Origin of the sequence: Tepidimonas sp. HKU77 (assembly GCF_049728535.1) — a bacterium.
GTDB lineage: Bacteria > Pseudomonadota > Gammaproteobacteria > Burkholderiales > Burkholderiaceae_C > Tepidimonas.
On record NZ_CP187300.1, the window covers coordinates 228317 to 284364 of the forward strand.

Below are 56048 nucleotides of genomic sequence, written 5' to 3' on the forward strand. Positions count from 1 at the left end.
ACCGCACGCCGCAAGCCGCTGGGATAGTAGTGCAGCCCCAGCGCCGCGGCGGGCATGCGCAGCTCCATGCCCTCCACCCCGAGGCGAAAGTCACACGCCAGCGCCAGATCGGTCGCGCCGCCATAGACACTGCCGTTGAGCGCTGCCATCGTCACCGGCCGGGCCGCCGCCACCGCGTCGGCCGCAGCAGCGAACGCCCGCACGGCAGCCCCGGCATCGTCGCCGAAGGCGCCCACGTGAAAACCCGCGCTGAACACGGGTGCGTCCGAGCGCACGCGTGCCGCCAGCACCAGCACGCGCACCACGGGGTCGCGATCGACGGCTTGCACGTGCCCGATCAGGGTCCGCAAGTCCTCGTCGTGTAAGCGGTTGTGGTGGCGGGGACGGTTGAGCGTGATCGTGGCCACGCCACCGTCCACGGTCAACAAAGGGGGAGTGCCGTCGTCGTGCATGTGCGGAGTATGCCGCGGGCCGACGCCCCGAAGGCGCGATCGATGCGCCTCACACCCGGGACGCCGGGCGCCAACGCCGCTGCCATGCGCGGTACAGGTGGTCGGCCAGGCGGTAGCTCGCGGCCTGGTGTACCGCCGTCGCCGCGCGCATCGCCGCCGGGTCTTGCACGGTATCGGGATGTGCGCCCACCGCGTGCGGATAGACCGGGCCCGGATCCCCTAACCAGTTCTCGATCTTCAGCGGCGTGATCTCGATGTGGAATTGCATGCCCAGATGGGGACCGAGGGTGTAGGCCTGCACCGCACACGCAGGCGAGGCGGCCAGCACCGTTGCCCCGGGTGGCAGCTCGACCACCCCATCGTAGTGCCACTGATACACCACGGGTTGCGGATCGTCGCCCAGCCATTCGCGGGCGGCGGCACTGCCACCGTGCCGGATGGGCAGCCACCCGATTTCGGGCTGCGGCAGGCGCTGCACACGCCCGCCCAGGGCACGCGCCATCAACTGTCCGCCCAGGCAATGGCCAATGACGGGGATGCCGAGCGCATCGGCCTCACGAATCAACGCCTCGGCATGGCGCAGCGACGGTCGGTCGTCGTTGGCGCTCCACTCACCGCCGAGCACCGCGAGCGCCCGGTAGCCGGCGACCGTTTCCGGATAATGCTCGCCCGCTTCCGCACAGAAGACGTCCCAGCGCGCACCCACGGCATCCAGCCACGTAGCCAGATACCCTGCGGGATCTTCGAGGGTGTGCTGCAACACGAGCACGTCGGTGGGGGCGTGATTCGCCGGCTGGCGATCGTCAGCGGTGTTTGGCATGGTGGCACGATGGTAGCCGCCGGCCCTGCGCGCCCACTCGGATCGTGGTGCCAATCCGGCCCCGATGCCGCAGTCCACCCTACCGCCGGTGGCGATGGCCGTGCTGGCGTCAATCCGGCCCCATCGGCGCCACGACCACCCGCTGGCATTGCCGCCCCAGCAACGGGCTGCCCAGTGTGATGACGTCGCCCGGCTGCAGATAGACCGGGGGCCGCTGCCCCATGCCCACGCCCGGTGGGGTACCGGTCAAGATGACGTCGCCGGGCTGCAAGCGCATGAAGCGGCTGAGATAGCTGACCAGCTCGGCCACGCCAAATACCATCGTGCGGGTACTGCCGCGCTGGCGTGGTGCCCCGTTGACGTCGAGCCACAGATCCACGGCCTGCGGATCGGGGATCTCGTCCGTCGTCACTAGCCACGGCCCCAGCGGACAGTGCGTAGGGTAGCTCTTGCCCTTGATCCACTGCCCCTCCATCTCCAGCTGGTGGGCGCGCTCGGACACGTCGTTGGCCAGACAGTAGCCGGCCACCACCCGCAACGCGGCGTCGGGGGGCACGTGCCAGGCGGGCTGCCCGATCACGACGGCCAGCTCCACCTCCCAGTCGAGCTTGGCCGCCCCCGGTGGCAGCCACACGTCGTCATCCGGGCCGCTGACGGCGCCCGTGTGCTTGCTAAACACGATGGGCTGCCGCGGCAGCGGCAAACCCGCCTCAGCGGCATGGTCGGCATAATTGAGGCCAATTGCCAGCACGTTGCCGATGCCGCCCACCGGTGGACCGAGGCGGGCGTCGGGGGCTACCAACGGCAGCCGGGTGGGATCGATGCGCGCCAGCCGCGCCAGTGCATCCGGGGTCAGGGTCGAGGCAGTGAGGTCACCAATGATGCCACCGAGGTCGCGCCGCTGCCCGCTGGCGTCCAGCATCCCCGGGCGCTCGTCACCCGGTGGGCCGTAACGAAACAGTTTCATGTCTTTACTCCGCGGGCCAGGGGGCCCTTGAAAAAGGGCCCAAGCGCCCCCATACAGGATCGATAGTTTCGTCCTTTTTTACGGATTGTCGCGACACCATGACCGATACGCAAACCCCAAACACCGAATCCCCGTCCACCGCCGACGCCGCACCGGCCGCCGGTGCCACGAACGCGTCTGCCGGCGCATCCGCCACCGGCAACGGCGCCGACCTGCAAAGCGAGCTGCAACAGTTGCGCCAGCGCAACGCCGAGCTGAACGAGCAAGTGCTGCGTGCCTTGGCCGACGCCGAAAATACCCGCCGCCGCGCCGAGGAGGAGATCGCCAAGGTGCGCAAGTTTGCCGTCGAGGCCCTGGCCGAGAGCTTGCTGCCGGTGGTGGACAGCCTGGAGGCCGGCTTGGCCGCACAAGACGCCACGCTGGAGCAAATCCGCGAGGGCACGCAAGCCACCTTGCAGCAGTTGCTCGCCGCGCTGGCACGGCACAAAATCACCCCCATCGTGCCGGCGCCGGGCGACCGTTTCGACCCCCATCAGCACCAGGCCATTGGCATGGTGCCCAGCGACCAGCCGGCCAACACCGTGGTCGCGACGCTGCAAAAGGGTTACCTGATGGCCGAGCGCGTGTTGCGTCCCGCGCTGGTCACGGTGGCGGCTCCGCAGTAACGCGAAGCGCACTGCGGGCCCGCGCCTCCCCTTGAATCCGACGCGGGTGCCCTCATCTAATTCATAGATCGCGGATTGAACCGCCATTTCCACACATTCAGGAGCATTTTCATGGGCAAGATCATTGGTATCGACCTGGGCACCACCAACTCGTGCGTGGCCGTCATGGAGGGCGGCACGCCCAAGGTCATCGAAAACAGCGAGGGCGCGCGCACCACGCCCTCCGTCGTCGCGTACATGGAGGATGGCGAGATCCTGGTGGGCGCGCCCGCCAAGCGCCAGGCCGTCACCAACCCGAAGAACACCTTGTTCGCCGTCAAGCGCCTGATCGGCCGCAAGTTCACCGAAAAAGAGGTGCAAAAGGACATCGAACTGATGCCCTATAAGATCGTGCCGGCCGACAACGGTGACGCCTGGGTCGAGGTGCGGGGCCAAAAGCTCGCGCCGCCGCAGGTCAGCGCCGAGGTGCTGCGCAAGATGAAGAAGACCGCCGAGGACTACCTGGGTGAGCCAGTGACCGAGGCCGTCATTACGGTGCCGGCGTACTTCAACGACGCGCAGCGCCAAGCCACCAAGGATGCCGGCCGCATCGCGGGGCTGGAGGTCAAGCGCATCATCAACGAGCCGACGGCGGCCGCGCTCGCCTTCGGTCTGGACAAGGCCGGCAAAGGCGACCGCAAGATCGCGGTTTATGACCTGGGCGGCGGCACGTTCGACATCTCGATCATCGAGATCGCCGACGTCGATGGCGAAAAGCAGTTCGAGGTGCTCTCGACCAACGGCGACACCTTCCTGGGTGGAGAGGACTTCGACCAGCGCATCATCGACTACGTCATCACCGAGTTCAAGAAGGAGCAAGGCGTCGATCTGACCAAGGACGTGCTCGCGCTGCAGCGCCTGAAAGAGGCCGCCGAGAAGGCCAAGATCGAGCTGTCCAACAGCTCGCAGACCGACATCAACCTGCCCTACATCACGGCGGACGCGACGGGGCCGAAGCACCTCAACATCAAGCTCACCCGCGCCAAGCTGGAGAGCCTGGTGGAAGACCTCATCGAGCGCACCATCGAGCCGTGCCGCATCGCCATCAAGGACGCGGGCATCAAGGTCAGCGACATCGACGACGTGATCCTGGTTGGCGGCATGACGCGCATGCCCAAGGTGCAGGAGAAGGTCAAGGAGTTCTTCGGCAAGGATCCGCGCAAGGACGTCAACCCCGACGAGGCGGTGGCCGTGGGTGCGGCCATCCAAGGCTCGGTGCTGGCCGGTGAGCGCAAGGACGTGCTGCTGCTCGACGTCACCCCGCTGTCGCTGGGCATCGAGACCATGGGCGGCGTCATGACCAAGATGATCAAGAAGAACACCACGATCCCGACCAAGTTCAGTCAGGTGTTCTCGACCGCCGAGGACAACCAGCCGGCGGTGACGATCAAGGTCTACCAGGGCGAGCGCGAAATGGCGGCGGGCAACAAGCTGCTGGGCGAATTCAACCTGGAGGGCATCCCGCCGGCGCCGCGCGGCATCCCGCAGATCGAAGTCACGTTCGACATCGACGCCAACGGCATCCTGCACGTCAGCGCCAAGGACAAGGGCACGGGCAAGGAAAACAAGATCACCATCAAGGCGAACTCCGGCCTGACCGAGGAGGAGATCGAGCGCATGGTGAAGGACGCCGAGCTCAACGCCGCCGAGGACAAGAAGAAGGTCGAGCTGGTGCAGGCGCGCAACCAGGCCGATGCGCTCATCAGCAGCGTGCGCAAGAGCCTCAAGGAGTACGGTGACAAGCTCGAGGCGGGCGAGAAGGACAAGATCGAAGCGGCGATCCAGAGCCTGGAGGAGGCCGTCAAGGGCGACGACAAGGCCGCGATCGAGGCCAAGACCGAAGCCCTGATGCAGGCCAGCCAGAAGCTGGGTGAGAAGATGTACGCCGACAGCCAGGCTGCCGCGCAGGCGGCCGGCGGCGGGGCCGCTGGCGCGGGCGGCGCGGCGGGCGGCGCCAGCGCCGCTGCCGGGGCCGACGACATCGTCGATGCCGAGGTCAAGGAAGTCAAGCGCGACTGATCCCGCTTGCTCGCCCACTCAGCGCCGCGCAGGGGGCTCGTCCCCCGGCGCGGCTTTCGTCCTAATGACACCCGTGGACCGACATGGCCAAACGTGACTACTACGAAATCCTGGGCGTGGCCCGCAACGCCAGCGAGGACGACATCAAGAAGGCGTACCGCAAGCTGGCCATGAAATACCACCCCGACCGCAACCAGGGCGAGGCGGCCAAGGCGGCGGAGGAAAAGTTCAAGGAGGTCAAGGAAGCCTACGAGATGCTGTCCGACCCACAAAAGCGCGCCGCGTACGACCAGTACGGGCACGCCGGGGTCGACCCGAACCTGCGCGGTGGCGCGGGCGGTGGTGACGGTTTCGCAGGCTTCTCGGAAGCGTTTGGCGACATCTTTGGCGACATCTTTGGCGCCCCGCGCGGAGCGCGCGGCCGCCAGATGTACCGCGGCAGTGACCTGTCGTACGCGATGGAGATCACGCTGGAGGAAGCCGCCCGCGGCAAGGAGGCGCAGATCCGCATCCCGAGCTGGGAGGATTGCGACACGTGCCGCGGCACGGGTGCCAAGCCCGGCACCAGCGCCAAGACCTGCCCCACCTGCCACGGCAATGGCGTCGTGCAGATGCGCCAGGGCTTCTTCAGTGTGCAGCAGACCTGCCCGCACTGCCACGGCAGCGGCAAGATCATCCCCGAGCCCTGCCCGACCTGCCATGGCGAGGGCAAAATCAAGCGCCACAAGACGCTGGAGATCAAGATTCCCGCGGGCATCGATGACGGGATGCGCATCCGCTCCAGCGGCAACGGCGAGCCGGGGCGCAACGGCGGCCCACCGGGCGACCTCTATATCGAGATCCGCATCCGCAAGCACGAGCTGTTCGAGCGCGATGGCGACGACTTGCACGTGCAGGTGCCCATCAGCATCACCACGGCAGCCCTGGGCGGCGAGGTGGACGTGCCGACGCTGGACGGCAAGGCCACCATCGACATCCCGGAAGGCACGCAGCATGGCAAGACCTTCCGCCTGCGCGGCCGCGGCATCAAGGGCGTGCGCTCCAGCTACCCTGGTGACCTGTACGCCCACATCGCGGTCGAGACGCCCGTCAAACTGACCGAGCACCAGCGCCGCCTGCTGCGGGAGCTGGACGAGTCGTTCAAAAAAGGCGGCCACAAACACAGCCCGAACGAAAAGGGCTGGTTCGAGAAGGCCCGCGATTTTTTCGGGTAAAGGGGCACGAGGTCCAACGGCGGGCCTCCTCTGCCCTGCGCCGCCTGTGGCGCCCGCCGCCACGCTGACGCAGCCACGGGCGCTGTTGCGCCGTGCGTTACCATGGACGCATGGACGTGCGCATACAGTTTCTAGGCGGCGCCGGCACCGTCACCGGCTCCAAGTACTTGGTGCAACACGGCAGTGACGCGCTGCTGGTGGACTGCGGACTGTTTCAGGGCTACAAAGCGCTGCGCCTGCGCAACCGCACGCCGTTGCCGATCGTGCCCAACCAGATCCGGGCCGTGGTGCTCACGCACGCCCACATCGACCACAGTGGCTATCTGCCGGTGCTGGCGCGCGAGGGGTTTCACGGCAAAGTCTGGTGCACCCACGCCACACGCGACCTGTGTGAGATCCTGCTGCCCGACAGCGCGCACCTGCAGGAAGAAGACGCCGCCTTTGCCAACCGGCATGGCTTTTCCAAGCACTCGCCGGCACTGCCCCTGTACACAGTAGAAGACGCCCAACGCGCACTGCGGCTGCTGCGGCCGCAGCCGCTGTACCAGCGTTTCGAGCCGATCCCAGGCTGGCAGGTGCAGTTCTTTGGCGCGGGCCACATTCTGGGCGCGGCGTCGGTGCTGATCGAGGTGGGTGGCCGCCGGCTGCTGTTTTCGGGCGACCTGGGTCGGGCGGACGACACCCTGATGTTTCCGCCCGACCCCCCGCCTGCGGCGGATGCGGTGGTGGTCGAGTCCACCTACGGCAACCGGCTGCACCCCGCGGGGAATCTGATCGATGAAATCGCCGACCCACTCGCGCGCGCGGCCGCCCGCGGCGGCACGGTGGTCGTGCCGGTCTTTGCGGTGGGGCGCGCGCAGGCGCTGCTGCACGCGATCGATGTCCTCAAGCGCCAACAACGGCTGCCCCGGGCACTGGCCGTGTACCTGGACAGCCCCATGGCCATCCAGGCCACCGCGCTGCTGGCCCGCCACCTGGGCGAGCACCGCCTGAGTGCGGCGCAGGTGCAGCACATGACGCAGGCCGTGCACGCGGCCCGCACCCCTGACGAGTCGAAAGCGATCGCGCGCCACCACGGCCCCAAGGTCATCCTGGCCGGTAGCGGCATGGCCACGGGGGGGCGGGTCCTGCACCACCTCAAGCTCTACCTGGGCGATCACCGCCACATGGTGCTGCTGACCGGCTACCAGGCTCCCGGCACCCGGGGCGACAGCCTGTTGCGCGGTGCAACCACGCTGCGCATCCACGGCCAAGACTGGCCCGTGCAGGCTGAAGTGGTTCAGCTCATGACCGCCTCGGCCCACGCCGACGCGGACGGCTTGATGGCGTGGCTGCGCGCCATTCCGGGCACACCGCGCCGCGTCTTCGTCACCCACGGCGAAGCCGATGCCGCCGACGCCCTGCGCTGCCGCATCGAGCGCGAACTGCGCTGGCCAGCGCTGGTGCCGGAGCACGGCGCGACGTGGGCGGCCTGACGGCCGCCACGCCTGGCATCGCTTCAACCGCCGATCACGCCCCCGTCGGTGCGCCGGATGACCACCGTCGCCGAACGCGGCCGTGCACCCGGTGTCGGCCACTGCGAGAAGGCCGTCGGGTTGCGGGCGATCTGGTTGTCGGTGAACGTACTCCCATCTGGATTTTTCGGCCGGTTGGGATGGCTACCGAGTTCACCCGGGTGCTGGATATTGACGAACATGGTCTTGCGGTCGGGCGTCCACGTCACGCCCGTGACCTCACAGCCAGACGGACCCACCAGAAAACGTCGGATTTCCTTGGTCACCGGATCGGCAGCCAACATTTGGTTGTTGCCCATCCCAGCGAAATCACCCGTGTTGCTGAAACTGCCGTCGGTTTGAATCCACAGCCGACCAAATGCGTCAAATGCCAACCCATCCGGGCTGTTGAAGAGGTTATTGGCATTGATGTTGCTAGTGGGCGCGCGGTCCCCCGTCACGGAGGGTTGCCCCGCCAACACAAAGATGTCCCACTCGAACGACGTCGCCGCGGGGTTGTTGCCCGCTTCGGTCCAACGCACGATGTGGCCCCAGACGTTGTTGGCACGCGGGTTGGCCTCATCCACCGGGGGACGCGCGGAACCGGCCACCGTGGTGCCATCGGGCTTGTTGGATGACGCCGGGCTCGACCCGCGACGGTTATTATTGGTCAACGTCACATAAACGTTACCGGGGTTCTTGGGGTTGACCGCCACCCATTCCGGACGATCCATCATGGTCGCCCCCACGGCATCAGCCGCCTGACGCGCTTTAATGAGGATCAGCGCCTGCACCTCTGCGTCGCTGGCCGCGGCGAAGTTGGGGTTGTCCCGCAACGCCTTGCCATCGACACCGATCGTAGATGGAACGAGCGGGATCCACACCCCTGTGCCCATGCGGTCACCCGCTTTCGCGCCCGCGTCGAATCGGGCGACGTACAATGTACCCGACTCCAGCAGGCGCCGATTGGCACTGCTGTAGGGCTGTGATTTGTCGAAAGTACCGCTCGAGACGAATTTGTAGATGTATTCGTTACGCTCGTCGCACCCCATGTAGACGACCACTTTGCCGTCTGGGGAGATCGAGTAGGCAGCATTCTCGTGCTTGAATCGGCCCAGCGCCGTCCGTTTCACCGGCTTGGAGGCCGGGGAGAACGGATCGATCTCGACGATCCAACCAAAGCGATTGGGTTCGTTGGGATTCGCATTGACATCGAAGCGTGGATCGACCGTATGCCACAGATATCCAAACCCGTCCTTGGTGATGCCATAACGGCTTTCCAGCGCGGTCGGCGTGCGGTCGCCATTCCAGCCGAAATAGCCGTTGAAATTCTCTTCACACGTCAGGTACGTACCCCAGGGCGTCCAACCGTTGCCGCAGTTGTTGAGCGTCCCCAAAACTTCCGTACCCGTAGGGTCGGCCGCCGTACGCATCAACGGGTGGCCGGCAGCCGGGCCCTGAATGGTGATCGGCGTGTTGCCATGGATACGACGATTGTAGGGCGAGCTCTTGACATGCTCCCACGATCCGTCCGATTTCCGACGGACATGAGCCACGGTGACGCCGTGTGCCGCTTGCGCTTTGCGGGCCTTTTCCAACGTGAATGGCAGCAGCCAGTTGGCAGGGTCGGTGTCGGACGTGATCGCATACAAATATTCCAGGTTCACGTATTCATGATTGAACACCAACAAACCTTCGTCGCTGCGCTCGCCCGGGCCGTTCCCGGTGGAGTTGAAGCCGAAGAAATGGATACCGTCGTGGTTGTCACCCACCTGCAGCTCTTGCTCTACCGCGGTGTTGCTGGCATCGGACTTCCAGGCGGGCCCGTTGGCGTTGATCGGCTCACCCCACGGTAAAATGGCGGTCGCAACGTAACCGGCCGGCACCACCACGGCGTCGCCCGACGCCGCCGCCACGGCGGTAAAGCCCAGCATGCGCTCCGGCTCCTCGCTGTCGCTATCACCGCCCCCGCAAGCGGACAACATGCCCAAGAACGGTAGCGCCGCCGCGCCCAAGCCACCCAGCATCAGGCGGCGGCGGCCTGGATCGACCGCGAGTGAGCGGTCGACCACCTCTTGCAGGTGCACACCACGGGAAGGGTTGGACACGCCATCGTCGTCCAGCAGGCTTTGCGCCATGACAGTTCTCCTGGTAGTTTGAACAAAGCGCCGCCAGTGTGGATCGATCACGTGAAAAATCGGTGACAAACGGGGTCGGGCTCGCGTCAAGCTGGATCAGCGCCCCGCTGCGTCGCCTCGGCCAAGAACCGCCACAGCGCCTCATCCTCGCAGAAGGCGACATTGAAGCGCAGCCAGGGGCTGGGCGAGAGGTCCAGCCCGAACAGGTGCCCGGGCCCCAGCAGGATGTCCTGCTCCGCGGCCTGATAGGCCAGGGTCGAGGCATTCTCGATGGCCGGATGGCGTGCCCACAAAAACATGCCCGCATGGGGTTGCGCAAAGAGGTGGAATCCGAGGCGCTCGAGCCGCTCTGTGGTGCGCTGGTGCGCCTCGGCCAAGCGCTGGCGCAGCGCGCGCAGGTGCTTGCGCCAACGCCCGTCGATCAGGGCCCCATAGGCCAGGCGCTCGGCAAACTCCGACGACGTCAGGCCCGAGATCATCTTGAGCTGCGCCAGATCCTCCAGCACGTCCGGGTGCGCCGCCACGTAGCCCACGCGCAGGTTGGGCGAAATGGTTTTGGAGAAGCTGCCGATGTGCACCACGCGCTGCAGCTGGTCCAGGCTGGCCAGCGAAGGGCGCGGCTCCGGGTCCAGGTCGGCGTAGATGTCGTTTTCCACCACCCACAGTTGGTGACGCTCGGCGAGTTGCACCACGCGGTGCAGATGCGACAGGTGTGCCACCGATCCCGTCGGGCTTTGTAGCCGCGGCTGGGTAAAAAACACTTTGGGTCGGTGCGCCTGAATGCGCTCCTCCAGCAGCGTCAGATCCCAACCCTGCGGGGTGCGCGGTACGCCGATCAGGCGCGCCCCCAAAAAACGCAGCGAAAACAGCAGGTTCGGATACCCCGGCTCGTCCACCAGCACGGCGTCGCCCGGCTGCACCAGACGGCGCGCCACCAGGTCCATCGCCTGGCTGGAGCCGTGCGTCAGCAGCACCTGATCGCTGGTCAGCACGATTTCCTGCTCGGCCAACAGGTCACGGACCAACTGGCGCAGCGGGGTCAAGCCCTTGGGCTCGCCATAGCCGCCCAGATCGACCGTGTCCCCGGCAAGCGCGCGCAGGCTGCGTTTGAGGCCATCGCCAAACAGCCAATCACCGGGCAGCCAGCCGCAACCCGGCTTGAGCCGCAAGTTGCGGTTTTCGAACACCCGGCGCAGGTACCACATCGAGTCGAAGTGGTACTGCGGGCCGCGGTCGGCCGACGGTTCGGCGTGGCTGTCGCGGCTGCGCACGAAAAATCCCGAGTGCGGCCGTGACACGAAGTAGCCCAAGGCCACCAACCGGTCGTAGGCATCGACCACGGTATAGACGCTGACCCCGTGCGCATGCGCGAATTGCCGAATCGAAGGCGCCTTGGCGCCCGGGCGCAGCGCCCCGCTGCGAATCAGGTCCCGAAACCCATCGACGATTTGTTGCACCAGGGGCGTGGGGTGTTGGGGGTCGAGCGTGAACATCGTGTTGGGGGCTGTATCGGGCACGGCGGCAGTACAGTGCATCGACCGCCGCCCATCGGCTGTATATGGTATCGGGGCCGCCCACCCCTTTACAGTCAAGGCTCGACCAGGGCCGCGCGTTTTCATGCCCGCGCCGCCCCCCGACCCGCCGTTGACGCCCCGCACCCCCGGAGACACCTCATGCACCGCGATCCCCAACTGTCCACCGCCGCCAAAACCAACGCCACGCTGATGGCGCGCCGCCGCGCCGCCCTGCCCGCGGGGCTGGGACAGACCTACGAAGTTTTTGCCGAGCGTGCCGAAGGCGCCGAAGTCTGGGATGTCGAAGGCAAGCGCTACATCGACTTTGCCGGCGGCATCGCCGTGCTCAACACCGGCCACCGGCATCCCAAGATCGTCGAAGCCGTCAAGGCCCAACTGGACAAGGTGCACCACACGTGCTTTCAGGTACTGGCCTACGAACCGTACGTCGAGCTGGCCGAGCGCCTGTGCGCCAAGGCACCCGGTCATTTCCCCAAGAAAGCGTTCTTCCAGTCCACGGGGGCAGAGGCGGTCGAAAACGCCGTCAAGATCGCCCGTGCTGCTACTGGGCGACAGGCCGTCATCGCCTTTGGCGGTGGCTTCCATGGCCGCACGCTGCTGGGCATGGCGCTCACCGGCAAGGTGGCGCCCTACAAGGCGGGCTTCGGCCCCTTCCCGGCCGAGATCTACCACGCGGAGTTTCCCAATCCGCTGCACGGCATCTCGGTCGATGACGCGCTGCGCAGCCTGCACCACCTGTTCAAATACGACATCGAGCCCGAGCGTGTTGCGGCCATCATCCTCGAGCCCGTGCAGGGCGAAGGCGGCTTTTACGTCGCGCCGTTCGAGTTTGCACGCGCCTTGCGCGAGCTGTGCGACCGCCACGGCATCGTCCTCATCGCCGACGAGGTGCAAACCGGCGCGGGTCGCACCGGCACCTGGCTGGCATGCGAGCAATGGGGCGTGGCGCCCGACCTCATCACCATGGCCAAGAGCATGGCGGGCGGCTTTCCCATCGCCGCGGTCATCGGCAAGGCCGAGATCATGGACAAGCCCCTGCCCGGGGGGCTCGGCGGCACCTACGCCGGCCACCCGCTGGCTTGCGTGGCCGCGCTGGCGGTGCTCGACGTGTTCGAGGAAGAAAACTTGCTGGCCCGCTCGCGCGCCATCGGCGAGCGGCTGCGTGCGGGGCTGACGGCGCTCATGGGACAGCACCGCGAGATCCTGGACGTGCGCGGGCTGGGCGCCATGGTCGCCATCGAGCTGTTCGAAGACGGCGACATCAACCGCCCGGCGGCGGATCTGACCAAGCGCCTGTGCGCCGAAGCGCTGCAGCGCGGCTTGGTGCTGCTGTCGTGCGGCTTGTACGGCAACGTCATCCGCATTCTGGTGCCACTGACCGCCAGCGACGCACTGCTGGACGAGGGCCTGGCCATCATGGGCGAGGCGCTGAAGGCGGCAAAGAGGAGCGGTCAAAATCCGTGAAACAGGAAATCGAGCGCTGACGCGATGGCGTCATGGTGGTCGGCGAGATTGCCTACCCGCTGCCGCCGCACGCGGCGGGGTACGGCGGCCAACTTGGGAGTCTCCAGAACCACCGTGATGCCCCCGACATCGAAGACGGGCATCAGTCGCTCGGGTGGCGCCATACCACTCATGGTATCGAGCCGGCGCAAAGGGATCACCACCGTGGTGTGCAGTCCGTCCAGCAGATCATCGGCGCTCTCGCTCGCCGCGCACCACCTCGCGTAAGTACGCATCACAGAGCTGGTGGAGGCTGTGCACATGGTCGGCAATCCCGCAACCGAACCGGCCTTGGGGCGCGTCGCCCCGCTCACGCCCCCGAGATGGAACGGCCGCCGACTGGAGGCAACTCACCGCGACCCGGGTGCTGGCGAGCCATGTCCCCGGCGTGGGAACATTCCTCCAATAACCACGCCCTGAACACGCCCAGCGCGGCCCGTTCGGGGCCGTCGGGTTGCACCCAATAATAAGCGCGCTGCGCTTTGAGCGGCCGCGGGCAGGCCACGACCAGCGCACCGCTGGCCAATTCGTCCTGCACCAGCAGCGTGGGCATGAGGGCCACGCCCAGCCCCGCGATGGCCGCAGCCGCCTGCATGGAAAACAACTCGTACCGGGGGCCTGCCATCGCGCGCGGGGCGTCCACGCCCTGCGCGTCAAACCACTGGCGCCATGCCTCGGGTCGGGTGGCTTGCTGCAGCAGCGGCCAGTGGGCCAACACCTCGGGATCGACGCCTTCACCCACGTCGGCCCCCGCCGCTACCAGCAGGCGCGGGCTGCACACGGGCAGCACATCCTCGTCCAGCAGGGGAGTGGCACGCGTGCCGGCCCATTGCTGCAACTGCTGCGGCGTGCCGGCCCAGATGGCCGCGTCCAGGCCACTGTCGGGGAACAGAAACGGGCGCGTGCGCGTCTCCAGGTGCACCAGCAAGTGGGGCTGACGTGCGGCAAGCCGCGGCAGGCGCGGGATCAGCCAGCGCGTGGCAAAGGTGGGGACGGTGGCCAGCGTGACGCTGTCGCCCTGCCCTTGGCGCCCCATCACGTCCACCACGTCGCGCTCCAGCGCATCCAGCCGTTCACGCACTTGGCGTGCGTAGTCTTCCCCCGCGGGGGTCAGCACCATGCCGTGCTGCGTGCGCCGAAACAGCCGCACGCCCAAAAACGCCTCCAGCGCCGCCACCTGGCGCGACACGGCCCCTTGGGTGAGCGCCAGTTCTTGCGCGGCGCGCGTGAAGCTTTGGTGGCGCGCAGCGGCCTCGAAGCATTGCAGGGCCTGAGTGGAGGGCAGGCGGCGACGCACAGTGGTCCTTTCAGATATGCGTTGAGATCATAACCGGCGCAGAAAAATTCGTTTGCGCGGGCGCGAGCCAGCCACTACCATGCCTTCGACTGGCGTGCGACACGCCCCCTCTTTTCATCACACCAAGGACACACCATGAGCCAACCCAAGGTTGCCTTCGACTGGGCCGACCCGTTTTTTCTGGACGATCAACTCACGCCCGATGAGCGCGCCGTGCGCGATGCGGCACGCACTTACTGCCAAGAGCGGCTGCTGCCACGTGTGCAAGAGGCGTTCCGGCACGAGAAAACCGACCGCGCAATCTTCAACGAAATGGGCGAAATCGGCCTGCTCGGCCCCACCATCCCCGAGCAGTACGGCGGCGCCGGGCTCAACTACGTGAGCTACGGTCTGATCGCGCGCGAAGTCGAGCGGGTGGACAGCGGCTACCGCAGCATGATGAGCGTGCAGTCTTCGCTGGTGATGGTGCCGATCCACGAATTCGGCACCGAGGCGCAGAAACAAAAATACCTGCCCAAACTGGCCACAGGCGAGTGGGTCGGCTGCTTTGGCCTGACCGAGCCCAACCACGGCAGCGACCCGGCTGGCATGATCACCCGCGCGCGCAAGGTGCCGGGTGGATACACGCTCACCGGCGCCAAGATGTGGATCACCAACAGCCCCATCGCCGACGTGTTCGTGGTCTGGGCCAAGGACGACGAGGGACAGATCCGTGGCTTCATCCTGGAAAAAGGCTGGAAGGGGTTGTCTGCCCCGGCGATTCACGGTAAGGTGGGCTTGCGCGCATCCATCACCGGCGAAATCGTGATGGACCAGGTCTTTTGCCCCGAGGAAAACGCCTTCCCCGGCGTGCGGGGGCTCAAGGGGCCGTTCACGTGCCTCAACAGCGCGCGCTACGGCATCGCCTGGGGCGCGCTGGGCGCAGCCGAGGACTGCTATCACCGCGCGCGGCAATATGTGCTGGATCGCCAGCAGTTCGGCCGGCCACTGGCCGCCAACCAGCTCATCCAAAAAAAGCTGGCCGACATGCTGACCGAAATCAGCCTGGGCCTGCAGGGCTGCCTGCGGCTGGGGCGCCTCAAGGACGAGGGCAAGGCGCCGGTGGAGCTGACGTCTATCCTCAAGCGCAACAGCTGCGGCAAGGCGCTCGACATCGCGCGCATGGCCCGCGACATGATGGGCGGCAACGGCATCAGCGACGAATACGGCGTGGCGCGCCACTTGGTGAATCTGGAAGTGGTCAACACCTACGAAGGCACGCACGACATCCACGCACTCATTCTGGGCCGCGCCATCACCGGCATCGCGGCGTTCGCCAACTAAGGCCACCGCATGAACGCGCCCATTGCTGCCCCCTGCCCCGCCGCGGCACCCGGCACCGAGAACCGCCCCAACGCCACCCCGCCCCGGCCGCTGGCGGGGGTGCGCGTGCTCGATTTGTCGCGCGTGCTGGCTGGACCGTGGGCGAGCCAGATCCTGGCCGACTATGGCGCCGATGTGCTCAAAGTCGAGCGCCCCGGCAGCGGCGACGACACCCGCACCTGGGGGCCGCCATGGTGGCAGCCTGACCCCGCCCAACCCGAACGGCGCCAGTCGGCCTACTTCATTTGCGCCAATCGCGGCAAGCGCTCGATCACCATCGACCTAGCCACCCCAGAGGGCGCCGAGCAGGTACGCACGCTGGCCCGCGAGGCCGATGTGCTGATCGAAAACTACAAGGTCGGGCAACTGGCCAAGTATGGACTGGATGCCGCCAATCTACAGGCCGTCAACCCGCGGTTGATCTACTGCTCCATCACCGGCTACGGGCAAAACGGGCCGCTGGCGCACAAGGCGGGTTACGACTTTGCCATCCAGGCCGAGGGAGGATTGATGAGCATCACCGGCGAGCCCGACGGTGAACCACAGAAGGTGGGGGTGGCCGTGACCGACCTCATGACCGGGGTATATGCCGCCACCGCCATCCTGGCAGCGCTGGTCGAGCGCGACCGCACCGGCCGCGGCCGCGTGCTGGATGCGTCGCTGTTCGACGTGCAGGTGGCCATGCTGGCCAACCAGGCCAGCAACCAACTCATCGGGCAGCGCACACCACGGCGCATGGGCAATGCGCACCCCAACATCGTGCCGTACCAGGCCTTCCCCACGCGCGACGGGCATCTGGTGCTGGCCGTGGGCAACGACGGCCAGTTTCAACGCTTTTGCGACGTGGCGGGTCACCCAGACGTGGCGCAGGACCCGCGCTTTGCCACCAACCCGGCGCGGGTGGAACACCGCGCGCTGCTGGTGCCGCAAATCGCCGAGTGGACACGCCAGCGTGACACGGCCGACTGGGTACGCGCCCTCGACGCCGCGGGCGTACCGTGTGCCCCGATCAACGACATCGCGCAGGTCATGGCCCACCCCCACGTGCACGCACGCGAGCTGCTGCTGCCGGGCACCGCCGACCGCCCGCCGATGGTGGCGCACCCCATCCGGTTCGACGGCCAGCGTCCCACCGCCGATCGCGCGCCACCGGCACTGGGGACGGATGAGGCACGGTGGCGGTGACATGGGCCTGTACCGGCCCGCCATCCGACACAGCCTGGCAAGCCGTGTCACCCGCTGTACCGGTCTCACTGTGCACGACGCGCTACAGTAGTGGTTGACCACGGTTTTCGACGGAGACGACGATGGACATGAAAGCCACCCCGCTGGTACAGCTGCGGGATCCGAGCTTGCTCAAAACCGACGCGCTGATCGATGGCCATTGGGTGGCCGCACCCGAGCGCTTTGCCGTGACCGACCCCGCCACCGGGCAGGAGCTGGCGCGGGTAGCCAAGCTGGACCCGGGCGATGCCCAGCGTGCCATCGATGCGGCCAACGCGGCGTGGCCCGCGTGGCGGAGCAAGACGGCCAAGGAGCGCGCCAACATTCTGCGTCGATGGTACGACCTGCTGATGGCCCATCAGGACGATCTGGCGCGCATCATGACCGCTGAGCAGGGCAAACCCCTGCCCGAGGCCAAGGGCGAGGTGGCTTATGGCGCCAGCTTCGTCGAGTGGTTTGCCGAGGAGGCCAAGCGCGTCAACGGCGAAACCCTTCCCCCCTTCGACAACAACCGCCGCCTGTTGGTACTCAAGCAGCCCATCGGCGTGTGCGCGGCGATCACGCCCTGGAACTTTCCGCTGGCCATGATCACGCGCAAAGTCGCTCCAGCACTGGCGGCCGGCTGCACGGTGGTAATCAAACCGGCCGAGCAAACCCCGCTGACGGCACTGGCCGCTGCGGAGCTGGCGCTGCGCGCCGGCATCCCCGCGGGTGTGCTCAACGTGCTGACGAGCGATGGGCCGGGCAGCATCGCCATCGGTCGGGTGTTGTGCGACAGCGACGTGGTGCGGCACCTGAGCTTTACTGGTTCCACCGAAGTGGGCCGCATCCTCATGGCGCAAAGCGGCCCCACGGTCAAGAAGCTCTCGCTGGAACTGGGTGGCAATGCGCCCTTCATCGTGTTCGACGACGCGGACATCGACAGCGCGGTCGACGGTGCCTTCGCCAGCAAGTACCGCAACGCGGGGCAGACCTGCGTGTGCTCCAACCGCATCTACGTGCAGGAGGGGGTGTACGAGACCTTCGTGCACAAATTTGCCGCCAAGGTGGCCACGGCCAAGGTGGGCAACGGGTTCGACGAAGGCGTGAATCAGGGGCCGCTGATCGAGGAAGCCGCGGTAGAAAAAGTCCAACGGCACGTGGACGATGCGCTGGCCAAGGGCGGCCGCGTGCTCACCGGCGGCCACCGGCTGGGCGGTCTGTTTTATGCGCCAACGGTGGTGGCCGACGCCACGCCGGACATGCTGTGTGCGCGCGAGGAAACCTTTGGCCCCTTTGCGCCGGTGTTCAAGTTCCGCACCGAGGACGAAGTCATCCGCCTGGCCAATAACACCGAATACGGACTGGCGAGCTACTTCTACAGCCGTGACGTGGGGCGCATCTTCCGCGTGGCCGAGGCGCTGGAATATGGCATGGTCGGTGTCAACGTCGGCATCCTGGCCACCGAGCACGTTCCCTTCGGCGGCGTCAAACAATCGGGCCTAGGGCGTGAGGGATCGCACCACGGCATCGACGAGTACGTCGAGCTCAAGTACGTCTGCATCGGCGACGTGTTGAAGTAACCCCACACCGGGCGCGGCCGGGCCGCGCCTATGCCCTACAATAGAGGGTGACGCGGGCGTCGTTCAATGGTAGGACCTGAGCTTCCCAAGCTCAAGACGTGGGTTCGATTCCCATCGCCCGCTCCACACCCCCTTTTCTTTCGGCCGCTGCTACCCCGCTCGCCGGCGGTTGGCTGATCTGGCCGCCCCCTCTCCGGCCCTCTTTTCCTCCTGCCCCGACGTGTTCAAAAATCTGACGGTATTTCGGCTGGGCGGCGGTTTTGTCGCGCCACTGGAGGCGATGGAGCAGGCGCTGGCCACCCAGCCCTTCCACCCCTGTGGTCCCAACGAAATGCACAGCCAGGGCTGGGTGCCGCCGCGCGGGCAACCGCATGCGCCGCTGGTCGAATCGGTGGCCGGGCACCGCTTGATGCGCTTTCGCATCGAGAGCAAGCGCGTGCCGGCTGCCGTCGTCAAGCGCGAGCTGCAGGGGCGCTGCGCGCAGATCGAGGCCACCGAGGGGCGTCAGCCGGGCCGGCGCGAGCAGCGCGAGCTCAAAGAGCAAATCGTGCAGGCGCTGCTGCCGATGGCGTTTGCACAGACGGTGGATGTGCTGGTTTGGATGGATGTCGCGGCAGGCCGAGTGGCGCTCGACACCACGAGCACCAAACGCGTGGATGCGGTGGTGACGGCGCTGGTCAAGGCACTGGACGGACTGCGCGTGGAGCCGCTGCAGACCGCGCAAGCGCCCGCCACCGCCATGGCGGGCTGGCTCGCGTCGCCTGCCGACGATTGGCCGGCGCACTTCGCCCCGGGCCGCGAAGTCGAACTCAAAGCGGACGGCGACAGCCCGGCCGTGGTGCGCTACAGCCGCCACGTGCTCGACGGTGACGAGATGCAACGCCACCTGGCGCAGGGCAAACGCCCCACCCGCCTCGCGCTCGATTGGGACGGTCGCGTCAGCTTCGTGCTGACCGAGACCTGGCAACTGCGCCGCATCGCGTTTCAGGACGGCGTGTTCGAAGACAACGACGCCGCAGAGACCGATGGCTTCGACGGCGACGCGGCGATCACCACGGGCGAATTGTCGACGCTGCTTGGCGACCTGATCGCGGCGCTCGGTGGCACGCAGCCGCAGGAAATCACCCCTTGAGCACCTGCCCGTCGGCGTCGATGACACGCACGTCGATCGGGATGCCCTCGCGCACGCTCATCGAGACGGTACAGAATTCCTCGAATTGCCCGAGGATGCGGTCCAGGTGCTCGTAGGCCGCACCGGGGCGCTCCAGACGCAGATCCACCTGGATGTGCTGGATGCGCAGCCGGTTGGCGGCGTTGCGGCCCACGGTGGCGTGCGCGGTGGCACTCAGGCGCCCAGGCTCTTGCTTGAATTTGGACAGCGCAAAGGTAAGGCTGGCACACAGGCAGTTGGCCACAGCGGCCAGCAGCAGGTGCTTGGGCGACGGGCCAGCGGACTGCCCTAACGGCGGGGGCTCGTCGCTGATCCAGCCGGGAGTACCCAGCCCGAAGTCGATGTCGAATTGGTAGCCGTCGCGTCGAACGACGGTGACAGGAGCGGAAGTTTCCATGGTGACAGTATGCCGGAAACGCCGCGTTGCGGGCGACCTCATCCGCCTCCGCGACGCATGATGAGATCGAAGTGGCGCATGAATGCTTCGCGCTCGCGGCCCACCACACTCTCAAACCGAAATCGTACCCACAGGCGAGGCAAGCGCAGCTGTGCGATGGCCCTCGGTGGCAGGGGCTGCCACGTCAGCGTCAAGCGGCCGGCGCCAATCTCCACCTGAGCGCCGTCGTTGGTCTGGGTCCACCGGTGCGGCCCCACGGCCACGGGCAGCCAGCGCAGCCACTCGTGCACCGTGCAGCCCATCTCGCGTTCGAAGGTCTCGTCACTGGCCGTATTCACCGGACTGGCCTACCAGGTCATCCCCCGGCAATCGGTGGCCACACGGCCACCACGTCACCGGCGGCCAAGGCGCGCTGTGCACGGTCGGCCGGTGGCACGAACACGCCGTTGACCAAGACCAGGTGCACCAGGCGCGGTGGCAGTTGGTAGCGCTCGATCAGGGCTTGCACCGTGCTGCCCTCGGGCACGTCGAGCTCGACCTGGTTGAAGCGTGCCCCGGCGGGCAAGTAGTCGCCCAGCGTGGCAAACAGTTTGAGGGTGATGCGCATCGGGTCGCCAACCTCAACGCCGCCGGGCATCGGCCGCCGCGCTCCAGTGCGCCTGCGCCTGCGCAGCCGCCAAATAGGCGGCCATGAACTGCGTGGGGTCGTGCATCAACTTGTCTTTCCATTCGCCCAGCCGCACACGCCCCTCGACCAAGCCACGCAAGGCGCCGATGTGCTGCGTCCAGCCCACGCTGTTGCAGCCCACCATCACGTCACCGTCGAAGCACAGGCTCAACACCTTGTGGTGCTGCGCATCGACGCGCTCCACGCGCTCGCCCCCCGGCACCCCCTGCCAGTTGCCAAAGCTGGCCGAAATCAGCCCCAGCGTGTCGAGCACGTTGATCTGGGTCACACCGCGCAACTCGGCGTGCTGCCCCACCATGTTGAGCGCGGCCACGCGCGCCTGCTCGGCCGCGTTGGGCTGGATGGCGCTCACGATGGTGGTGCCCGATATCTTGTCGAAGGCCTCGGCACAGTCGCCCGCGGCATAGATGCCGGAGACGTTGGTCTGCATCTGTTCGTCGGTCAGCACCCCCTGTAAGCAACGGATGCCGCTGTCTTGGAGAAATTCGATGGCGGGCTTGACCCCGGCGGCGATGATGACCAAGTCGGCGTCGATATGTTGCCCGTTGGACAGACGCACGCGCAGTGGCTCGGCGCGCTCGATGGCCTCCAGCCGCGTGCTGGTATGCACCGCCACGCCTTTGGCCTCGCACCACTGGCGGATCATGCCGCCGGCAGCAGGCCCCATCATGCGCGGCACCATGCGGTCGCCCATCTCGACGATGGTCAGCGTCACGCCGCGCTGTTGCAGCGCCTCCATGATGATGCAGCCAATGAAGCCCGCCCCCAGCTGCAGCACGCGCGCCCCGGGCTGCGCGCGCGCCATGATGGCGCGCGCATCGGCGAGCGTCCAGCAGTGGTGCACGCCGGGCAGGTCGATGCCGCGAATCGACGGACGCACGGGGCGCGATCCGGTGGCGATCAGCAACCGATCGAACGGCAACGCCCACCCGTCGTCGAGCGTGACCGTGCGCGCTTGCGCATCGACCGACTTCGCCCGGGCGAACACGCGCTCGATGCCCAGCCGCTCGTAGTGGTCGGGCGCCTTGCGCAGATGGGTTCCCGCTTCGTCGATCTGCCCAATGAGCAGGTAGGGAATGGCCATGCGCGAGTATGGCGGCTCCGGCTCGTCGCCCACCAGGGTGATACGGTCTGCCGGCGCATGTTTGCGGATGGTCTCCGCGGCGATGACGCCGGCAGGACCCGCACCCAGAATGACGTGATGCGTCATGTCAATGCTCTCCACCAAGCGGTAAGCGGCCAGGCAGGCCGCTCGCACGTGCGGATGTGCTCGAGACGGTGCGCCCGATCACAGGCCCAACCGCGCCAGGGTTTCCGGCTTGGGCCGACCCTCGGCATCCCAGCCGCGCACCTCGTAGTACTTGGGCAGCATCTCCGGCAGCTTGTTGGTCAGCCCCTTGGCTGGGCCGGTCTTGGCGGGCTCGGTCAGCAGCCGCGGCGGCAGTGTGTCATCGCGGGCGGTAAAGCCCGCGGCGTTGTTGAAGGCGCGCTCCATGTTCCAGATGCGCTCACCGATGCGCTCGAGCTCCTGCACCGTGAACTCCTCGCCGCAGGCCGCCGCCACTTGTGGAGCCACGTCGGCCAGCGTCCAGGCAAAGCTGGTGAAGATGCAAATGCCCGCGGAGTCGAAGGCGGCGGTGGCGTCCTGAAAGGCTTTGACCAGCTCGGGCTTGCCCTCGGTGGTCAGCGGGTCGGTCTTGATGGGGATGCCCAACACTTCCGACGCCACCGTATAGCCGCGCAGGTGGCACGCGCCACGGTTGCTCGTGGCATAAGCCAGCCCCATGCCCTGGATGCCGCGGCTGTCGTAAGCGGGGAACTCCTGCCCCTTCACACTCATGGACAGCTCGGGGTGGCCGTACTTCTCGCACAGGCGCTTGGAGCCGAGTGCGATTTCTTTGCCGAAGCCCACGCCGTTGGCGGTCATATCGGCCAGCTCGCACAGCGCGCGCGCCGAGCCAAAGGGCGCTTCGATACCGATTTGCTCCTTGGTCAGCACGCCCAGTTCATAGAGCTCCATGACCGCACCGACGGTGGCGCCGAAGCTGATCGGGTCCATGCCCTGCTCGTTGCAGATAAGGTTGGCGTACTGCAGCGCCTCGAGGTCGTTGACGCCGTTGGCCGCGCCCAGCGCCCAGGCGGCTTCGTACTCCAGACCGCCGCTCGCACCCCAGTACTGCGGCTTGTTTTGCACGCTGAAGTGCGTCTCGTCGATTTTGCTGATGCGCCCGCAGGCGATGGTGCAGCCAAAGCAGGCCTGGTTGGTCACCAGGTGGGTTTTGCCATCGCTGGGCCGGGGCGTGAGCATCGCTTCGGCCGAGATGTCCTTGGCGCCTTCGAACTGCACGTCGCGGTGGTTGCGCGTGGGCAGCGCGCCGATTTCGTTGATGACGTTCATGAGCACCTGGGTGCCGTATTTGGGCAGGCCCTGGCCCGTGACGGCATTGTCGGCCAGCACCTTTTTGGCGGCGCGCGTGGCGGCCATGAAGGCCTGCGGATCGCGGATGCCGCCCACCCCCTTGGTGCCGCGCACCGCGATGGCCTTGAGGTTTTTGCTGCCGGCTACCGCGCCCACGCCGGAGCGGCCGGCCGCACGGTGCAGGTCGTTGACCACGCAGGCAAAGAGGACTTGGTTTTCGCCGGCACGGCCGATGCTGGAGATGCGCAGCAGCGGATCTTGCAGGCTGGTCTTGAGAATTTCCTCGGTCTGCCACACGGACTTACCCCACAGGTGCGAGGCGTCGCGCAGCTCGGCCACGTCGTCGTTGACGTACAGGTACACGGGCTTGGGCGAGCGGCCCTCGAAGATGATCATGTCCCAGCCCGCCATCTTGAGCTCCGCCCCCCAGTAGCCACCGGAGTTGGAGCAGGCAATCGCCCCGGTCAGCGGCCCTTTGGTGATGACGGTGTAGCGCCCACCGGTGGAGGCCATGGTGCCCGTCAGCGGCCCGGTGGCCCAAATGATTTTGTTGTCGGGTGACAAGGGGTCGACCTTGGGGTCGACCTCCTCCACCAGGTATTTGCTGCCCAGCCCGCGCGAGCCCAAATACTGGCGCGCCCAGGTCATGTTCAGCGGCTCTGGCGTGCAAGTACCTGCGGTGAGGTTGACGCGAAGGATTTTTCCGGCCCAAGACATGTTCGTGCTCCTGCGAGGAAATCAGGCGGTGACTTGGTTGCCGAGCTTGTCGGCCCACTGCTTCATGCGCTCGATGCCGGTCCAGTTGGCATCGATGAAGGTGATGGCCCCCGTCGGGCAGGCCTCGGCGCACGCAGGCTGCCCACCGCAGAGGTCGCATTTCTGTACCTTGCCCGTGGCCTCGACGTAGTTGATGGTGCCAAACGGGCACGCGATGGTGCACACCTTGCAGCCGACGCAGGTGGTCTCGTTGACCACCTTGGCGCCCGTGACCTTGTCCACCGTGATGGCCTCCACGGGGCAGGCGTGCAGGCACCACGCCTCGTCGCACTGGGTGCACGTGTAAGGCACCTTGCGCCCCGTGTGGTGGAAGTCGAATACCTTGATGCGGGACTTCGAGGTGGCATAGACGCCGTAGTTCTCGAACGAGCAGGCCATCTCGCACTGGAGGCAGCCCGTGCACTTGCCCGGGTCGATGTGCAGCACCTTCTGCATGCTTCGTCTCCTGGTAGGGGCGTGTCGGGGACGCCCTTATGAACTTGTCTGCATGGGTATTGTTGGATGAGAATCTCCCACGAATCCTGGGGATAACCCTAGCGCACGGCGGGCGTGCGCGGAAATTCTCAAAATGCGACAGTCGATCGCGCCCGTGCCGCCAGCGCGCACGCCATCGACACGAGGAGACGGCATTGAGCATCCCCCCGACCGGCCATCAGCCCCCCTGGAGCCATTCGCCTGCCGAACGACCTGCGCGGGCGCTCGCCATCGAGGACGCGCGCCGCCGGCTGCTGGACGACCCCGACCTCCAGGGAGACGTCTGGGGCATCGAGCCCTGGATCGCCTCGTCGTGGCGCCGCTGCCTGGCGCGCGGACAGCGCCCCCGGGAGCGCGTGGTGTTCGACAGCGTCAGCACGGCGGCGGTGCGCCGGGCCCTGGACGCCAGCCACGCGCTGCGGCGTGCCGCCAGTCCGATCATCGACCACACCCTCGGGCGGGCGATGTCGGACACCGGTTACTTCGCGCTGCTCACCGATGCCCAGGGGATCGTGATCGACGTGCACGGCCCGGTGGATGCCGGCAATCGGCACGTGCATGCAATCGCACGGGTCGGCGTGGACCTGTCGGAGGCGGCGATCGGCACGTCGGCGATCGGCGCCGCACTGGCCGAGCGGACGCCCGTCTGGCTGCACCGCGGAGAGCACTTCTTCGACGACACCGCGGTCTACAGCTGCGCTGGGGCCCCGCTGTTCGACCCCGACGGTGCCTGCATCGGCATGCTGGACCTGACCGGGGTGATGGCCCCGGAGCGGCGGGCCCTCAAGCACCTGGCGAGCGTGACCGCCCGCCGCATCGAGAACGCTCTGGTTCGGCTGCGGCCGCACGCGCTGGGCGTTCGCCTCACGTGGCCGGGCCACCTGCCCGGCGATGACGATGACGGCCTGCTGGCGCTGGACACCGATGGCCGGATCGTGGGTGCCAACCGAACCGCGATCGACATGCTGGACCTGCGATCCTGCGCCAGCGGCTGGCCGCATGCGGACGAGGTATTCGCCGTGCCGTGCGGCGACCTGTTCGGCGCGGCGCGGCGGGGACGCGGCCCGATCGAAGTGCCGACCTGGTCGGGGCTGCGCGTGCTCGCCCTCGCGCAATCGGGGCGCGACGACGCCATCCACGGCGCGGCGCTGCCGCTCAAGAGCCGCGAGGCGGCGCTGATCCGCCATGCGGTGGCGCAGGCCGGCGGCAACGTCGCCGAGGCCGCGCGGCGGCTGGGCATCAGCCGCGCCACCGTCTACCGCAAACTGGGGCAGCGCTGAAACCTTCGGCCGCCGCGCGCGGATCAGCGCTTGGCGTTGGGGAAGAACAACTGCTCGCCGCCGATCCTGTAGCCGGCGATCGCCGCCTGCCCGGCCGGCCCGGTCACCCAGTCGATGAACCGTTGCCCCTCGGCCGTCTTGACGTGCGGGTGCTTGGCTGCACTGACCAGCATCACGCCGTACTGGTTGAACAGGCGTTGATCCCCCTCGACCAGAACCGCCAGATCGGCCCGGTTCCTGAAATTGAGCCAGGTGCCGCGGTCGGTCAGCACATAGGCGCCCGTGCCTGCGGCCATGTTGAGCGCAGGGCCCATGCCGCAGCCGCATTCCCGGTAGCCGCTGCCCTTGGCGGCTTCGTTGCCGGTCTGGGCCCAGAAGCGCAGCTCGGCGGCGTGCGTGCCACTCTTGTCCCCGCGCGACACGAACGGCGCGTTGCTGGCCGCCACCTTGCGCAAGGCCCCCACGATGTCGTTGCCCTTGACGCCGGCCGGATCCGCCTTGGGCCCGACGAGCACGAAGTCGTTGTACATCACGTCCAGCCGCTGGACACCGAAGCCGTCGGCCACGAACTTCTCCTCCGCCGCCTTGTCGTGCACGAACAGCACATCGGCATCACCCCGGCGCGCCATGTCGATGGCCTGGCCGGTGCCCAGTGCCACGACCTTCACGTCGATGCCCGTGGCCTGCTTGAACTGCGGCAGGATGTGGCCGAACAGGCCGGACTGCTCGGTCGACGTGGTCGAGGCCACGACGATGCTTTGCGCATGGGCAACCCAGGCCGTGAGCGAGATGGCCGCGGCCAGGAACCAGGACTTGGCTTTCATGGGGTTTCTCCTTCGACGAACGCATGGGCCTGCGGCGAACACGCCGCCAGCAGGTCCCGATTGAAAAAGGTGTGCGCGGGCAGGTCCGCCAGGACGTGGCCACCCTCCAGATAAACCACGCGGGTGGCCAGGCGACGCACCTGCCCCAGGTGGTGGCTGCTGAAGATCAGCGTTTTCGGCGGAACGGCGTCACCGGCGGTGAAGTCGTGGATCAGGGCCTCGACCTCGTGCCTCGCCTGCGGATCGAGGCTCGCGGTCGGCTCGTCCAGCAGCCAGATGGACGGCTGCTGCGCCCACGCGCGGGCCAGCGCCAGCCGCTGCTGCTGCCCACCGGACAGGGCGCGCGCATTGCGGTCGGCCAGGGCGTCCAGCCCCACCCGGGCCAGGGCCTCACGGGCGCGGGTGCGGGCCTGCGCCCAGGAGTGCCCCTGCAGCCACAGACCGAGAGCGACGTTGCGCAGCGCGCTCAGGCGCATCAGGTAGGGGCGCTGAAACACCAGCGCCGCCCGCTGATCCGGCGCGCGGCGCAGCTCGCCGTCGACCGGCAGCAACCCCATCAAGGCGCGCAACAGCGTGCTTTTGCCGCTGCCGTTGGTGCCCACCAGCGCCACACGTTCGCCGGCCTGCACGCGCAGGTCGATCCCGCGCAGCGCATGCACCTGTCCGCTTGGACCCAGCCGGGCATGCACCCCCCGCAACTCAAACAGCGGCGTCATGCGGGTATCTCCGCCAGGGCGGCGCCGTCCACCCGCTCGCGCCAGCGGCGCAGCAGCGAGACCACCGCGTTCAGGCCCAGCACGACCGCCAGCAGCACGAGTCCGAGCCCCAGGGCCAGGGGCAGGTCACCTTTGCTGGTCTCCAGCGCGATCGCCGTGGTCATGACACGGGTGAAGCCCTCGACGTTGCCCCCCACGATCATGACCGCGCCCACCTCGGCCACGGCGCGGGCAAAGGCAGCGATCACCACCATCAACAAGGCGACGCGCTCGTCCCACGCCAGCCACACGGCACGCGTGCCGACCCCGGCGCCCAAGGCGCGCTGTGCACGGTCGGCCGGTGGCACGAACACGCCGTTGACCAAGACCAGGTGCACCAGGCGCGGCGGCAGCTGGTAGCGCTCGATCAGGGCTTGCACCGTGCTGCCCTCGGGCACGTCGAGCTCGACCTGGTTGAAGCGTGCCCCGGCGGGCAAGTAGTCGCCCAGCGTGGCAAACAGTTTGAGGGTGATGCGCATCGGGTCGCCAACCTCAACGCCGCCGGGCATCGGCCGCCGCGCTCCAGTGCGCCTGCGCCTGCGCAGCCGCCAAATAGGCGGCCATGAACTGCGTGGGGTCGTGCATCAACTTGTCTTTCCATTCGCCCAGCCGCACACGCCCCTCGACCAAGCCACGCAAGGCGCCGATGTGCTGCGTCCAGCCCACGCTGTTGCAGCCCACCATCACGTCACCGTCGAAGCACAGGCTCAACACCTTGTGGTGCTGCGCATCGACGCGCTCCACGCGCTCGCCCCCCGGCACCCCCTGCCAGTTGCCAAAGCTGGCCGAAATCAGCCCCAGCGTGTCGAGCACGTTGATCTGGGTCACACCGCGCAACTCGGCGTGCTGCCCCACCATGTTGAGCGCGGCCACGCGCGCCTGCTCGGCCGCGTTGGGCTGGATGGCGCTCACGATGGTGGTGCCCGATATCTTGTCGAAGGCCTCGGCACAGTCGCCCGCGGCATAGATGCCGGAGACGTTGGTCTGCATCTGTTCGTCGGTCAGCACCCCCTGTAAGCAACGGATGCCGCTGTCTTGGAGAAATTCGATGGCGGGCTTGACCCCGGCGGCGATGATGACCAAGTCGGCGTCGATATGTTGCCCGTTGGACAGACGCACGCGCAGTGGCTCGGCGCGCTCGATGGCCTCCAGCCGCGTGCTGGTATGCACCGCCACGCCTTTGGCCTCGCACCACTGGCGGATCATGCCGCCGGCAGCAGGCCCCATCATGCGCGGCACCATGCGGTCGCCCATCTCGACGATGGTCAGCGTCACGCCGCGCTGTTGCAGCGCCTCCATGATGATGCAGCCAATGAAGCCCGCCCCCAGCTGCAGCACGCGCGCCCCGGGCTGCGCGCGCGCCATGATGGCGCGCGCATCGGCGAGCGTCCAGCAGTGGTGCACGCCGGGCAGGTCGATGCCGCGAATCGACGGACGCACGGGGCGCGATCCGGTGGCGATCAGCAACCGATCGAACGGCAACGCCCACCCGTCGTCGAGCGTGACCGTGCGCGCTTGCGCATCGACCGACTTCGCCCGGGCGAACACGCGCTCGATGCCCAGCCGCTCGTAGTGGTCGGGCGCCTTGCGCAGATGGGTTCCCGCTTCGTCGATCTGCCCAATGAGCAGGTAGGGAATGGCCATGCGCGAGTATGGCGGCTCCGGCTCGTCGCCCACCAGGGTGATACGGTCTGCCGGCGCATGTTTGCGGATGGTCTCCGCGGCGATGACGCCGGCAGGACCCGCACCCAGAATGACGTGATGCGTCATGTCAATGCTCTCCACCAAGCGGTAAGCGGCCAGGCAGGCCGCTCGCACGTGCGGATGTGCTCGAGACGGTGCGCCCGATCACAGGCCCAACCGCGCCAGGGTTTCCGGCTTGGGCCGACCCTCGGCATCCCAGCCGCGCACCTCGTAGTACTTGGGCAGCATCTCCGGCAGCTTGTTGGTCAGCCCCTTGGCTGGGCCGGTCTTGGCGGGCTCGGTCAGCAGCCGCGGCGGCAGTGTGTCATCGCGGGCGGTAAAGCCCGCGGCGTTGTTGAAGGCGCGCTCCATGTTCCAGATGCGCTCACCGATGCGCTCGAGCTCCTGCACCGTGAACTCCTCGCCGCAGGCCGCCGCCACTTGTGGAGCCACGTCGGCCAGCGTCCAGGCAAAGCTGGTGAAGATGCAAATGCCCGCGGAGTCGAAGGCGGCGGTGGCGTCCTGAAAGGCTTTGACCAGCTCGGGCTTGCCCTCGGTGGTCAGCGGGTCGGTCTTGATGGGGATGCCCAACACTTCCGACGCCACCGTATAGCCGCGCAGGTGGCACGCGCCACGGTTGCTCGTGGCATAAGCCAGCCCCATGCCCTGGATGCCGCGGCTGTCGTAAGCGGGGAACTCCTGCCCCTTCACACTCATGGACAGCTCGGGGTGGCCGTACTTCTCGCACAGGCGCTTGGAGCCGAGTGCGATTTCTTTGCCGAAGCCCACGCCGTTGGCGGTCATATCGGCCAGCTCGCACAGCGCGCGCGCCGAGCCAAAGGGCGCTTCGATACCGATTTGCTCCTTGGTCAGCACGCCCAGTTCATAGAGCTCCATGACCGCACCGACGGTGGCGCCGAAGCTGATCGGGTCCATGCCCTGCTCGTTGCAGATAAGGTTGGCGTACTGCAGCGCCTCGAGGTCGTTGACGCCGTTGGCCGCGCCCAGCGCCCAGGCGGCTTCGTACTCCAGACCGCCGCTCGCACCCCAGTACTGCGGCTTGTTTTGCACGCTGAAGTGCGTCTCGTCGATTTTGCTGATGCGCCCGCAGGCGATGGTGCAGCCAAAGCAGGCCTGGTTGGTCACCAGGTGGGTTTTGCCATCGCTGGGCCGGGGCGTGAGCATCGCTTCGGCCGAGATGTCCTTGGCGCCTTCGAACTGCACGTCGCGGTGGTTGCGCGTGGGCAGCGCGCCGATTTCGTTGATGACGTTCATGAGCACCTGGGTGCCGTATTTGGGCAGGCCCTGGCCCGTGACGGCATTGTCGGCCAGCACCTTTTTGGCGGCGCGCGTGGCGGCCATGAAGGCCTGCGGATCGCGGATGCCGCCCACCCCCTTGGTGCCGCGCACCGCGATGGCCTTGAGGTTTTTGCTGCCGGCTACCGCGCCCACGCCGGAGCGGCCGGCCGCACGGTGCAGGTCGTTGACCACGCAGGCAAAGAGGACTTGGTTTTCGCCGGCACGGCCGATGCTGGAGATGCGCAGCAGCGGATCTTGCAGGCTGGTCTTGAGAATTTCCTCGGTCTGCCACACGGACTTACCCCACAGGTGCGAGGCGTCGCGCAGCTCGGCCACGTCGTCGTTGACGTACAGGTACACGGGCTTGGGCGAGCGGCCCTCGAAGATGATCATGTCCCAGCCCGCCATCTTGAGCTCCGCCCCCCAGTAGCCACCGGAGTTGGAGCAGGCAATCGCCCCGGTCAGCGGCCCTTTGGTGATGACGGTGTAGCGCCCACCGGTGGAGGCCATGGTGCCCGTCAGCGGCCCGGTGGCCCAAATGATTTTGTTGTCGGGTGACAAGGGGTCGACCTTGGGGTCGACCTCCTCCACCAGGTATTTGCTGCCCAGCCCGCGCGAGCCCAAATACTGGCGCGCCCAGGTCATGTTCAGCGGCTCTGGCGTGCAAGTACCTGCGGTGAGGTTGACGCGAAGGATTTTTCCGGCCCAAGACATGTTCGTGCTCCTGCGAGGAAATCAGGCGGTGACTTGGTTGCCGAGCTTGTCGGCCCACTGCTTCATGCGCTCGATGCCGGTCCAGTTGGCATCGATGAAGGTGATGGCCCCCGTCGGGCAGGCCTCGGCGCACGCAGGCTGCCCACCGCAGAGGTCGCATTTCTGTACCTTGCCCGTGGCCTCGACGTAGTTGATGGTGCCAAACGGGCACGCGATGGTGCACACCTTGCAGCCGACGCAGGTGGTCTCGTTGACCACCTTGGCGCCCGTGACCTTGTCCACCGTGATGGCCTCCACGGGGCAGGCGTGCAGACACCACGCTTCGTCACACTGGGTGCACGTGTAAGGCACCTTGCGCCCCGTGTGGTGGAAGTCGAATACCTTGATGCGGGACTTCGAGGTGGCATAGACGCCGTAGTTCTCGAACGAGCAGGCCATCTCGCACTGGAGGCAGCCCGTGCACTTGCCCGGGTCGATGTGCAGCACTTTTTGCATGCTTGGTCTCCTGGGTAGCGGGGCCGCAAGGACGCCCTTGTGAAGTTCACCGCTTTGGTATTGTTGTAGGAGAATCCCCTGCCATCCTTGGGGATAACCCTAGTCGGCCGGGGAGGCGTGCGGAATTTCTCAAAATGCGACAGTGAACGTGTACGACGGGCGTCGCGCCGAATCGGCATTTGCCGTCCAATTGCCCCGGCGGAGCCCCAAAACGATCAGGAGACGACCTTGGCCCTTGCCCCCACCCGCCCCGGCGAATCGGTCAGCCCGCGGCCGATCCCCCCGCACGCCCGCACCGTCGCCATCGACCAAGCCCGGCGCCGGATGCTCGACGACCCGCAGCTCGACGGGGATGTGCCGGGCCTCGAGCCGTGGATCGCGTCCTCGTGGCGCCGCTGCCTGGCACGCGGGCAACGCCCAGGCGAGCGGGTGGTGTTCGACAGTGTCAGCGCCGCCGTCATGCGGCGGACCTTGGAAGCCAGCCAGACCCTGAGGCAGGCAGCCACCCCCATCATCGACCGCACGCTGGGTCGGGCAATGTCCGACACCGGCTACTTTGCGCTGCTGACCGATCCGAACGGAATCGTCATCGACGTGCACGGCCCGGTCGATCCCGGCAACCGGCATATCCATGCAATCGCACGCATCGGCGTAGATCTGTCGGAAGGGGCCATCGGCACCTCGGCCATCGGCGCCGCGCTGACCGAGCGGATGCCGGTTTGGCTGCACCGGGGGGAACATTTCTTCGACGACACCGCGGTCTACAGCTGCGCCGGGGCACCGCTGTTCGACCCCGACGGCGCATGCATCGGCATGCTCGATCTAACCGGTGTCATGGCGCCGGAGCGCCGCGCCCTCAAGCACTTGGTCAGCGTGACGGCGCGCCGCATCGAAAACGCCCTGGTGCTGTTGCGCCCCCATGCCCTGAGCCTGCGACTGACGTGGCCCGGGCATCTGCCGGGCGATGACGACGATGGCCTCCTGATCCTCGACGCCGACGGGCGCATCGTGGGCGCCAACCGCACGGCCACCGAGATGCTGGACCTGCGGGCGAACATCGGGGCGAGCGCGGGCGGCTGGCCCCACGCCGACGAGGTGTTTGCCGTGCCGTATGGCGACCTGTTCAGCGCCGCGCGACGGGGGCGCGGGCCGCTCGAAGTACCCAGTTGGCTGGGGCTGCGGCTGCTGGTGTTGGCGCAGTCGGGGGGCGACGACACCCAACACGGCCCCAGCTTACCTCTCAAAAGCCGGGAGGCGGCCCTCATCCGCCACGCCGTGGCGCAAGCTGGCGGCAATGTGGCCGAAGCGGCGCGGCAACTGGGGATCAGCCGGGCCACGGTCTATCGCAAGCTGGCCCAGCGCTGAGGCCGGCAACACCTGCCGCGCCGATCAGCGCCGCGCGCTCGGGAAGAAGGCCGCCTCCCCCCCGATCCGATAACTGGCAATCGCTGCTTGCCCCATAGGCCCGGTGATCCAATCCACAAACGCTTGTGCCGCTGCCGTCTTGACGTGTGGGTGTCGTTCGGGGTTCACTCGAATCACCCCGTAGGGATTGAACAGGCGCGGGTCCCCCTCGACCAGCACGGCCAAATCGGCGCGGTTTTTGAAGTTCAGCCAAGTGCCGCGATCCGTCAACACATAGGCAGCGGTGGCGGCGGCCATGTTGAGCGCGGCCCCCATGCCGCAGCCGCATGGCCGATAGCCGCTCCATCCAGGCTCGGGTCGCCCCGCCTGCGCCCAAAACCGCAATTCGGCGGCGTGGGTTCCGCTCCTGTCGCCGCGTGAGACGAACGGCGCGCCGGCTGCCGCCACCTTACGCAGCGCCTCCACGATGTCGCGCCCCCGAACACCGGCGGGATCCGTCTTGGGCCCCACCAGCACGAAATCGTTGTACATGACCTCCAGCCGCTGCACCCCCCAGCCTTCCGCAACGAAGCGCTCCTCGGCCGCCTGATCGTGCACGAACAACACATCGGCATCGCCGCGGCGCGCCATGTCGATCGCTTGCCCGGTCCCCAGCGCCACCACCTTGACCTCGATCCCTGTCGCCTGTCGAAACCGTGGCAATAGGTGGCCGAAAAGACCCGACTGCTCCGTCGAGGTGGTGGAAGCCACGACGAGGGGCTGCGCGTGAACCGTCCACGCCACGAGACAGCCGACAGCCGTCAGTAACCAGGATAGCAACTTCATGGGGTTTCTCCAAGGACAAAAGCACGAGCCTGAGGCGAATGCCGCGCCAGGACATCGGGGTCGAAAAAATCATCCACAGGAAGATCGGCCAGAATGCGCCCTGCTTCCAGATAGACGACGCGGCTGGCCAGGCGCCGCACCTGCCCCAGTTGGTGACTGCTGAAAATCAGAGTCCCTCCCCCCTCCTGCGCTGGTGAGGCGCCAGGAGCGGCGAAAGTGCGGATCAAGGCCTCGACCTCGAGCCGGGCCTGCGGATCGAGGCTGGCGGTCGGCTCATCGAGCAGCCAGACATTGGGGTGCTGCGCCCAGGCCCGGGCCAGGGCCAACCGCTGCTGCTGCCCCCCCGACAAGGTCCGCCCGTTGCGCCCCGCGTAGGCCGCCAGGCCCACCCGCTCCAGCGCTTGCAGGGCCAGCACCCGCGCCTGTGCCCAGCGCTGCCCCTGCAACCACAGCGCAATCGCCACGTTGTGCAACGCGCTCGAGCGCATCAGGTACGGCCGCTGGAACACCAGGGCCGCACGCACCCCCGGGGCGCGGTGCAATACGCCCCCCACCGGCAACAGACCCATGAGCGTACGCAACAGCGTACTCTTGCCACTGCCGTTGCTGCCCACCAGCGCCACGCGCTCGCCAGGCTGCACGCGCAGGTCGATCCCGCGCAAGGCGTGTACCTGCCCCGCAGGGCCCAGACGGACGTGCACCCCGCGAAAGTCATATAGCGGCGTCATGCGCGCGCCTCCAGCAGTGTAGGCCCATCCGCCCGTTCGCGCCAGCGTCGCAGCAGCGCCACCAGGGCATTCAGGATCAGCACCACCCCCAGCAGGACGATGCCCAGCCCCAGCGCCAGCGGCAGATCGCCCTTGCTGGTCTCCAGCGCAATCGCCGTCGTCATGACGCGGGTAAAGCCATCGATATTGCCGCCCACGACCATCACCGCCCCCACCTCCGAGACCGCGCGCGCAAACGCCGTGATCACGACCGTCAGCAGCGCGTACCGCTCATCCCAAGCGAGCAGCCAGCCGCGCCACACCGTCCCGGCGCCCAGCGCGCGCAACTGCTCGCCGTACTGCGATTCCGCATCCTCCACCACCTGGCGCGTGAGCCCGATGACCAACGGCAACACCAGCACCGTCTGCGCCAGCACCATGGCCTGAAACGTAAACAACCACCCCAGAAAGCCCAGCGGCCCCGAGCGGGACAGCAGCAGGTACACCACCAGCCCGACCACCACCGATGGAACCGCCAGCAGCGTATTGACCAGCGTCACGACGGCAGCGCGCCCCGGAAAACGCGCCACGGCCAGCCATGTTCCGATCGACAACCCCAGCACGCACGCCAACCCGCAAGCGGTCGCACTGACCGCCAACGACCGCGCGACGATCTGCCACAACGTCGCGTCCCCCGACAGGACCAACCCCCAGGCAACCGCCAACCCCTGCGCAAAAGACTCCATGACCGTGCATCGTAGCGGCCGAGCAAACGGCAAGCGCCCGTGGCTTTCCCGGTATGCAGCGGCGTGCATAGGCCTGGGGACACCGGCAGCGCAGGCGGTGCCCCCGTCACATCGGGCACACTGTGGGCATGCGCAGGATTGGGCTTCACTACCTTCTGGACGACACGGGCAGCGACCATGCCGCCCCGCTGCGCAACCCCTTGATGGATCTGCTGTACGCCGTGCGCACTGGCGGCTCGATCGCAGCGGCGGCGCGTGCGCTGGGGTGGTCGTACCGACATGCGTGGGGACAGCTCAAATCGTGGGAAGACCGGCTCGGTCAACCGCTCGTGCACTGGGAGCGGGGCCAGGCCGCCACCCTCACCCCGTTTGCCGAAAAACTCATCTGGACCGAGCGGCTGGCGCAGGCCCGCCTGATGCCACAGATCGAGGCCCTGCGGGCCGAGTTGGAGCGCACCTTCGCGCTGGCCTTCGACCCGGACAGCCATGTGCTGCCGCTGTACGCCAGCCACGACGACGCCCTGCCGCTGCTGCAGACACACGCGGCCGAACACGCGCGCCTGCACCTGGACATCCGCTTTTGCGGCAGCGTGGAAGCGCTGCGCGCACTCGACGACGGGCGCTGCGTGGTCGCTGGCTTTCACACGCGTGAGCAGCCAGGCATCGACAGCCCCGCTGCGCGCGCCTACCGGCCGCTGCTCGCCCCGGGGCGGCACAAGCTGCTGGGCTTTGCGCAGCGCTGGCAGGGCCTGATCGTCCCCCCAGGCAATCCCCGCCGGCTGCGCGGTCTGGCGGACGTCGTGCGCTGGCGGCTGCGTTACGTCAATCGGCCCGAAGGCACCGGGACCCGGCTGCTGTTGGATGAGCTGCTGCGCGAAGCGGGCCTGCAACCGCAGGAGCTGCCGGGCTACGACCGCTGCGAGCCCTCGCACGCCGCCGTTGCGCAGACGGTGGCCAGCGGCAGCGCCGATGCGGGCTTCGGTACACAGGCGGCCGCGCAGCGGCTGGGGCTGGGCTTCGTCCCCTTGGTGCGCGAACGCTATGCCCTCGCCTGCCTCGAAACTGCCCTGGAGCAACCCGGGCTGCGCGCCCTGCGCGACGTGTTGACCACGCCCGCCTGGCAGGCGCGACTGGCCGGCATTCCAGGCTATGCGCCGCAGGACTGCGGCGCCGTGCTCTCTCTGACCGCGACGCTGCCGTGGTGGCGGCTGCCGCCAAAGCGCCGGCCCAGGAAGGCCGTGGGGTCAGAATAGCTCCCGCTCGGCTTCCAAGTACGCCAAACTGGTGTACTTGCCAATATTGGAGTCGAACCCCGCCATCCCCCGCGCCCGTGCGGCCACGCGGGGGTCCTTGAGCACGAGTTCCTTGGCCTTTTCCAGCGGCACGCCGTCCTTGACGGCCTGCACGCACGGCTCCCAAATGCCCTTGAGGAAAGTGCCGTAGTCGCGCAGCAGCGTCTTGCTGCCGCGCCCATGCCCCGGCCACCACACTTGGTCGCCGGCGGCCTGTTGCAGCGCTTCGTAGTACTTGAACGTCCCCGGGTAGGAGCCATCGTCGATGTTGGCGATGCGGTTTTCCATCGCAATGTCGCCGACATAGGTGAAGCGATCCTGCACCACCTCCACGCACAGATCGGACGGCGTGTGCGCCTTGCCGTAGTGGTGCATGCGCAGGGTGACATCGCCAAAAGTGAACGTCTGCCCGTGCTGCACCGGCCGGTTGGGCGCCACCACCTGTGTGCCCATCGTGGCTTGGTTGGTCCAGCGCTCCATCAAGCTGCGCCACAGGCTGCCTTCGGCCCCTTTGATCTGCTCGATGGTGTGCGGCAAGGCGTAGATTGGCAGCGCCTCGCCGTACGTCTTGACGAAGGCGTGATTGCCCAGCCAGTGGTCGCCGTGGTAGTGGCTGTTGAAGATCGCCACCACGGGCTTGTCGGTCACGGTGCGGATCATGCGGACGACCATCTCGCCGTGCTGCAGCGAGCACCCGGCGTCGAGCATCACCACCCCCACCGAAGTCACGACGAACACCACATTGGCCATCACCCCGCGGTTTTCCGGCGTGGGAAAGCCGTCCTGAGCGTAAATCATCCAAACGTGGGGGGCGATGCGCTCGGGCTTCACATCGGGCACCGGCGGCCCCTCGATAAAGTCCTGCAACTGCTGGGCAAACAGCCGCACCTCGGGCACGGCGGCCAACCCGGCGCCGACCATGCCCGCACCTGCGGTGAGCTGCAGCCAGCGCCGACGCGACAAACCATTCGAAGTCATGTTGTCTCCTTTTCAGCGAGCCCACGGTACGACTCGCCACGATGAGACAATAAGCATACAGGGATGGACGGCAGCGGTCCACTGCCGCGCGTCTCTCGCGCGGCAGAGGGACGTTAGCGCCCGAAGGCGGAGGCCCCGCCCAACAATGTCCACAGCCCCAGGCTGGCGAAGATGGCGGCGGCCACCCCATGCACCCAGCGAATCGGTATCCGATCGGCCAGCCGATCGCCGACGAACACCGCAGGCACGTCGGCCAGCATCATGCCCAGCGTCGTGCCGACGACCACCAGTAACGGGGCGACATAGTGCACCGCCATCGCCACGGTGGCCACCTGGGTCTTGTCCCCCATCTCGGCCAGGAAAAACGCCACCGCCGTGGCACCAAACACACCGAGCCGTTGCGCGAAGGACACCTCGTCATCGTCCACCCGATCGGGGATCAGCGTCCAGACCGCCATGCCGATGAACGACAAGCCCAACACCCAACGCAGCACCGCCGGCGAAATGGACGCCACGATCCAAGCCCCCAGCGCCCCCGCCAACGCATGGTTGACCACCGTGGCCACCAAAATGCCCCAGACGATAGGCCACGGCCGCTTGAAGCGTGCCGCCAACAAAAACGCCAACAACTGGGTTTTGTCACCCATCTCCGCCAGGGCGACAACGCCCGTGGATACGAACAACGCTTCAAGCATGGGGGATTGCCACCCCTGGGGTGGCCAATCTGGGGAGTGAAGAAACGACGGGGCGGCCCGATCAATGGGCCTCGTTGGCAGGGTTCATGCGCTGGAGACGATCGTCGCGCTCACGCAATAACCAATAGACCACGCCGAGTGCGAGGGTCGCGCCGGCCAGCGCGGCAATCTTGCCCGGGCCGATATCGGGATCCAGAATGACGAACTTACGCGACAGCGCCAGCAACGCGATCAACACGACCGTCTTGACCTGGATGATGCTGTCACGCCGCAGCGCCACGCGGATGATGGAGTGCTTGAACTCCATCGCGATCAGCAGCGTCATGATCATGCCAAAGACCGTCTGGAACACCTTGTGGTCCAACGGATTGAAGGCATCGAGCACGAGCAGCGTAAAGACCACCTGCACCAACTGCAGCAGCGACACCACCACGATGACCGCGATCACCCCGGACAGCGCCAGCGCCACCACCTGCTCGAAGCGCTCGTAAAAACTCATGACGGCCCACTCGCGCCGGAAGGTCTCGAGGGGAGACTCGGGGGACTCTGGAAGATGGGGAGGCTTCATCGGCAGATCTGTCAGTGAACCCATGGGTGCCGCGCATTATCGCCGACGCGCGGGGGTGTGACCTGCCCCCGCGGAGGGTGTCAGGATTTTTGTGTGAGGGGCCTACCATGACGATGTTCAGGAGCCCCCATGCCACGCAAGAAGACCACCCCCGCCGCGAAGCCGGACGCCATTCTTCCCGACGAGCTGCTTGAGAAGCTGATCCCCGGCCCGATGGACGCCGCCGGCGTCGAGGCCGTGTTCCAGAAGCTGAAGAAGGCCGTGATCGAGCGCGCCTTGGGGGCTGAGCTGGGCGTGCACTTGGCCAGCCCCGAGGGCGGCTGCGGGAACCATCGCAACGGCCGCAGCGGCAAGACCGTGCTGACCGACGGCGGGCCGCTGCGGATCGAGGTGCCCCGCGACCGGGCCGGCAGCTTCGAACCGCAGCTGATCCCGAAGCATGAGCGCCGGTTTGCCGGCTTTGACGACCGGATCATCTCGATGTATGCCCGCGGCATGTCGGTGCGCGAGATTCAGGGCCATCTGGCCGAGATGTACGCCATCGAGGTGTCAGCGGAGTTCATCAGCGCCGTCACCGACGCGGTGATGGCCGAGGTGGGGGCCTGGCAGGCCCGGCCGCTGGAGCCGATGTACCCGGTGGTGTTCTTCGATGCCCTGCGGGTGAAGATCCGCGAGGACGGCGTGGTGCGCAACAAGGCGGTGTATCTGGCCTTGGGCGTGCTGCCGGACGGGACCCGCGACATTCTGGGGCTTTGGATCGAGAACACCGAAGGCGCGAAGTTCTGGATGAAGGTGTTCAACGATCTCAAGACCCGCGGGGTCACGGACCTGCTGATCGGCGTGGCCGACGGCCTGAAGGGCCTGCCGGAGGCACTGGAGGCGGTGTTTCCGGCCACGACCCTGCAGACCTGCATCGTGCACCTGATCCGCAACAGCCTCGACTATGCGAGCTGGAAGGACCGTAAGGCGCTGGCCGCGGCGATCAAGCCGATCTACACCGCACCGAGCGCGGAGGCCGCCGAGCGCGCGCTGGACGCGTTCGAGGCAGGGCCGTGGGGCCAGCGCTTCCCGACCGTGGTCGCGGCCTGGCGGCGGGCGTGGAGCCGGGTGATCCCGTTCTTCGCGTTCCCGCCCGAAGTGCGGCGGATCATCTACACCACCAACGCCATCGAGAGCGTGCATTCGCGGTTACGCAAGATCATCAAGAGCCGCGGGCACTTCCCAAGCGACGAGGCGGCCACCAAGCTGATCTGGCTGGCCTTGCGCAACATCACCGCGGACTGGAAGCGGGCGAGCAAGGAGTGGAAATCGGCGATGAACCAGTTCGCGATACTATACGGCGACCGCTTCACCCTCGCACCACGCTGAACGACACGAGGACAGATTCAGAAACCGCCCCACACACAAAAAACAGGACATCCCCCCCCCGCCAGCCGTACCATGGTCAACGGGTAAATCTCATCAATTCAGAAGACTGACGGATACGAACGACGCAGGTTCCAGAAACGGTCGGTCGATGCCCCCCTGGACACCCCCATCCTCGAGGATGTCGTCAGGGTCAAACCTGCCGTGCGAGCGGTTCCGATAGCGGATGACGCCAGCCAGGAGTCCGTAGCACCTTGATGAAGCGTCAACCCCGGGCGTCCCCCATCCGTTGGAACGATCAACGGGGGGCAGGTCGAAACCTTTCTCAGTCACTCGCGCAAACCCCCACGCCCGCATCGCCGCGCCGCCAGCAAGGGACGGGTTCGCCGCGGGCGCGGTGGGGGATGCCATCGGCGTCGAGCCGCGCGGATGGGAGCGAAAGGTGTCGTTTTTCTCGTGTGCGTGGCCGGCGGCGCAGCGGCCCATTCTGCAAATACCGCGCAGACGCGCTCGTACCCCATGCGCGCCGTCGCCTTGCCCTCCCCCGCGACCGCCCCCATGCCGCTGCCGCCCGGCCACGCACCGCTACACCATCTGCTCACCACCCATTTGCCCAGACGCCATCGAGAAACACCTCCGTCAGTTCGAGCACCGCGCCGGCGCGACGGTACACGCAGCGTCGCGCGTGGGGCGCGCGGGCATCGGCACCGAGTCGCGCGAAGCGCAAAGGCCCGCGCTCGATGTCGCCGAGCTCGAACAGCAACTCGCCCAAGGGCCGATCGCCCAGCTGCTGCACCTCGCACCACGGGTTGTCGGGGCCCCAGCCGGGAATGCAGGTGCGCGCCGCGATGCGCGGCCGACCCGCCGCGACCAGCCGCACGCACCGCTCCCAGACCGGCCGGCCCTCGGCCAAGCCGGCCGCCGCCTCCGCTCCTCGAGCGCCCTCGAACAAACGCTCCACCGTCACCGGCCCAAAGGCGTCGCGCAGCCGCTGCGTGAGCGAGCCGCGCTCGTTGAGCCACCCGGCCGCTTGCGGCGAGAGCGGCCCAAACGCCTGCGTGGCGTCGTCATACCAAGGCGATCCAGCCGACTGGCGCAATAGGGCCGTGAGTGCATCAGGGTTGAGGGTCATGGGGCATGGGGCAGGCGCGGATGACGGAACAGGGGCCGTACTGTAGGGCAGGCGGCTGGCTGGGCCATCGACAAGCGCGGCCTGGACGTTACGATGCTTGGGTGCGGGGCAGGTCACTGCTGTAGTGAGGAAACCCTGCGGCACAATGCCATCGACACTGTGCTGACCGTCCGCCGCTGATCATGAGCATTCCCAGCTACGACCAGTTCATCGAGCCGATTTTGCGATTTCTTGCGGCGCACCCCGAGGGCGCTCGTGCCCGCGATGCGATGGAGGCGGCAGCCGATGCGCTTGGCCTGACCGAGGCCGACCGCCTGGCGATGCTGCCCAGCGGCATGCAGGCGGTGTATCGCAATCGAGCGGGCTGGGCGCATGACCGTCTCAAGCGCGCGGGGCTCTCTTCGAGCCCGCGTCGTGGCTTTTGGAGAATCACCCCTGAAGGCCTCGCGCTCGCGCAGCATGCCCAGCCTTTACCGCCGGAAGAAATCGAGCGCATCGCGATTGCCAACGTAGACGTGCGCCTGCGTACCGGTGCCGAGGGGTCTGCCAAAGAGGGCGACCACTTAGCGCCACCGCAGACCCCGGCGCTGGCAAGCCCGCAGGATCGGCTCGACGGTGCGCTGCAGGAACTGCGCAGTGCCGTCGCTGCCGAATTACTCGAGGCTCTGTCGCGGGTGTCACCCACCGACTTCGAGGGTATCGTTCTCGAACTGCTGCTGCGCATGGGGTATGGCGCGAGCCGCGACGATCTGCAGCGTGTCGGTGGCAGCGGCGACGGCGGCATCGACGGGATCATCTCGCTCGACAAGCTCGGACTCGAGAAGGTCTATGTCCAAGCCAAACGCTGGCAGGGCACGGTGGGTCGCCCCGAAATTCAAGCCTTCTACGGCGCGCTGGCCGGGCAGCGTGCGCGCAAAGGTGTGTTCATCACCACCTCGGGCTACACGGTACAAGCGCTGGAGTTCGCGCGCTCGGTCGAGAACATCGTTCTGGTCGACGGCGCGCGACTGGCTGCGCTGATGATCGAGCACGAGGTCGGTGTGAGCGCGCAGGTGCTCAAAGTGCCGCGCTTCGACTCCGACTACTTCGACGAAGACATTCGCTGAATGTCATCCAACAAAAACGGCGCCTGAAGCGCTGTTTGCGCAGTGCGGCGCCGTCCTCCATCTGGCCGATGCGATGTCGCCCGCGTGGATCTGAGCAATGCGGCCACGGTGCTGGCGCAGTTACCGACGGCCTTCGAGCACTTCAACGAGGTGCATCCGCACTCGTCGTTGAAAATGCGCCCACCCCGAGAGTTTCGGCGGCATCCGGCCGCCCAGGCACGCCGCTCAACCGTCCAGGAAGCGGTGTTACATTGCGAATAGGATGGGGCCGGAGATATGGGGGCAAGATCAGAAGTCACGCCATCACCACTTGCGTGCGCACCTCGACCTTGAGTGCGCGCTTGATGGCTGCAAACACCGCAGAGATGTTGCTCATGGTCGGGTTGCCCGACTGAGACAGCATCCGGTGCAGGCTCTTGGCAGGCTTGTGAATTTCCTCGGCCAGCGCCTCGAAGCCAACTGTGGCGTTCACCAGGTCGCGAAGGATTAGTTTGGCCGATTCGGGCTCACCATTGACGAACAGGGTGATGGCTTCGTCCAGAAGCGCCTGTGCAAAGGCCGGATCGTTTTGCACGCGCGCGGCCACGGTTTCTTTGAAATCACGGGTCAGTGCCATGTTTACTTTCCTTTCTGGGTTGATGTCTTGCGGCGCTTGTAGTCTTCCCACAGCGCCACCGCCTGGTCGATGTCCTGCTGCTGACGCTTCTTGGTGCCGCCACCGATCAGGATGATGATCTTCAGACCATCCTTGGCCAGGTAGATGCGCAAGCCCGGCCCCCAATCGATCTTGTACTCACCGATGCCACGGAACCACTCAACGTTGGACAGGTTGCCCTGTTCCATCCGGCTCACGGCTACGCGTACCTTGGCGGCTGCAACGGCTTCCAGCGATCCAAACCACTCCGCAAAGGGGCTGTCGCCATCGTCCAGCAGTAGTTCTTTGATCTGGTAGCTCATGGTTTGAATGGTAACGTATAAGTTACTATTCTGCCAGCGCGACAGGTTTGATGCCTGGCTGATCGCCTTGGTTGACGATGAACTGCCGAGCGTAAGTTGTTGATTCGTATAGTGCTAAAACTGCGCCTCACCCGCAGGCCAATCAGAGAAAAGAGACGGCACTGGCCGAGAAAGTGGCCAGTGCCGATCGTTTGGGCAGATGGCGGCCCGCCGCACCGGTTGCAGGAACCCCGCGCGACGCGGGAGTTTTCAGCAAGAGAAAGGGCCCGGAGACCATCCGAGCCCTTGTGTTTGGTGGAGCTGGGGGGGATCGAACCCCCGTCCGCAAGCCTTCTACGCGCAGTTCTACATGTGTAGCCGTCTGTTTTGGGTCTCGTCCCGGGCGTCGCGCAGCGGCACGCTACGCCCGTGACCAGCAACCTTGGATCTCACCGTGCGGCAAGTTGCCCGCCGCACGACCAGCCGAAATGAGTGTTCCTTGCTGCTGGAAAACCTGACGGTCTTCACAGCCCGGCCGCTCGGCCGACCGGTGCAAGGCTCGCCGGATTAGGCGGCGAGGGCGAAACGTTCGTCGTTCGCAGTTACTTTTTTGCTGCGGTTTAACGAGGTGACAGCACCTCGACATGCCCTGCTGCGTGTCCGAACCCACGTCGAAACCAATGCAGCCCCGTGCTTACTTAGTGTAAGCCAATTCCAGAAAGTTCAACAGGTCGAGCGGCGCGTCGATCACGGCGTCCGCGCCCCAGGCATCGACATCCGCGCCCACGCCCAGGTAGCCCCAGCGTACCGCCACGGTCGGCATACCGGCGGCGCGGCCAGCCTCGATATCGCGCTCGTCATCACCGACGTAGACGCATGCCTGCGCGGGCACCCCCAGCCGCCGCGCCGCCTCCAGCAGCGGCGCCGGATGCGGCTTGGCGTACGGGGTGGTGTCACCGCCGATGATCGTCGCGGCGGACGCGAACAGCGGCAATGACGCCGTCAGCGGCAAGGCAAAGCGCTCCACCTTGTTGGTCACCACTCCCCACGGCAGCGATGCCTGCGCCAGCGCCTCGATCAGCTCGGGCACGCCATCGAAGGGCTGTGTGCGCCGCCTCATCACCTCGCCATAGAGGTCGAGGTATTCGGTGCGATACGCCTCGTATTCCGGGTGCGCGGGCGTGAGGCCAAAGGCGGCTTCGATCATGCCGCGCGCGCCGCTGCTCGCACGTGGGCGGTAGATGGCCTCCTCCAGCGGTGGCATGCCCCGCCGCTCGCGCATCACATTGGCCGCGTGTCCCAAGTCAGGGGCGGTGTCGAGCAGCGTGCCGTCCAGGTCGAACAACACCGCGCGCAAGCCGGTGCGACCGATCATGCGCCCTCCCGCCGGGTGGCCACCAGGTAATTGACGCTGGTGTCGTCGTGCAGCCAGTAGCGGCGCGTCAGCGGGTTGTAGCCCAGCCCGCGCATCGCCTGGATTTGCAAGCCCGCGCGTCGGCAGTCGGCCGCCAGTTCGCTGGGGCGGATGAATTTTCGGTACTCGTGCGTGCCCCGGGGCAACAAGCGCAGCACATACTCGGCGCCCACGATGGCAAACAGAAACGACTTTGGGTTGCGGTTGAGCGTGGAGAAAAAGACCCACCCGCCCGGCTTGACGAGCGTGGCGCAGGCTTGAACGACGGACGCAGGATCGGGCACGTGCTCGAGCATTTCCATGCAGGTCACGACGTCGAACTGCGCGGGCTGCTCGGCCGCCAGCGTCTCGGCGCTGACGGGGCGATAGCTCACCCCCTGCACGCCCTGCTCCAGCGCATGCAGTTGCGCGACCTTCAGGGCTTTGTCGGCCAGATCGATCCCCAACACCTGCGCCCCTTGCCGCGCCATCGCCTCGGCCAGGATGCCGCCGCCGCAGCCGACATCCACGATGTGTCGTCCCTTCAATGGACCAACCAGCGATTCGATCCAGGCCAAGCGCAGCGGGTTGATCTGGTGCAAGGGGCGAAATTCGCTGTCGGGATCCCACCAGCGGTGGGCCAGTTCGGAAAATTTGGCCAGCTCGGCCGCATCGGCATTCAGCGGGGTGTCCATGCGCCGATTATGGCGTGCCACGACCCACGTCGGCGCGCGCGGACAACAAAAAGCCCCGCCGCAGCGGGGCTCTGGCCGAAGGCGGACCCGAATCAGCGGGTGCCGACCACTTCGATTTCGACGCGACGGTTCTTGGCACGACCTTCGCGAGTGCGGTTGTCGGCCACCGGCTGGGTTTCACCCTTACCCTCCGTGTAGATACGGTTGGCGTCGATACCCTTGCTGACCAGGTAGGCCTTGACCGCTTCGGCGCGGCGCACCGACAGCTTCTGGTTGTAGCCTTCAGGCCCGGTCGCATCGGTGTGACCCACCGCGATCACGACTTCCAGCTTGATGCCCTTGACCTTCTCGGCCAGGTCGTCCAGGCGGGCTTTGCCCTCAGGCTTGAGGACAGCCTTGTCGAAGTCGAAGAACGCCTCGGCCGCATAGGTAACCTTGGCCGGCGCCGCCGGGGCAGGTGCCGGGGCCGGCGCAGGGGCAGGAGCCGGGGCGGGCGCAGCAGCCGGAGCGGGAGCCGGTGCGGGCGCAGGGGCAGGCGCCGGAGCCGGCGCCGGAGCCGGCACGATCGCGCCATCACATCCCTTGGCCGCGGTCGCAGGGGTCCAGCTGGAGTTGCGCCAGCACAGCTCGTTGGTGCCGTTTTTCCACACCAGATCACCGGTGCCGTTGCGCCAGTTGTCGATGGTTTGGGCGCCGGCGCCAGAAGCCATGGCGGCCGTCGCGAACAGCGCTGCGATGCGGGTGAGTTTATTCATTGGATTCCTCTTGGTCTAGGGGACGGATCGTGGATGGATCGAGCCAGTAAAGACCCGTTACCCAAAGGGAATGGGCGAATCGACTGGCTGTCAGTTCATTTTGCCACAAACGAACCGATTGCCAAGCGCCAGCGACGCCCACGCGACCCGCGCGCGTTTTCGTGCCCTCGTCTGTTGCATGCAGGCAACGTTTCGCCCCGCCGAGCGGGCGGCACACGAGCCATGGGCCGGTGATCGTGTTCCTTACAATACGCAGCATCAGTCGCCGGGGCCCTCCGGCGGTATTTGGCGGGTCGCCACGGCCGTGCGGCGCTACCCGCCCTCATGCGGCGTTGCCATGACCTCGTTTGCCAAAGAAACCCTCCCCGTCAGTCTCGAAGAGGAGATGCGCCGCAGCTACCTCGATTACGCGATGAGCGTAATCGTGGGGCGCGCGCTGCCCGACGCCCGCGACGGCTTGAAGCCCGTGCACCGGCGCGTGCTCTATGCCATGCACGAGCTGGGCAACGACTGGAACCGGCCGTACAAGAAGTCGGCCCGCATCGTCGGCGACGTCATCGGTAAATACCACCCGCACGGCGACAGCGCGGTCTACGACACCATCGTGCGCATGGCACAGGATTTTTCGCTGCGCCACATGCTGGTCGATGGCCAGGGCAACTTCGGCTCGGTCGACGGCGACGCTGCCGCCGCCATGCGCTACACCGAAATCCGCCTGGCCAAGATCGCGCACGAGATGCTGGCCGACATCGACAAGGAAACGGTGGATTTCGGCCCCAACTATGATGGCAGCGAAAAAGAGCCACTGGTGCTGCCGACGCGCTTGCCGAACCTGCTGGTCAACGGCTCGGCTGGCATCGCGGTGGGCATGGCCACCAACATCCCCCCGCACAACCTGAACGAGGTGGTGGACGCCTGCTTGCACCTGCTGGCGCACCCGGACGCGTCGGTGGACGACCTGATGCAGATCATCCCGGCGCCGGACTTTCCCACCGCCGGCATCATCTATGGCATTCAGGGCGTGCGCGAGGGCTACCGCACCGGGCGTGGCCGCGTCGTCATGCGTGCGCGCTGCCACTTCGAGGACATCGACCGCGGCCAGCGGCAGGCCATCATCGTCGACGAGATCCCGTACCAGGTCAACAAAAAGGTGCTGCTCGAGCGCATCGCCGAGTTGGTACGCGACAAACGCATCGAGGGCATCAGCCACATCCAGGACGAGTCCGACAAGTCCGGCATGCGCGTGGTCATCGAGCTCAAGCGCGGCGAAGTGCCGGAGGTGGTACTCAACAACCTGTATAAGCACACCCAGCTGCAGGATACGTTCGGCATCAACATGGTGGCGCTGGTCGATGGCCAGCCCAAGCTGTGCAACCTGAAGCAGCTGCTCGACATCTTCCTGCAGCACCGGCGCGAGGTGGTGACGCGGCGCACGGTGTTCGAGCTGCGCAAGGCGCGCGAGCGTGGCCACGTGCTCGAAGGCCTGGCGGTGGCGCTGGCCAACATCGACGAGTTCATCCGCATCATCCGCGAAAGCCCGACCCCGCCGGTGGCCAAAACCGAGCTGATGGCGCGCCGTTGGGACAGCGCGCTGGTGCGCCAGATGCTCACCCGCGCCCGCGCCGACGGCAGCGTGGTCAACGCCGATGACTACCGCCCCGAGGGCCTGCCGCGCCAGTACGGTCTGCAGTCCGACGGGCTGTACGCGCTGTCGGAGACGCAGGCGCAGGAGATCCTGCAGATGCGGCTGCAGCGGCTGACGGGGCTGGAGCAAGACAAGATCGTTGCTGAGTACCGGGAGGTCATGGCGCACATCGACGACCTGCTCGACATCCTGGCGCGGCCCGAGCGGGTGACGCAGATCATTGCCGAGGAGCTGCGCGCCATCCGCGCCGAGTTCGGCCAAACCCCCGCCGGCGCGCGGCGCAGCCAGATCGAGCACGACGCCCAGGAGCTCGACACCGAAGACCTGATCACCCCGCAGGACATGGTGGTGACCCTGTCGCACGCGGGCTACATCAAGGCCCAGCCGCTGTCCGAGTACCGCGCGCAGCGCCGCGGCGGCCGTGGCAAACAGGCGACCGCAACGAAGGAGGACGACTGGATCGACCAGCTCTTCATCGCCAACACGCACGACTGGATCCTGTGCTTTTCCAACCGGGGGCGGCTGTACTGGCTCAAAGTGTGGGAGGTGCCGTCGGGCTCGCGCGGCTCGCGGGGCCGACCCATCGTCAACATGTTCCCGCTGGCCGAAGGGGAAAAGATCACCGTCGTGTTGCCACTGACCGGCGAGTCGCGCCGCTTCCCCGCGGATCGTTACGTCTTCATGGCCACGGCACAGGGGGTGGTCAAAAAGACGGCGCTGGATGAGTTTTCCAACCCGCGCAAGGCCGGCATCATTGCCGTCGATCTGGACGAGGGTGACTACCTCATTGGCGCGGCGCTAACCGACGGAGCGCACGACGTGATGTTGTTCTCCGATGGTGGCAAGGCGGTTCGCTTCGACGAAAACGACGTGCGCCCGATGGGCCGGCAGGCGCGCGGGGTCAAGGGCATGACGCTGGAAGAAGGTCAGCGCGTCATCGCCATGCTGGTGGCCGAGGACGAATCGCAAAGTGTGCTGACCGCCACCGAAAACGGCTACGGCAAGCGCACCCCGATCGCTGAATATACGCGCCACGGCCGCGGCACCAAGGGGATGATCGCCATCCAGCAAAGCGAGCGCAACGGCCGCGTGGTGGCGGCCACGCTGGTGCGGCCGGAGGACGAGATCATGCTCATCACCGACCGTGGCGTGCTGGTGCGCACGCGCGTGGCCGAAATCCGTGAGATGGGCCGCGCCACGCAGGGTGTCACACTCATCAGTCTGGACGACGGCGACCGCTTGAGCGGCCTACAACGCATCGCCGACAGCGACGCCGGGGACGACCCCGCGGCCGATGTCGAGCCGGTGGAGACCTGACGCCATGCCCCGCCCCTACAACTTTTCGGCCGGGCCCGCCACCATGCCCGAGCCCGTGCTGCAACAAGCCGCCGCCGAGATGCTGGACTGGCATGGCTGCGGCATGGGTGTGATGGAGATGAGCCACCGCGGCGTGCACTTTGGCGAAATCCTGGCGCAGGCCGAGGCCGACTTGCGCGCGCTGCTGGCCATCCCGGCGCACTTCAAGGTGCTGTTTTCGCAAGGCGGCGCGCTGGCGCACAACGCGATGGTGCCGCTCAACCTGGCGGGCCGACACCCGCAGCGCGCCATCGACGTCGTCGTCACCGGTGCGTGGAGCCAAAAATCGGCGCAGGAAGCGCGTCGCTACGGCGATGTCCACATCGCCGCCAGCGGCCAGGCCGAAGGCTTCGTGCACATCCCCAACCCCGCGACCTGGCAGCTGCGCACCCAGCCCGCCTATGTGCACCTGTGCAGTAACGAGACCATCCACGGCGTGGAGTTTCACACCCTACCTGACTTGGCCGCGCTGGGCTGCGACGCGCCCTTGGTCATCGATTTTTCATCGCACGTGCTGTCGCGACCGATCGACTGGTCGCGTGTGGGGCTGGCCTTTGGTGGGGCGCAAAAAAATATCGGGCCCGCAGGGCTGACGCTGGTCGTGGTGCGCGAGGATCTGCTCGGCCACGCCTTACCTATCTGCCCAACCGTATTCGACTACCGGGTGTTGGCTGAGCAACAGTCCATGGCGAATACGCCACCCACTTATGCCATTTACATGGCCGGGCTGGTGTTTCGCTGGCTACTGGCACAGCAAGAAGACGGCCTGCAAGGCGTAGCCGCCATGGAGGCGCGGGCGTGCAAACGCGCCCAACGGCTGTACGACTGCATCGACCGCTCGGCGCTGTACATCAACCCGGTTGATCCCTCGTGTCGCTCGCGCATGAACGTCCCGTTCTTTCTGCGCGGCGACGATGGGCAACCGCTGCGCGATGCCTCTCACCCGCGCAACCAGGCGTTTTTGCAAGGGGCCCAGGCGCGCGGACTGCTGCAGCTCAAGGGCCACAAGTCGGTGGGAGGCATGCGTGCCAGCCTCTACAACGCCATGCCGATGGCGGGGGTGGAGGCGCTCGTCGAGTACATGCAAGAGTTCGAGCGCCGCGCGTAAATTGCGGCGAACGCACCGCCACCGTCTTCTATGACCGAATCCACCCCCCCAACGAGCCCCCCCGGCCAACCGGTGCCGCCCGTCGCCAGCCCGCGCCTGCTGGCGTTGCGGCAACAGATCGACGCCATCGACCACCAACTGTTGGCGCTGCTCAATGAGCGTGCGCGCATCGCCCAGCAGGTGGGCGAGGTCAAACGCGCCGAGGGTTCGCCCTTCTTCCGGCCGGATCGGGTGGCCCAGGTCATCGCCAACATCGAAGCCGCCAACCGCGGCCCCCTGCGTAACCAGCACGTGGCCGCCATCTGGCGCGAAATCATGTCCGCCTGTCTGGCGCTGGAGGCGCCCCTGCGCGTGGCGGTGCTCGGCCCCGAGGGGACGTTCTGTGAACAGGCCGCGATCGATTACTTCGGTAGCGCGGCTGACCTGATCTACTGCCCCAGTTTCGACGAGGTCTTTCATGCCACGGCGGCGGGCACGGCCCAGTTTGGCGTAGTGGGGGTAGAAAACTCCACCGAGGGCGTCGTGGCACGCTCGCTCGACTTGTTCCTGCGCTCGCCCGTGCACATCGTGGGCGAGATCAGCCTGCTCGTGCGCCACAACCTGCTACGGCAGTCGCCCAGCCTGGAGGGCATCGAGGTGGTGATGGCGCACCCCCAGGCGCTGGCCCAATGTCAGGGCTGGCTGTCGACCCACCTGCCGCACGCCGAGCGGCGGGCGGTGAGCAGCAATGCCGAGGGCGCGCGCCTGGCCACCACGAATCCGGCCTGGGCGGCGATCGCCAGCGAACGCGCCGCCGCGCAGTACGCCCTGCATATCGTGGCCCATGCCATCCAGGACGAAGCGTACAACCGCACGCGCTTTGCCATCATCTGCCTTCCACAAACCATGGCCATGCCGGCAGCCAGCGGACGCGACTGCACCAGCATCGTGGTGTCGGTGCCCAACCGCCCCGGGGCGGTGCACGACTTGCTCAAGCCGCTCAAGGAACACGGCGTGTCGATGACTCGCTTCGAATCACGGCCCGCCAAGTCCGGGCAGTGGGAGTATTACTTCTACATCGACATCGCCGGCCATCCGTCACAGCCGCACGTGGCCGCCGCGCTGCAAGAGTTGCAGGGCCTGTGCGCGTTCTACAAGATGCTGGGCGCGTACCCGGTGTCGGAGTAATACCGCCATGCCCGCCCTCACCTGCGACCGCGCGCCACCGACCGACGGACACGACCCGGCCCCTACATTCGAGCAACTGGCCGTCATCGGCTGCGGCCTGATGGGCGGCTCGTTTGCCTTGGCACTCAAGGCGGCCGGGCTGGTGCAGCGCGTTGTCGGTTATGCCCGCTCGCCGCAAACGCTGGCGCGCGCCCGCGCGCTGGGCGTCATCGACGTCGAAGCGCCATCGGCGCTGCTGGCGGCATCGGGTGCCGACTTGGTACTGGTGTCGGTGCCGGTGGCGGCCACCGGCGACACGCTGCGCGCCATCCGCCCGCTCATTGGCCCCTCGACGCTGGTGATGGACGTGGGATCGACCAAGGGCGACGTGGTGGCGGCCGCCCGCGATGCGCTGGGCGAGCGGCTGGCCCAGTTCGTCCCCGCCCATCCGATCGCCGGCAAAGAGCGCGCGGGGGTGGAGCACGCCAGCGCCGACCTGTACCGCGGCTGCCAGGTGATCCTGACGCCGGTGCCCGAAACCGACCCGGCGCTGCTCGCGCGCGCCCGCGCCCTGTGGCAGGCGCTGGGGGCGCGCGTGCGCACCCTCTCGCCCGAGGAGCACGACGCCGCCTATGCCGCGGTGAGCCACCTGCCGCACCTGCTGGCCTTTGCCGCCGTGCGGGCGCTCGCCCAGCAACCGGGGGGGGCGCAATACCTGTCGCTGGCAGGCCCGGGTTTTCGCGATTTCACGCGCATTGCCGCCAGCGACCCCGACGTCTGGCGTGACATCCTGCTGGCCAATGCGGCCCAGGTGCGCGAACAGGCGCGGCACTTCCGCGCTGCCCTCGACACGTTCGAAGCAACCCTGGCGCGTGGCGACGCCCAGACGTTGCACGACCTGATCGCCGACGCCAGCCGCACCCGCACCCGCTGGGCGGCGGGCGCCTATGCCGTGGCCACCGAGACCCCATGTACCGAACCGCCTTCCTCGACATCCCCCCGCTGATGCGGGCCGCCGGCACGGTGCGCCTGCCGGGCTCCAAAAGCATCTCGAATCGCGTGCTGCTGCTCGCCGCCCTGTGCGACGGCGAGACGGTGATCGAGGACTTGCTGGACTCGGACGACACGCGCGTGATGCTGGATGCGCTGGCCGCGCTGGGCTGCGGGCTGCAGCGCCTGGGCCCAGCGACGGTGCGCGTGCGTGGCCTGGGTGGGCGGCTGGCCACGCGCGAGGCCGCGCTCTTTCTGGGCAACGCGGGCACGGCCATGCGACCGTTGACGGCCGCGCTGACCGTTTTGACCGCGCGCCACGGGGGACGCTTCGAACTGTCGGGCGTGCCGCGCATGCACGAGCGCCCGATCGGCGACCTGGTCGATGCGCTGCGGCAATTGGGTGGTGTCATCGACTACCTGGGGCAGCCCGGCTATCCGCCGCTGGCAGTGGGCGGAGGCGAGCCCGTCGCGCTGCAACTGGCCGCACCGATCCGCGTGCGCGGCGACGTCTCCAGCCAGTTTCTGACCGCGCTGCTGCTGGCGCTGCCGCTGGCCGCCGAGCACCAGCCGATCGTCATCGAGGTCGAGGGTGAGCTGATCTCCAAACCGTATGTGGAGATCACGCTGCGCCTGCTGCAACGCTTTGGCGTCGAGGTGGAGCGCGACGGCTGGCAGCGCTTCACCATCCCGGCGGGCGCGCGCTACACGACGCCGGGCCGCATCCACGTCGAGGGCGATGCGTCGTCGGCCAGCTATTTCATCGCGCTCGGGGCGCTGGCGGCCGCACAGGCACCCGTCACCATCGAGGGCGTGGGGCTGGCATCGATCCAGGGTGACATTCGCTTCGTCGACGCGGCACGCGCGATGGGCGCCGAGGTCGAGGGCGAAGCCAACCGGCTGCACGTGCGCCGCGATGCCTGGCCGCTGCGCGCCATCGATCTGGACTGCAACGCCATCCCCGACGCGGCGATGACGCTGGCGGTGATGGCGTTGTATGCCGACGGGCCGTGCACGCTGCGCCATATCGGCAGCTGGCGCGTCAAAGAAACCGACCGCATCGCGGCCATGGCCTGCGAGCTGCGCAAACTGGGCGCAACGGTCGACGAGGGACCCGACTGGCTGCGTGTGCACCCCCTGCCCCCCGATGGCCAGGGCTGGCGTGCAGTGGCGCTGCACACCTACGACGACCACCGCATGGCGATGTGCGGGTCGCTGGCGGCGTTCAACCCAGCACGGCTGCCGGTGCGCATTCTCGACCCGCAGTGCGTAGGCAAGACCTTTCCGGACTATTTCGAAACCCTGTGGTCGGTGGTGAAAACCGAGCCCGCGCACATCCCCGTGATCTGCATCGACGGGCCTACCGCCTCGGGCAAGGGCACGTTGGCCGCCGCCGTGGCGCAGCGGTTGGGCTACCACGTGCTCGACTCGGGCGCCTTGTACCGTTTGGTGGGCCTGGCCGCCGAGCGTGCAGGCATCCCGACCGACGATGCTGCCCTGGCCGATCCGGCGATCGTGCAGTCGCTGGCCACGCTGGCCGAGACGCTGCCCGTGCGGTTTGCCGACGGCCGCATCTGGTTGGCAGGAGATGATGTGACCGCTGACGTACGCACCGAGGCGATCGGCATGGCGGCGTCGCGCGTGTCGGCGCTGCCGGCGGTGCGCACGGCGCTGCTGGCGCTGCAGCGCGGCTTTCGTCGCCTGCCTGGCTTGGTGGCCGACGGGCGCGACATGGGCACGGTGGTCTTTCCCGATGCACCGCTGAAGATCTTTTTGACCGCCAGCGCCGCCACGCGCGCGCGCAGGCGCTACGAGCAGTTGATTTCGCGCGGCGAAGCTGCTAGCATTGACAGTCTTTTGGCTGATTTGGAGGCGCGCGATGGGCGCGACCAAACGCGCGCGAGTGCGCCCCTGAAGCCAGCCGAAGACGCGCTGCTGCTCGACAACTCGGACCAGTCGCTGGACGAGTCGGTGCAAACCGTGCTGTCGTGGTGGCAGAGCCGCCGGCCTTTTGCCGCCTGAGGACGTCCGCCTCGGGCGCTCAGGCTGGCCCCACGAGGGCCCCAACGGCGCCGCCGAACCCGTCTTCGCGCGCCCGCGGGATCATCCACCCACCACCCGGAATCCGTTCGGGTGAACACCCAACCGCCGCCGGTTGCGGACGACCGCGGCACCCAGGAAACTTGCATGTCTGAATCGTTTGCCGCCCTGTTCGAAGAATCGCTCAAGCGCGCCGAAATGCGCCCCGGCGAGGTCATCACCGCCGAAGTCGTGCGCATCGACCACAACCATGTGGTCGTCAACGCCGGGCTGAAGTCGGAGGCCTACATCCCGCTGAGCGAATTCAAGAACGATCAGGGCGAACTCGAGGTCCAGGTCGGCGACTTCGTCGCCGTGGCCGTCGAGGCCGTCGAAAACGGCTATGGCGACACCATTCTGTCGCGCGACAAGGCCAAGCGCCTGGCCTCGTGGATGGCGCTGGAAAAAGCGCTGGAGTCGGGCGAGTTCGTCACCGGCACCACGACGACCAAGGTCAAGGGCGGCCTCAAGGTCATGGTCAACGGCATCAGCGCCTTCCTGCCCGGCTCGCTGGTCGACACGCGCCCGGTCAAGGACCTCACGCCCTACGAGGGCAAGACCATGGAGTTCAAGGTCATCAAGCTCGACCGTAAGCGCAACAACGTCGTGCTGTCGCGCCGCGCGGTGATCGAGGCCTCGATGGGAGAAGAACGCGCCAAACTGCTCGAGACCCTCAAGGAAGGGTCTATCGTCACCGGCGTGGTCAAGAACATCACCGAATACGGTGCCTTCGTCGATCTGGGCGGCATCGATGGCCTGTTGCACATCACCGACATGGCCTGGCGCCGTGTGCGCCACCCCAACGAGGTGGTGCAGGTCGGCCAAGAAGTCACCGCCAAGGTGCTCAAGTTCGACGCCGAGCGCCAGCGTGTCAGCCTCGGCCTCAAGCAAATGGGTGACGACCCCTGGCTGGGTGTGGCGCGCCGCTACCCGGCCGGCACACGCCTGTTCGGCAAGGTCACCAACATCGCCGACTACGGCGCGTTCGTCGAGCTCGAGCCCGGCATCGAGGGCCTGGTGCACGTCTCCGAGATGGACTGGACCAACAAGAACGTGGCCCCGAACAAGGTCGTCTCCATCGGCGACGAAGTCGAGGTCATGGTGCTCGACATCGACGAAGACAAGCGCCGCATCAGCCTGGGCATGAAGCAGTGCAAGCCCAACCCCTGGCAAGAATTTGCCGACACGCACAAGCGTGGCGACAAGGTCAAAGGGCCGATCAAGTCGATCACCGACTTCGGTGTCTTCGTCGGCCTGGAAAACGGCATCGACGGTCTGGTGCACCTGTCCGACCTGTCGTGGAACGAGCCGGGCGAAGTGGCCGTGCGCAACTACAAGAAGGGCCAGGAAGTCGAGGCGGTGGTGCTGGGCGTGGACGTCGAGCGCGAGCGTATCAGCCTCGGGATCAAGCAGCTCGACGCCGATCCGTTCACGACCTTCGTGTCGGTTCACGACAAGGGTGCCACCGTCACCGGTACCGTCAAGAGCGTCGATGCCAAGGGTGCGGAAATCGACCTGGGCAACGATGTGGTGGGCTACCTGCGCGCCTCCGAAATCTCGCGTGACCGCGTCGAAGATGCGCGCAACGTGCTCAAGGTCGGTGACGAAGTGACCGCCGTGATCGTCAACGTCGACCGCAAGAACCGCAACATCCAGCTCTCGATCAAGGCCAAGGACGCCGCCGACCAGCAAGAAGCGATGGCCAGCCTGAGCCAAGCCACGGGCAACGCTGGCACCACCAACCTGGGGGCGCTGCTGCGCGCCAAGCTCGACAGCCAAAACAACGGCTGACGCCGCCTCTCGCCCCCGGTTCGACCCGGGGCGAAGCCGAAGCCCGGACGGGAATCCCCGCCGGGCTTTTTTCATGGCGCCGCCGCTTCCGCACGGCCGACGGCTGCTC

At 67.0% G+C, this 56048-nt stretch carries 50 protein-coding genes, 1 tRNA gene, 1 other RNA gene and 2 pseudogenes (1 of these 54 cut by a window edge); 22 read left to right on the forward strand and 32 right to left on the reverse strand.

Annotated elements, in window-relative coordinates:
• The 3 genes from ACPP3B_RS00995 to ACPP3B_RS01005 form a co-directional block, all read right to left on the reverse strand.
• Nucleotides 1-452, reverse strand: the 5' portion of a protein-coding gene (locus ACPP3B_RS00995) for an enoyl-CoA hydratase/isomerase family protein (RefSeq protein ID WP_299019819.1). It extends 328 nt beyond the left edge of the window; 452 of the gene's 780 nt are visible here — the first part of the coding sequence; it begins with the start codon at nt 450-452; the stop codon falls past the left edge of the window.
• A gap of 49 nt (nt 453-501) precedes the next feature.
• Nucleotides 502-1272: a type 1 glutamine amidotransferase gene (locus tag ACPP3B_RS01000; protein ID WP_299019822.1), complete on the reverse strand. Its 771-nt coding sequence runs from the start codon at nt 1270-1272 to the stop codon at nt 502-504.
• A gap of 109 nt (nt 1273-1381) precedes the next feature.
• Nucleotides 1382-2239, reverse strand: coding sequence for a fumarylacetoacetate hydrolase family protein (locus ACPP3B_RS01005; RefSeq protein WP_299019824.1), 858 nt, complete (start codon nt 2237-2239; stop codon nt 1382-1384).
• 98 nt (nt 2240-2337) lie between these two features.
• Between ACPP3B_RS01005 and grpE the strand changes: the two genes are divergently transcribed.
• From grpE to ACPP3B_RS01025, 4 genes are all read left to right on the forward strand, one after another.
• Complete coding sequence (gene grpE, locus ACPP3B_RS01010; protein WP_299019826.1) at nt 2338-2904, forward strand: nucleotide exchange factor GrpE; 567 nt, start codon at nt 2338-2340, stop codon at nt 2902-2904.
• 111 nt (nt 2905-3015) lie between these two features.
• Entirely contained in the window at nt 3016-4962 is a 1947-nt protein-coding gene (dnaK, locus tag ACPP3B_RS01015) for a molecular chaperone DnaK (RefSeq protein ID WP_299019828.1), read from the forward strand.
• 83 nt (nt 4963-5045) lie between these two features.
• The gene (dnaJ, locus tag ACPP3B_RS01020) at nt 5046-6176 is read left to right on the forward strand and encodes a molecular chaperone DnaJ (protein ID WP_424859478.1); all 1131 of its coding nucleotides are present in this window, start codon (nt 5046-5048) and stop codon (nt 6174-6176) included.
• 110 nt (nt 6177-6286) lie between these two features.
• The gene (locus tag ACPP3B_RS01025; RefSeq protein ID WP_424859479.1) at nt 6287-7651 is read left to right on the forward strand and encodes an MBL fold metallo-hydrolase; all 1365 of its coding nucleotides are present in this window, start codon (nt 6287-6289) and stop codon (nt 7649-7651) included.
• A gap of 23 nt (nt 7652-7674) precedes the next feature.
• Here the strand turns inward: ACPP3B_RS01025 and ACPP3B_RS01030 are convergent, their stop codons facing one another.
• Together ACPP3B_RS01030 and ACPP3B_RS01035 are read right to left on the reverse strand one after the other, a co-directional pair.
• Nucleotides 7675-9807, reverse strand: a complete 2133-nt coding sequence (locus ACPP3B_RS01030) for a PhoX family protein (RefSeq protein WP_424859480.1) — start codon at nt 9805-9807, stop codon at nt 7675-7677.
• Nucleotides 9808-9893: 86 nt separating this feature from the next.
• Complete coding sequence (locus ACPP3B_RS01035; protein ID WP_424860206.1) at nt 9894-11300, reverse strand: PLP-dependent aminotransferase family protein; 1407 nt, start codon at nt 11298-11300, stop codon at nt 9894-9896.
• Nucleotides 11301-11480: 180 nt separating this feature from the next.
• Here ACPP3B_RS01035 and gabT point away from each other — a divergent pair, with 180 nt between their 5' ends.
• Nucleotides 11481-12806 (forward strand): 4-aminobutyrate--2-oxoglutarate transaminase, encoded by a 1326-nt coding sequence (gene gabT, locus ACPP3B_RS01040; protein WP_299021585.1) that lies wholly within the window; start codon nt 11481-11483, stop codon nt 12804-12806.
• Here gabT and ACPP3B_RS01045 read toward each other — a convergent pair.
• Together ACPP3B_RS01045 and ACPP3B_RS01050 are read right to left on the reverse strand one after the other, a co-directional pair.
• Entirely contained in the window at nt 12794-13108 is a 315-nt protein-coding gene (locus ACPP3B_RS01045) for a CcdB family protein (RefSeq protein ID WP_299021587.1), read from the reverse strand. The genes gabT and ACPP3B_RS01045 overlap by 13 nt on opposite strands.
• A gap of 47 nt (nt 13109-13155) precedes the next feature.
• The gene (locus tag ACPP3B_RS01050) at nt 13156-14142 is read right to left on the reverse strand and encodes a LysR substrate-binding domain-containing protein (protein ID WP_424859481.1); all 987 of its coding nucleotides are present in this window, start codon (nt 14140-14142) and stop codon (nt 13156-13158) included.
• 135 nt (nt 14143-14277) lie between these two features.
• On the opposite strand from ACPP3B_RS01050, the gene ACPP3B_RS01055 reads away from it, so the two are divergent.
• From ACPP3B_RS01055 to ACPP3B_RS01075, 5 genes are all read left to right on the forward strand, one after another.
• The gene (locus ACPP3B_RS01055) at nt 14278-15465 is read left to right on the forward strand and encodes an acyl-CoA dehydrogenase (RefSeq protein ID WP_424859482.1); all 1188 of its coding nucleotides are present in this window, start codon (nt 14278-14280) and stop codon (nt 15463-15465) included.
• 9 nt (nt 15466-15474) lie between these two features.
• Nucleotides 15475-16689: a CaiB/BaiF CoA transferase family protein gene (locus tag ACPP3B_RS01060; RefSeq protein WP_424859483.1), complete on the forward strand. Its 1215-nt coding sequence runs from the start codon at nt 15475-15477 to the stop codon at nt 16687-16689.
• A 122-nt stretch (nt 16690-16811) separates the two neighbouring features.
• Nucleotides 16812-18290, forward strand: coding sequence for an NAD-dependent succinate-semialdehyde dehydrogenase (locus ACPP3B_RS01065; protein ID WP_424859484.1), 1479 nt, complete (start codon nt 16812-16814; stop codon nt 18288-18290).
• A 52-nt stretch (nt 18291-18342) separates the two neighbouring features.
• A tRNA-Gly gene (locus tag ACPP3B_RS01070) sits at nt 18343-18416 on the forward strand.
• Nucleotides 18417-18510: 94 nt separating this feature from the next.
• On the forward strand, nt 18511-19422 hold the full coding sequence (locus ACPP3B_RS01075; RefSeq protein WP_424859485.1) for a recombination-associated protein RdgC: 912 nt from the start codon (nt 18511-18513) through the stop codon (nt 19420-19422).
• On the opposite strand, the gene ACPP3B_RS01080 is transcribed toward ACPP3B_RS01075, so the two are convergent.
• The 6 genes from ACPP3B_RS01080 to ACPP3B_RS01105 all read right to left on the reverse strand — a co-directional run bounded on the left by ACPP3B_RS01080 (nt 19412) and on the right by ACPP3B_RS01105 (nt 24177).
• Nucleotides 19412-19858, reverse strand: a complete 447-nt coding sequence (locus ACPP3B_RS01080) for an OsmC family protein (RefSeq protein WP_299020398.1) — start codon at nt 19856-19858, stop codon at nt 19412-19414. The two genes, ACPP3B_RS01075 and ACPP3B_RS01080, sit on opposite strands and share 11 nt — an antisense overlap.
• A gap of 38 nt (nt 19859-19896) precedes the next feature.
• Entirely contained in the window at nt 19897-20196 is a 300-nt protein-coding gene (locus tag ACPP3B_RS01085) for a hypothetical protein (RefSeq protein ID WP_299020400.1), read from the reverse strand.
• Nucleotides 20197-20213: 17 nt separating this feature from the next.
• Nucleotides 20214-20465 carry a sulfur carrier protein ThiS gene (thiS, locus tag ACPP3B_RS01090; RefSeq protein ID WP_299020403.1) on the reverse strand — a complete coding sequence of 84 codons (252 nt, stop codon included), beginning with the start codon at nt 20463-20465 and terminating at the stop codon, nt 20214-20216.
• A 13-nt stretch (nt 20466-20478) separates the two neighbouring features.
• A complete protein-coding gene (locus tag ACPP3B_RS01095) occupies nt 20479-21756 on the reverse strand; it encodes an NAD(P)/FAD-dependent oxidoreductase (protein WP_299020406.1) in 1278 nt (425 codons plus the stop codon).
• Between the two features lie 78 nt (nt 21757-21834).
• The gene (locus ACPP3B_RS01100) at nt 21835-23682 is read right to left on the reverse strand and encodes an aldehyde ferredoxin oxidoreductase family protein (protein ID WP_424859486.1); all 1848 of its coding nucleotides are present in this window, start codon (nt 23680-23682) and stop codon (nt 21835-21837) included.
• A 21-nt stretch (nt 23683-23703) separates the two neighbouring features.
• Complete coding sequence (locus ACPP3B_RS01105) at nt 23704-24177, reverse strand: 4Fe-4S dicluster domain-containing protein (protein ID WP_424859487.1); 474 nt, start codon at nt 24175-24177, stop codon at nt 23704-23706.
• 194 nt (nt 24178-24371) lie between these two features.
• On the opposite strand from ACPP3B_RS01105, the gene ACPP3B_RS01110 reads away from it, so the two are divergent.
• Entirely contained in the window at nt 24372-25496 is a 1125-nt protein-coding gene (locus ACPP3B_RS01110) for a helix-turn-helix domain-containing protein (protein ID WP_424859488.1), read from the forward strand.
• 23 nt (nt 25497-25519) lie between these two features.
• Here the strand turns inward: ACPP3B_RS01110 and ACPP3B_RS01115 are convergent, their stop codons facing one another.
• The 6 genes and pseudogenes from ACPP3B_RS01115 to ACPP3B_RS01140 all read right to left on the reverse strand — a co-directional run bounded on the left by ACPP3B_RS01115 (nt 25520) and on the right by ACPP3B_RS01140 (nt 31266).
• Nucleotides 25520-26320: a substrate-binding domain-containing protein gene (locus ACPP3B_RS01115; protein ID WP_424859489.1), complete on the reverse strand. Its 801-nt coding sequence runs from the start codon at nt 26318-26320 to the stop codon at nt 25520-25522.
• A complete protein-coding gene (locus ACPP3B_RS01120) occupies nt 26317-27036 on the reverse strand; it encodes an energy-coupling factor ABC transporter ATP-binding protein (protein WP_424859490.1) in 720 nt (239 codons plus the stop codon). The genes ACPP3B_RS01115 and ACPP3B_RS01120 overlap by 4 nt, the downstream gene beginning before the upstream one ends.
• A pseudogene (locus ACPP3B_RS01125) lies at nt 27033-27359 on the reverse strand (ABC transporter permease); the annotation flags it as partial. The pseudogene ACPP3B_RS01125 and the gene ACPP3B_RS01120, both read right to left, overlap by 4 nt.
• 208 nt (nt 27360-27567) lie before the next feature.
• Nucleotides 27568-28845: an NAD(P)/FAD-dependent oxidoreductase gene (locus tag ACPP3B_RS01130; protein ID WP_299020406.1), complete on the reverse strand. Its 1278-nt coding sequence runs from the start codon at nt 28843-28845 to the stop codon at nt 27568-27570.
• Between the two features lie 78 nt (nt 28846-28923).
• Nucleotides 28924-30771, reverse strand: a complete 1848-nt coding sequence (locus ACPP3B_RS01135) for an aldehyde ferredoxin oxidoreductase family protein (protein WP_424859486.1) — start codon at nt 30769-30771, stop codon at nt 28924-28926.
• A gap of 21 nt (nt 30772-30792) precedes the next feature.
• Nucleotides 30793-31266, reverse strand: a complete 474-nt coding sequence (locus ACPP3B_RS01140) for a 4Fe-4S dicluster domain-containing protein (protein WP_424859487.1) — start codon at nt 31264-31266, stop codon at nt 30793-30795.
• A 228-nt stretch (nt 31267-31494) separates the two neighbouring features.
• On the opposite strand from ACPP3B_RS01140, the gene ACPP3B_RS01145 reads away from it, so the two are divergent.
• A complete protein-coding gene (locus ACPP3B_RS01145; protein ID WP_424859491.1) occupies nt 31495-32631 on the forward strand; it encodes a helix-turn-helix domain-containing protein in 1137 nt (378 codons plus the stop codon).
• Nucleotides 32632-32655: 24 nt separating this feature from the next.
• Here the strand turns inward: ACPP3B_RS01145 and ACPP3B_RS01150 are convergent, their stop codons facing one another.
• The 3 genes from ACPP3B_RS01150 to ACPP3B_RS01160 are packed head-to-tail and all read right to left on the reverse strand — an operon-like array spanning nt 32656 to nt 34909.
• Complete coding sequence (locus ACPP3B_RS01150) at nt 32656-33456, reverse strand: substrate-binding domain-containing protein (protein ID WP_068607593.1); 801 nt, start codon at nt 33454-33456, stop codon at nt 32656-32658.
• Nucleotides 33453-34184, reverse strand: a complete 732-nt coding sequence (locus ACPP3B_RS01155) for an ATP-binding cassette domain-containing protein (RefSeq protein ID WP_143969083.1) — start codon at nt 34182-34184, stop codon at nt 33453-33455. Before ACPP3B_RS01155 ends, ACPP3B_RS01150 begins: the two co-directional genes overlap by 4 nt.
• Nucleotides 34181-34909, reverse strand: coding sequence for an ABC transporter permease (locus ACPP3B_RS01160; protein ID WP_143969082.1), 729 nt, complete (start codon nt 34907-34909; stop codon nt 34181-34183). Before ACPP3B_RS01160 ends, ACPP3B_RS01155 begins: the two co-directional genes overlap by 4 nt.
• 128 nt (nt 34910-35037) lie before the next feature.
• Here ACPP3B_RS01160 and ACPP3B_RS01165 point away from each other — a divergent pair, with 128 nt between their 5' ends.
• The gene (locus ACPP3B_RS01165; protein ID WP_424859492.1) at nt 35038-36162 is read left to right on the forward strand and encodes a substrate-binding domain-containing protein; all 1125 of its coding nucleotides are present in this window, start codon (nt 35038-35040) and stop codon (nt 36160-36162) included.
• Here ACPP3B_RS01165 and ACPP3B_RS01170 read toward each other — a convergent pair.
• The 3 genes from ACPP3B_RS01170 to ACPP3B_RS01180 form a co-directional block, all read right to left on the reverse strand.
• Nucleotides 36154-37179, reverse strand: a complete 1026-nt coding sequence (locus ACPP3B_RS01170) for an MBL fold metallo-hydrolase (protein WP_424859493.1) — start codon at nt 37177-37179, stop codon at nt 36154-36156. The genes ACPP3B_RS01165 and ACPP3B_RS01170 overlap by 9 nt on opposite strands.
• Before the next feature lie 113 nt (nt 37180-37292).
• Entirely contained in the window at nt 37293-37874 is a 582-nt protein-coding gene (locus ACPP3B_RS01175; RefSeq protein WP_424859494.1) for a TMEM165/GDT1 family protein, read from the reverse strand.
• 61 nt (nt 37875-37935) lie between these two features.
• A complete protein-coding gene (locus ACPP3B_RS01180) occupies nt 37936-38442 on the reverse strand; it encodes a phosphate-starvation-inducible PsiE family protein (RefSeq protein WP_424859495.1) in 507 nt (168 codons plus the stop codon).
• A gap of 129 nt (nt 38443-38571) precedes the next feature.
• Between ACPP3B_RS01180 and ACPP3B_RS01185 the strand changes: the two genes are divergently transcribed.
• A complete protein-coding gene (locus tag ACPP3B_RS01185) occupies nt 38572-39810 on the forward strand; it encodes an IS256 family transposase (protein ID WP_132963481.1) in 1239 nt (412 codons plus the stop codon).
• 595 nt (nt 39811-40405) lie between these two features.
• Here the strand turns inward: ACPP3B_RS01185 and ACPP3B_RS01190 are convergent.
• A complete protein-coding gene (locus tag ACPP3B_RS01190) occupies nt 40406-40939 on the reverse strand; it encodes a chorismate--pyruvate lyase family protein (RefSeq protein ID WP_299018452.1) in 534 nt (177 codons plus the stop codon).
• A gap of 182 nt (nt 40940-41121) precedes the next feature.
• Here ACPP3B_RS01190 and ACPP3B_RS01195 point away from each other — a divergent pair, with 182 nt between their 5' ends.
• Both ACPP3B_RS01195 and ACPP3B_RS01200 read left to right on the forward strand, forming a co-directional pair.
• Nucleotides 41122-42045 (forward strand): restriction endonuclease, encoded by a 924-nt coding sequence (locus ACPP3B_RS01195; RefSeq protein WP_299018455.1) that lies wholly within the window; start codon nt 41122-41124, stop codon nt 42043-42045.
• Between the two features lie 75 nt (nt 42046-42120).
• Nucleotides 42121-42306, forward strand: a pseudogene (locus ACPP3B_RS01200) (integrase core domain-containing protein); the annotation flags it as partial.
• 34 nt (nt 42307-42340) lie between these two features.
• Here the strand turns inward: ACPP3B_RS01200 and ACPP3B_RS01205 are convergent.
• The 6 genes from ACPP3B_RS01205 to ompA all read right to left on the reverse strand — a co-directional run bounded on the left by ACPP3B_RS01205 (nt 42341) and on the right by ompA (nt 45824).
• Entirely contained in the window at nt 42341-42661 is a 321-nt protein-coding gene (locus ACPP3B_RS01205) for a DNA-binding protein (RefSeq protein WP_299018458.1), read from the reverse strand.
• 2 nt (nt 42662-42663) lie between these two features.
• Nucleotides 42664-43002 carry a type II toxin-antitoxin system RelE/ParE family toxin gene (locus ACPP3B_RS01210; RefSeq protein ID WP_299018460.1) on the reverse strand — a complete coding sequence of 113 codons (339 nt, stop codon included), beginning with the start codon at nt 43000-43002 and terminating at the stop codon, nt 42664-42666.
• 292 nt (nt 43003-43294) lie between these two features.
• Nucleotides 43295-43671: a transfer-messenger RNA gene (gene ssrA / locus ACPP3B_RS01215) on the reverse strand.
• 4 nt (nt 43672-43675) lie between these two features.
• On the reverse strand, nt 43676-44356 hold the full coding sequence (locus ACPP3B_RS01220) for an HAD-IA family hydrolase (protein WP_299018462.1): 681 nt from the start codon (nt 44354-44356) through the stop codon (nt 43676-43678).
• Nucleotides 44353-45069: a bifunctional 2-polyprenyl-6-hydroxyphenol methylase/3-demethylubiquinol 3-O-methyltransferase UbiG gene (ubiG, locus tag ACPP3B_RS01225; protein ID WP_299018464.1), complete on the reverse strand. Its 717-nt coding sequence runs from the start codon at nt 45067-45069 to the stop codon at nt 44353-44355. The genes ACPP3B_RS01220 and ubiG overlap by 4 nt, the downstream gene beginning before the upstream one ends.
• A gap of 92 nt (nt 45070-45161) precedes the next feature.
• A complete protein-coding gene (gene ompA, locus ACPP3B_RS01230) occupies nt 45162-45824 on the reverse strand; it encodes an outer membrane protein OmpA (protein WP_299018466.1) in 663 nt (220 codons plus the stop codon).
• A gap of 337 nt (nt 45825-46161) precedes the next feature.
• On the opposite strand from ompA, the gene gyrA reads away from it, so the two are divergent.
• The 6 genes from gyrA (at nt 46162) to rpsA (ending at nt 55939) form a co-directional block, all read left to right on the forward strand.
• The gene (gene gyrA / locus ACPP3B_RS01235; RefSeq protein WP_424859496.1) at nt 46162-48786 is read left to right on the forward strand and encodes a DNA gyrase subunit A; all 2625 of its coding nucleotides are present in this window, start codon (nt 46162-46164) and stop codon (nt 48784-48786) included.
• A 4-nt stretch (nt 48787-48790) separates the two neighbouring features.
• Entirely contained in the window at nt 48791-49933 is a 1143-nt protein-coding gene (serC, locus tag ACPP3B_RS01240) for a 3-phosphoserine/phosphohydroxythreonine transaminase (protein ID WP_299018470.1), read from the forward strand.
• Between the two features lie 30 nt (nt 49934-49963).
• A complete protein-coding gene (gene pheA / locus ACPP3B_RS01245; RefSeq protein ID WP_299018472.1) occupies nt 49964-51100 on the forward strand; it encodes a prephenate dehydratase in 1137 nt (378 codons plus the stop codon).
• 7 nt (nt 51101-51107) lie between these two features.
• Complete coding sequence (locus tag ACPP3B_RS01250; RefSeq protein WP_424859497.1) at nt 51108-52085, forward strand: prephenate dehydrogenase; 978 nt, start codon at nt 51108-51110, stop codon at nt 52083-52085.
• On the forward strand, nt 52049-54091 hold the full coding sequence (locus tag ACPP3B_RS01255) for a bifunctional 3-phosphoshikimate 1-carboxyvinyltransferase/cytidylate kinase (protein WP_424859498.1): 2043 nt from the start codon (nt 52049-52051) through the stop codon (nt 54089-54091). Before ACPP3B_RS01250 ends, ACPP3B_RS01255 begins: the two co-directional genes overlap by 37 nt.
• A 111-nt stretch (nt 54092-54202) precedes the next feature.
• Nucleotides 54203-55939, forward strand: a complete 1737-nt coding sequence (rpsA, locus tag ACPP3B_RS01260; protein WP_299019426.1) for a 30S ribosomal protein S1 — start codon at nt 54203-54205, stop codon at nt 55937-55939.
• The last annotated feature ends 109 nt before the right edge of the window (nt 55940-56048 follow it).

Coding starts and splice junctions, on each gene's coding strand:
- ACPP3B_RS01000 (WP_299019822.1), bottom strand. CDS start 1,272: ATGCCAAACACCGCTGACGATCGCCAGCCGGCGAATCACGCCCCCACC.
- ACPP3B_RS01005 (WP_299019824.1), bottom strand. CDS start 2,239: ATGAAACTGTTTCGTTACGGCCCACCGGGTGACGAGCGCCCGGGGATG.
- grpE (WP_299019826.1), top strand. CDS start 2,338: ATGACCGATACGCAAACCCCAAACACCGAATCCCCGTCCACCGCCGAC.
- dnaK (WP_299019828.1), top strand. CDS start 3,016: ATGGGCAAGATCATTGGTATCGACCTGGGCACCACCAACTCGTGCGTG.
- dnaJ (WP_424859478.1), top strand. CDS start 5,046: ATGGCCAAACGTGACTACTACGAAATCCTGGGCGTGGCCCGCAACGCC.
- ACPP3B_RS01025 (WP_424859479.1), top strand. CDS start 6,287: ATGGACGTGCGCATACAGTTTCTAGGCGGCGCCGGCACCGTCACCGGC.
- ACPP3B_RS01030 (WP_424859480.1), bottom strand. CDS start 9,807: ATGGCGCAAAGCCTGCTGGACGACGATGGCGTGTCCAACCCTTCCCGT.
- ACPP3B_RS01035 (WP_424860206.1), bottom strand. CDS start 11,300: ATGTTCACGCTCGACCCCCAACACCCCACGCCCCTGGTGCAACAAATC.
- gabT (WP_299021585.1), top strand. CDS start 11,481: ATGCACCGCGATCCCCAACTGTCCACCGCCGCCAAAACCAACGCCACG.
- ACPP3B_RS01045 (WP_299021587.1), bottom strand. CDS start 13,108: ATGTGCACAGCCTCCACCAGCTCTGTGATGCGTACTTACGCGAGGTGG.
- ACPP3B_RS01055 (WP_424859482.1), top strand. CDS start 14,278: ATGAGCCAACCCAAGGTTGCCTTCGACTGGGCCGACCCGTTTTTTCTG.
- ACPP3B_RS01060 (WP_424859483.1), top strand. CDS start 15,475: ATGAACGCGCCCATTGCTGCCCCCTGCCCCGCCGCGGCACCCGGCACC.
- ACPP3B_RS01065 (WP_424859484.1), top strand. CDS start 16,812: ATGGACATGAAAGCCACCCCGCTGGTACAGCTGCGGGATCCGAGCTTG.
- ACPP3B_RS01080 (WP_299020398.1), bottom strand. CDS start 19,858: ATGGAAACTTCCGCTCCTGTCACCGTCGTTCGACGCGACGGCTACCAA.
- thiS (WP_299020403.1), bottom strand. CDS start 20,465: ATGCGCATCACCCTCAAACTGTTTGCCACGCTGGGCGACTACTTGCCC.
- ACPP3B_RS01095 (WP_299020406.1), bottom strand. CDS start 21,756: ATGACGCATCACGTCATTCTGGGTGCGGGTCCTGCCGGCGTCATCGCC.
- ACPP3B_RS01100 (WP_424859486.1), bottom strand. CDS start 23,682: ATGTCTTGGGCCGGAAAAATCCTTCGCGTCAACCTCACCGCAGGTACT.
- ACPP3B_RS01105 (WP_424859487.1), bottom strand. CDS start 24,177: ATGCAGAAGGTGCTGCACATCGACCCGGGCAAGTGCACGGGCTGCCTC.
- ACPP3B_RS01115 (WP_424859489.1), bottom strand. CDS start 26,320: ATGAAAGCCAAGTCCTGGTTCCTGGCCGCGGCCATCTCGCTCACGGCC.
- ACPP3B_RS01120 (WP_424859490.1), bottom strand. CDS start 27,036: ATGACGCCGCTGTTTGAGTTGCGGGGGGTGCATGCCCGGCTGGGTCCA.
- ACPP3B_RS01130 (WP_299020406.1), bottom strand. CDS start 28,845: ATGACGCATCACGTCATTCTGGGTGCGGGTCCTGCCGGCGTCATCGCC.
- ACPP3B_RS01135 (WP_424859486.1), bottom strand. CDS start 30,771: ATGTCTTGGGCCGGAAAAATCCTTCGCGTCAACCTCACCGCAGGTACT.
- ACPP3B_RS01140 (WP_424859487.1), bottom strand. CDS start 31,266: ATGCAAAAAGTGCTGCACATCGACCCGGGCAAGTGCACGGGCTGCCTC.
- ACPP3B_RS01150 (WP_068607593.1), bottom strand. CDS start 33,456: ATGAAGTTGCTATCCTGGTTACTGACGGCTGTCGGCTGTCTCGTGGCG.
- ACPP3B_RS01155 (WP_143969083.1), bottom strand. CDS start 34,184: ATGACGCCGCTATATGACTTTCGCGGGGTGCACGTCCGTCTGGGCCCT.
- ACPP3B_RS01160 (WP_143969082.1), bottom strand. CDS start 34,909: ATGGAGTCTTTTGCGCAGGGGTTGGCGGTTGCCTGGGGGTTGGTCCTG.
- ACPP3B_RS01165 (WP_424859492.1), top strand. CDS start 35,038: ATGCGCAGGATTGGGCTTCACTACCTTCTGGACGACACGGGCAGCGAC.
- ACPP3B_RS01170 (WP_424859493.1), bottom strand. CDS start 37,179: ATGACTTCGAATGGTTTGTCGCGTCGGCGCTGGCTGCAGCTCACCGCA.
- ACPP3B_RS01175 (WP_424859494.1), bottom strand. CDS start 37,874: ATGCTTGAAGCGTTGTTCGTATCCACGGGCGTTGTCGCCCTGGCGGAG.
- ACPP3B_RS01180 (WP_424859495.1), bottom strand. CDS start 38,442: ATGAAGCCTCCCCATCTTCCAGAGTCCCCCGAGTCTCCCCTCGAGACC.
- ACPP3B_RS01185 (WP_132963481.1), top strand. CDS start 38,572: ATGCCACGCAAGAAGACCACCCCCGCCGCGAAGCCGGACGCCATTCTT.
- ACPP3B_RS01190 (WP_299018452.1), bottom strand. CDS start 40,939: ATGACCCTCAACCCTGATGCACTCACGGCCCTATTGCGCCAGTCGGCT.
- ACPP3B_RS01195 (WP_299018455.1), top strand. CDS start 41,122: ATGAGCATTCCCAGCTACGACCAGTTCATCGAGCCGATTTTGCGATTT.
- ACPP3B_RS01205 (WP_299018458.1), bottom strand. CDS start 42,661: ATGGCACTGACCCGTGATTTCAAAGAAACCGTGGCCGCGCGCGTGCAA.
- ACPP3B_RS01210 (WP_299018460.1), bottom strand. CDS start 43,002: ATGAGCTACCAGATCAAAGAACTACTGCTGGACGATGGCGACAGCCCC.
- ACPP3B_RS01220 (WP_299018462.1), bottom strand. CDS start 44,356: ATGATCGGTCGCACCGGCTTGCGCGCGGTGTTGTTCGACCTGGACGGC.
- ubiG (WP_299018464.1), bottom strand. CDS start 45,069: ATGGACACCCCGCTGAATGCCGATGCGGCCGAGCTGGCCAAATTTTCC.
- ompA (WP_299018466.1), bottom strand. CDS start 45,824: ATGAATAAACTCACCCGCATCGCAGCGCTGTTCGCGACGGCCGCCATG.
- gyrA (WP_424859496.1), top strand. CDS start 46,162: ATGACCTCGTTTGCCAAAGAAACCCTCCCCGTCAGTCTCGAAGAGGAG.
- serC (WP_299018470.1), top strand. CDS start 48,791: ATGCCCCGCCCCTACAACTTTTCGGCCGGGCCCGCCACCATGCCCGAG.
- pheA (WP_299018472.1), top strand. CDS start 49,964: ATGACCGAATCCACCCCCCCAACGAGCCCCCCCGGCCAACCGGTGCCG.
- ACPP3B_RS01250 (WP_424859497.1), top strand. CDS start 51,108: ATGCCCGCCCTCACCTGCGACCGCGCGCCACCGACCGACGGACACGAC.
- ACPP3B_RS01255 (WP_424859498.1), top strand. CDS start 52,049: ATGTACCGAACCGCCTTCCTCGACATCCCCCCGCTGATGCGGGCCGCC.